Origin of the sequence: Thalassospira profundimaris, from assembly GCF_003326755.1 — a bacterium.
In the GTDB taxonomy this organism is placed as follows: Bacteria; Pseudomonadota; Alphaproteobacteria; order Rhodospirillales; family Thalassospiraceae; genus Thalassospira; species Thalassospira profundimaris_B.
The window spans coordinates 516,739-574,409 of sequence record NZ_JPWH01000001.1; the positions used below are offsets into that span (position 1 = coordinate 516,739).

A 57,671-nucleotide genomic window follows, 5' to 3' on the forward strand; every position below is an offset into this window, starting at 1 on the left:
AACATCAATATTAACTCCCAGTTACGATGAAATTCAGGGGCAATATAGGGTTGGCACAGCGGCAATGGATTGCCGTAATGAACTTGGTTCTGAGTGGTATCTTCCTGCTATTAATGAACTGAGATTGATTACAGGAAATCGTTATTTGTTATTAGATTTTATTTCTGGATTTAGCAATGGTGATTCTAATAACGACTATTATATGACTTCAAATATTTATGGAGTAAATGAATTCATCAGGGGGATACGTATTAAACCCGTTCATTCTGCTTCTAAGCACCCTGGAACCCAATATCACGTAAGATGTTTCAGAAAAGGATTGGAAGAATGAAAAACAAAACAATCCGTTTCCGTATATCAGACGAGCAATATTCTGAGATTTTGAATTCTGCATCCAGTGTAGACAAAACTCTGTCTGACTGGATTAGGGAATCCCTGAAAATTTCTTCGGATAAAAACTTGGTTGAAAACAAGCTCAAATTTGTTTCTGAAATCCAGAAATTGACCAGAGAAATTTCCAGAATTGGAAATAATATCAATCAAATTTCAAAATATGCGAACTCCAAAAGAGAGTTCCAAGAAATTGAGAGTTTCACAGAAATTATGAAGGATATAAGGGAGAAGGTTCAAAGTTTAAGATGATAATTAAGTCCACTCGAATTTTAACAAAATCAGGAGTTTCTAACTTATCAAATCATTTGCTTAACAAACCTCATGAGAATGAAGATATTCAGCTTATGGAAGGTTTTGAGAGTGATTTTGAGGCTTTTCACAAAGAAGCAATGCTGGATGGTAGCAAGTTTGCTTTTCGTCATTTCAGCATTAATCCAGGCTGTGATTGGACATATGACCAGCAGCTAAAAACAGTCGATAAAATTAAACAAGAATACCAATCTGAAAATCATCCCCATTTGCTCGTCAAGCACAGCAAGAGGCTATCTGATGGCTCTTACAATGAGCACCTTCACTTAGTCTTACCAGAGCGATTTAACGGCAGAACTCTAGGCTCAAGCTGGAACTATGCAAGAAACGAGAGACTTGCAAGAGAGTGTGAATTTGAGTTCGGACATGCCGTTGTTGTTGGAAAACACAACAAATCTGCGGCTCATTTCGTCTCTGACGAGAATTTAAAAAATATTCTCCTAGAGAACTCCCAAAAGACCATGCCAAAGGCCGCTTTTAGCTCGATACAGCACCAAAAAGCGAAGCGAGAAGGGTTAAGCCTTCCAAGCATAAAAATGCTCATAAAAGAGCTTTATAGCGAAAGTGATGGATTTAAAGCCTTCAAAGCGGCTCTCGCTGAGAATGGTTTTGTTGTCAAAAAAGGTAGAAAAACAGCCATTGTTGAGATGGATGGACATTTTATTGGTTCATTAAATCGTCTTGTCGGAATGAGCAAAAAAGATTTTTTATATAAAATAAAGGAAGAAAAAAATGAGAAAGGTATTTCAAAAAAAGACAGTCGAACAGCCAAAGAGAAAAGTGTCAGAAGTGTTGTTTCTTCTAGGCAGGAAGACAAAGGGGAACACAGACGAAATCTTGGAGTTGTTGAACCAGGAAGGGGAGAGCAAAATAGACGAGTTAATCGAGATTCTAGCTCAAGTGGTGGCGAACCAGCAGAAACACGAAATTCTATTACAGAAAATTTTAAACTCGAAGCAGGGTTGAAACACCCTGAAAGAAGTTTGAAACTTGATAATATTCTTAATGATATTAAAAACTTAAACAATCAACATTCTAAAAATGTAGAACTTAATTCAAATCAAATTGAACCAAGTTTTAAAATATCATCCAAAACAAGAAGGGCTTTAGTCAAAGGAGCTCGAAATGCCCGTAATTTCGCCTCTGTGGTGGCTTCAGGGAGTTCTGGCGACATAGGTGCTCCAATTACAGCAGAGGACAATCTGAGGCAAATCAGGGCCGCGCCGAAGCCTTTTTAATATGCTTGGTGAGTGCCTCAATCTGATGAAAGTTTATCCCATCAAAGGCATTGGTCATAAACGCGCTGATGTCGCCTTTGCGGCCATATTCAGCACCGATATGATCGCTTTTATGACCTACATAATAGTATTGGTGATGTGGGTCGGTTCCTGACTCTCGCATCATTTCAATGAAGGTGTGGCGGAGGCGGTAATATACAATTGGGCCGTAATCATCTTCCTTGCCTAATATCTTTCTGAGAATGCGGATAATGGTCTTTGAATAGTTATTGCTAAAGTTCAGTTCTTCATTCGTCGGTGTTTCTTCCTCATGGAAAATTCTATCGTGACCAAGCTCTTTCTTCCGGTTCACATAATCTAGAAAACCAAGATCCAGGAGCAGTTTATGGAAGGGAATAAATCGCCTCGAATTTGCAGTTTTCAGGCTCTTGTCTGAGTCTGTATCTCTTTTAATAATAAAGAAATGTGGCTTGCCATGTTTCATGACAATATCGGCATATCTCAATTGCAAGAGCTCGTTTGTTCTTGCTCCTGTAAGAGTGCCAAGAACTAGCATCCATTGATGAATGCCCCACTCCTCATCAAAGAGTTTGTCTGAGAAAAGAGTGTTTAGCTGTTCGATGGTATAGGGCTCTCGGTAGGTGCTTGCACCATCTTTGATTTTGGACGTCAAGGTTTCAAACGGATTATAGGACGTTGCTCTTTTCCGTTTCATTTCCTTAAAGAAATAGCCCATGAACGTTATATATCCATCGCCAATTGTTTTAGGTTTGATGGTTGGTTTCTGGGCTTTTTCGTTCAGTCTGATTCCTTCAAGGATATTATCCGTCTTGAATGTGCTTTGCATGTGACGGGGCAATTTCTTGATGGTGAGGACAACTTTCTCAGCGTCATCTGTATCCACTTCATGGACATGCTTATCGCCTAAAATTTGAAGCATATACTTCAGGGAGGCGACCTTTTTGCCCATTGTCTTGTAATCAAGGTTTCTGCCTTTTTCCCATTCAAGATGCTTTTCTATAGCCTTTGATATTTTTAAGGGTTTCAGCTTTTGGGATGGATTGTAATCAACCTGGCTTTTGTCGCGCTCAAGGATTTCTCTTTCGAGCTTAACGTTTTTGCGGTCCAAGGTTCGATTGTCATCCTCGTAGTGAGTGATAACTTTTTCATACAAACCTTTTTGCTTGGCGACACGCTCAAGGGTGGCAACGGTAGCTTCCTGATTGTGGATGTAGCTATTAATTATGTTCTGCTTAATTTCTTCATCGGTGATTTGTTCGACATACTCGATGAAGGTTTCCGTTGGTGTTTTCTCTTTTTTCATCGTCAGAAAGCTGCGGTCCAAAACATCATCAATCAACATGGCAAGTCGCCTTGCTTCCTTCATGCCTGATACATGAAGGCAAAACTTATAGTCCTTGCGACGACTCAGTTTTGCAATAGCTGATGGAGTACGACGACGATAATACCAAGTATCTGACCGTCTATAGATACGATTTGGAATGCGCACGACATGACCTTTGCTGTGTCACAATCTGTGTCACAACTTGCCGATGGTTCCAAAATATCGTTTAAAAACAATGCTTTATTCAGTGGCAGAGAGGAGGGGATTCGAACCCCTGAGGGGCTTACACCCCAACACGCTTTCCAGGCGTGCGCCTTAAACCGCTCGGCCACCTCTCCACAGGCGATAACTCATATCGCAAAAGCGGGCGGACATTAGCCGACAGACTTCGCAATGACAAGGCTAAATTCGGGCCACTGTGACGTTTTTTTCACCTTTTTTCATCAGGCTGTATTTTTGTATCGCTGATGGGAAAAGCTTTTTATTCCGGGTTTGATGCCCCGGGCGTTATGCAATCAAATGTTTGCCGTATTTTCATGGCAATCGGGACACAGGGTTAACTGCTTTCCCTTTACGGCAGGGGACAAAACCCGTTACGGTAGCGCCAATTATATCGAAACCGGAAAGTTTGAAGCCGACAAGGCGGAGAAAGGTATGTGGTTTTTCAGGCTGTTGGGCTGGCTGCTGTTGTTTGCCTGTCTGGCTGTGCTGGTCGGAGATGGGGTCACTGCGCTGCAAACCGGAACCTTGCGGTTCGCTGCAGGCGGCGAGCTATGGTATCGGCTGGATCCGGGAAGCCTTAACCTGCTTCAGGCGCTGGTCGAGCGGTATCTCTCGAGCTGGCTGTGGGACAAGGTTTTTGTCCCGGCACTGTTGCTGCCGGCGTTTTTATTACTGCTTGTCCCGGGGTTGCTGCTCAGTTTTCTCGCGCGGCGTCGAAAACGGGCCAGATTTTTCTGACCGGTCACGGGGTTTTGCAACAGGGCGGATAGAGGCTTCGCAGCGCCCGCTGGTCATGGCATGATGATCCGGCGCAGTTGCCCCAACTGGCGAACATTCTCAACAGGCGGAGAAATTTGATGCGGGCCATGATGTGTGAAAAAATCGGCACGGACCCCGTCATGCGCACTGTCGATGACCCGGTTGCCGCCGCGGGCGAGGTGGTGATTGATGTTTATGCCTGTGGTGTCAATTTTGCCGATACCCTGATCATCGCCGGGAAATATCAGCAAAAACCCGAATTTCCCTTTGTGCCGGGCTTTGAGATTGCCGGTGTGGTGTCGGCCACAGGGGCCGGGGTGGATGCCGCCCTAAACGGCCAGCGGGTTATGGCAATGGCCCCGCATGGTGGCTTTGCCGAAAAAATTGCTCTGCCGGCGGACCGTATCATTCCCATTCCCGATGGTGTCAGCTTCGATGATGCGGCAGCGTTTCAGATCACCTACGGGACCTCGTGGTTTGCCTTGAAATATCGTGCCAGCCTTCAGGGGGGCGAGGTGGTTCTGGTGCATGGGGCGGCTGGTGGCGTGGGTATTACGGCCGTTGAATGCGCCAAAATACTGGGGGCCCGCGTGATTGCCACGGCCGGTGGCCCGGAAAAATGCGACATTGCCCGTCAGCATGGGGCGGATTTTGTTATTGATTACAAATCAGCCGATATTGTCACCTCTGTGCGCGAAATTTGCCAGCGGCAGGGCTGGCCTGCCGGGGTGGATGTGGTTTATGACCCGGTTGGCGGCGATGTTTTCAGCCAGTCCTTGCGATGTACGGTACCGGGCGGGCGGTTGCTGGTCATTGGTTTTGCTAGTGGCGATATTCCGCAAATTCCCGCCAATATCCTGCTGGTTAAAAACATTGCGGTGTTGGGGTTCTATTTTGGCGCCTATCTGGATCAAAATCCTGAAATCGCCCGTCAGGGCATGGGCGAATTGCTGGATAATCTGGCGGCGGGATATATCACACCATCCATTTCGCAGTGTTTTCCTCTGGCCGATGTGCCCAGGGCCTTTGCCGCCCTGCGGGACAGAACCGCGACCAGCAAAATGGTGATCAGATGCCGGGAGCCTGCAAGCCAAGGGTGATTGCCGTCGCCATATGGCAATAAACCGTTGATTTGGAGCGGTTTTATGTCTGATTGTTCCGGCGCTTGCCAAGGGTGTGAAAACCGGAGACCTTACCGGCGATACCGTCCCCCTGGTCGGGCAGATCTGATATATATATTTCCTGATGACCGTGCATATCCGCTCAGCCTGATGGTGTTTTCTGACGAAAGCAGATGAATGAACCGGTTAAAGACCCCCCGTAAACAGAATACCAGTCGCACCCGCGCGCAATATGAAACCTTCCCCTATCCCGAACGCCGTGCAGAGGAAGAGGACCAGCGCCTGATCACCGGCTCGCCCGCCGATTGGGGCGAGGTGGTGCATTATATTTTTGGCGGGCGGGACCCGGGGGCAGAGGGGAATCCGATCCGCATTCTGGTGGCCGGGGGTGGCACGGGCGATGCGCTGGTGATGCTGGCCCAGCAGGCGCAGGATCGCGGGGCGAATGCGGAAATCGTTTATATCGATTTGTCCGAGGCATCGCGCAAAATTGCCCAATCCCGCATTGCCCGCCGGGGGCTTGAAAACGTGACCTTTGTGACGGGATCGTTTGTTGATCTGGCGGCGGACTATGGCCCGTTTGATTATATTGACTGTTGCGGGGTATTGCATCATTTGCCCGACCCGGATGCCGGTTTGCGGGCGCTGGCCCAAAGCCTGAAGCCCGGCGGGGGTATGGGCCTGATGGTGTATGCCACCCTGGGGCGCACGGGCGTGTATCATATGCAGGAAATGATGCAGCGCCTGTCGGCCGAAGCAGGCGGGCGGGCGCGGCTGGAAACCGGCAAGGCCCTGTTTGAAAGCCTGCCGCCCACAAACTGGCTAAAGCGCAACCCGTTTGTAAATGATCATATCCAGGGCGGTGATGCCGGGTTTTATGACCTGTTACTTCACCAGCAGGACCGTGCCTATCGGGTGGATGAAGTTTATGAGTTTGTCAAACAGGCGGGCTTAAGGCTGCAAAGTTTTGTTGAACCCATGCGCTATGACCCGGAGATTTATGCCACCGACCCGGCCATTCGCAAACAGGTGGCCGCTTTGGCCCCGCAGGCGCGCCATGCGATGGCCGAATTGCTGGCAGGCAATATTACCAAGCATATTTTTTATGTGCTCAAGGCTGACAATAAAACGGCGGTTCCTGCCATGACCCTGCAGGGTCAGAAGGCGGTGGTGAAACCACGGAAGGACGCAAATGCCAGGCAGGCGGCGGCGGGCCTGATACCCTATCTGGGGCGGATCGAGGGGGCCAGGCTGGCGGCGTCGGTCGCCAAAAGCGGGCAGATCAAAATCAATTTCAACGGATTTTCGGTATCCTGCAAGCTGCCTCCGGCAAGCCCGGCGATTATATCACGGATTGATGGTGTTAAAACGTTTGAAGATATCCGCCAGTCATTTGCTCCGGTGCCCGATGCACCGTCTTTTTATGCCCAGATTGTGGCGCTTTTTTCGGTGCTTTCGGCGGCCAATCTGATGTTTGTTCGCCAGCCCGGCGGCAAAGATTTGTAAGCCGGTGCAGGCAACACAAAAGGCCGGTCATCGGGGGATGACCGGCCTTAAGGGCCTTGCAGGGGCAACTATTCAGTATTTGATGCGCGGCTGCGAATGGGAAAAAATATGCAGAAGGGCATCAATAACCTGTAGGGGAAAAGAAAGAACACCCTGCGGGCGAAAAGATCGGGGAGACATTTTAGGCTTCCGGTTTGACAGTTCTGAAACGGTTTGCGACCCGCTCCGGTCGGCAACAGGATCACCCGTTGCAGGGCAGGCCCGTTCAGGCCCGCCAAAAAGGTTTACTGGCCTCAAAGCGCGCATCACCCGGTTCAAAGCCGATGTCGCGCAAAAGATGCGCATCCATATGGGCCAGGCGGTTGCGCAATGTCAGGCGGGCGGCCCACTGGCGCGGCAGGGAAAACAGGCGTGCGGCGGTCGTGTTTTCGGCACGTTCGCGTGGGGCGGTGAATGCGGCGGTGTTCTTTGTGATCGCGACCATAATTGCTGTCCTTCAACTTTTTGGCGGCTCTCTCAAGGGGCGGCCATGAATTTCATTCTGTTAAACTCTGGGTTACGCCGGATTTTGCTTGTTCTCAAACCATATTTTGGCATCATTGCATGACATAAACTCATGCAAAAGGGCTTGTCATGAAACGTCGTCCCTTGCCGTTAAACGCCTTGCGGGCTTTTGAAGTGGCCGGGCGTCGCGAAAGTTTTACCAAAGCATCACAAGAACTTAATGTTACGCAAGGTGCGGTCAGCCGTCAGGTGCAGCATCTTGAGGATGTGCTGGGCCGCAAATTGTTTGAACGCCATCACAGGCGATTAAAACTCACACGCGCGGGGCGTATTTTGTTAAATTCGCTGACCGAGGCGTTTGATGCCATCGAATCGGCGGTTGCCCGCATCGAGGATCGGCCCGATGACACGCAGTTGCGGGTATTGGCCCCGCTGACCTTTGCCATGCGCTGGATCGTGCCGCGACTGGGCCGGTTTCAGGCGGAATACCCGGATTTGCAGGTGCAATTGGGCACGTTTAACGACGACAGCCTGCCGGTGGATTTTTCCGAAACCGATATTGCCATTCGCTTTGCCGATACGCCGGGCGATCAGCTTGTGCATGAGTTTTTAACCGGTGAACGTTTGCTGCCGGTTTGCCATCCGAGTTTAAGCAGGCAATTGTCGAAACCCGAAGACCTGGCAAAGGTGCCTTTGCTGCATTGTTCGGCCCAGCGCGAGGACTGGCGCATCTGGTTGAATGGAACCGGCATCAAGGGGGTGGATGCCGACCGGGGGCCGGTTTTTGCCACCCTTGATATGGCAATGGAGGCGGCGGCCAGCGGTTTTGGTGTGGTGATCTCCGATCCCGCGATGATTGGCGAATATGTTGTGACCAAACGGTTGATGGTGCCGTTTGATTTGCCGGTGGACAGCCCCTATGCCTATTCCCTGTGCTATCCGGATGGCAGGCTGGAGCGGCGAAAGGTCCGGGCGTTTCGTGATTGGTTGATGAGCGAGATTGATGTTGAAACCACAAGGCGCAAAAACGGTCAAAAACAGGGGTAGTACGGCATGATACCTTGAAATGAACCCATTTTGTTCGTCATTATGGGTGGGTCGGCAACAGGCCATGTCTGGCATTAAACCGCGATCATTGGCAAAAACGGTTATTTTGATGAATAAAACGACAGGTGTGGTGGTCCGGGCGGATGCCTGCGGGCGTTCAGGGCGGGGTGGTATCGCTGGCGCGGTTTTGACAATTTGTATAAGCCTTTTGGGGGCGATCAATGCCAACGCGGCAGAGACAAAACCAAATATTACCCCGGCTCCGACCATTGCTGTCAGTGAAGAACCACTCGCCAGCCTGGCCCGGCCGGAATATGCCATTTCGCTCTATGGTGATTTGAAATACGGCCCCGATTTTACCCATTTTGATTATGTTAATCCCGACGCGCCCAAGGGCGGCACCCTGCGCGATAGCTGGAGCGGGTCGTTTGATTCGCTTAATCCCTTTATTTTAAAGGGCACGCCCGCCATGGGCCTGGGTATGATGTATGACACCCTGCTGACCAGCAGCCTGGATGAGCCGTTTTCGGAATATGGCTTGGTGGCGGAAAAGGTCGAGGTGCCCAAAGACCGTTCCTACATCACCTTTTTTATCAATCCCAAGGCGCGGTTTCAGGACGATACGCCGATCACCGCCGATGATGTGATTTTTTCGTTCAATACGCTGATCGAAAAGGGAAGCCCCCTTTACCGGCAATATTATGCGTCGGTCGATCATGTGGAAAAACTTGATGACCTGACCGTCAAATTTACTTTCAAACCAGGTGACAACCTGGAACTTCCGCTGATTTTGGGGCAGGTGCCGGTTTTGCCGAAACATTACTGGAAAGACCGCGATTTTAGCAAAACCACCTTTGAACCCCCGGTGGGCAGTGGTCCCTACAAGATCAAGGATTTCGAGCCGGGCCGCCATATCACCTATGAACGGGTGAAAAATTACTGGGCGAAGGACCTGCCCTCGGTCAAGGGCATGTATAATTTTGACATCATTCGTTATGATTATTACCGCGACCTGGATGTGGAACGGCAGGCCTTTTTTGCCGGTGAATATTATTACCGCAGCGAACATTCATCGCGCGAATGGGCTGTTGGTTATGACAAACCGGACGTTCGTAACGGCAATATCAAAAAGGAACTGATCCCCAATCATCAGTCGCGCGGGATGCAGGGCTTTGTGATGAATACGCGCCGCCCGATTTTTGCCGATCATCGCGTGCGTCGGGCCCTGCAATATGCAATGGATTTTCAATGGCTGAACCGGGCGATGTTTTATGGCGCGTATAAGCGCACTGACAGCTATTTTGTCAATTCCGAACTGGCCTCTTCCGGCCTGCCCAAGGGCGAGGAATTGCAGGTTTTAAACCGGTATCGTGACCAGTTGCCGCCGGAACTGTTTACCCAACCCTATACCCTGCCCAATTATGACCAGGAAAATGGCCGCCGCAAGGCCCTGCGGCAATCCATGACCCTGTTGCAGGAAGCGGGGTGGGAGTTGCGCGATATGAAGCTGGTGAATAAAAAAACTGGTAAACCGTTTCGTTTTACGCTGCTATTGCGTCAGCCCGGTTTTGATAAAATCGCCCTGATGATGCAGGCCCGTTTGCGCCAGTTGGGCATCGAAATGGATTTCCGCCTGATTGATACCGGTCAGTGGTTAAACCGTATTCAGTCGCGTGATTTTGATATGACCACCTTCTGGTGGCAGCAAAGCCTGTCGCCGGGCAATGAACAGCGTGATTTCTGGTCCTCCAAGGCGGCGGACGAGCCGGGAAGCCGCAATTTCGCCGGGATCAAGGACCCGGTGATTGATCAAATCATTGATCTGGTAATTTCGGCGGAAAGCCGCGACAGCCTGGTGCAGCGCACCCGGGCCCTTGATCGGGTTTTGTTGTGGGGGGATTACACCATTCCGCAATGGTATCAACCGGCGGATCGTTTGGCCTATTGGGATATATTTGGCCGACCTTCGGTGGTGCCGACCAAGGGAAATTCCATCATGACCTGGTGGATTGACCCGGAAAAATCCAAAAAACTGGGCAAGGGGGGATATTAAGCCATGCTGAATTATGTTCTGCGGCGTGTTTTGCTGATCCCTGTCACCCTGTTTGGCATTATGGTGCTGAACTTTGCCATCGTGCAATTTGCCCCGGGCGGCCCGGTTGAGCAAATGATCGCCCAGTTGCAGGGTACTTCCGTTTCGACAACGGCGCGTATTTCCAATAATGGTGCCGATACCGGCGGTGGCTCTGGCGGCGGCAACAATTTTTCCACCGATTCAAACTATCGCGGGGCACAGGGTCTGGATCCCGAGGTCATTACCCAGCTTGAAAAGCAGTTCGGCTTTGACAAACCGGCCTATGAACGCTTTTGGCTGATGATGAAAAACTATCTGACCTTCGATTTCGGCCAAAGCTATTTTCAGGATCGCGATGTGACCGACATCATCCTTGATAAATTGCCGGTATCCATATCGCTGGGGCTGTGGTCCACACTGATCATTTATCTGGTTTCCGTACCGCTGGGGGTTGCCAAGGCGGTGCGTGATGGCACCAATTTTGATGTCTGGACATCGGTTGCCATTATTATCGGCTATGCGATACCGGGTTTTTTGTTTGCCGTTTTGCTGATCGTGCTGTTTGCGGGCGGGACCTATCTGGATATTTTTCCGTTGCGCGGTCTCACATCAGCCGGATGGAGCGACATGTCGCTTCTGGGTAAAATCGGCGATTATTTCTGGCATCTGACGCTGCCGATCATTGCGCTGACCATTGGCGGTTTTACCACCCTGACCATGCTGACGAAAAACTCGTTTCTCGATGAAATCAACAAACAATATGTGGTAACGGCGCGGGCCAAGGGCCTCAGCGAAAAACGGGTTTTATACGGCCATGTCTTTCGCAATGCCATGTTGCTGATCATTGCCGGTTTTCCCAGCGCGTTAATTGGCTTGCTGTTCACCGGCTCGGTCCTGATCGAGGTGATTTTTTCGCTGGATGGCATTGGTCTTTTGGGTTTTGAAGCGGTAATGAAGCGCGATTATCCGGTGATGTTTGCCACCCTGTACATGTTTACGCTGGCCGGGCTGGTTTTGAACCTGATCAGCGATCTCACCTATCATTTCGTCGATCCGCGCATCGACTTTGACGCGCGGAAGGATTGAGACATGGCACACGCATTACAGCTTTCTCCGTTAAATCAGCGCCGGGTGGAAAATTTTCGCGCCAATCGGCGCGGTTATTGGTCGCTGGTTATTTTTGCGGTTCTGTTTGTCATTTGCCTGCTGGCCGAGGGCATCGCCAATGACCGGCCACTGGTGGTGAAATATGACGGTCACTGGTATTTCCCCATCATCAAGGATTACCCGGAAACCACCTTTGGCGGTGATTTTGATGTCGCAACCGATTTTTACGACCCCTATTTGCAGGGCAAAATCCAGAATAACGGGTTTGCCGTTTGGCCGCTGATCCCGTTTTCCTATGACACCATCGATTTTAACATGCGCGAACCGCTGCCCGCCCCGCCATCAGCACGGCACTGGCTGGGGACGGATGATTTGGGCCGCGATGTTCTGGCGCGCCTGATTTACGGGTTTCGCATTTCGGTTCTGTTTGGTGTGGCGCTGACGGTGATCAGCTCGGTCATCGGCATTGCGGCGGGTGCGGTGCAGGGTTATTTCGGCGGCTGGGTGGATCTGACATTTCAGCGTTTTATTGAAATCTGGGGGGGCTTGCCCCAGCTTTTTATTCTGATCATTCTTTCCAGCCTGTTTGCCCCGGGATTCTGGACGCTGCTGTTCATCATGGTGCTGTTTAGCTGGATGGGCCTGACCGGCCTGGTGCGGGCCGAATTTCTACGCGCGCGCAATTTTGAATATGTCCGCGCCGCCCGGGCCCTGGGGGTGGGCGATGTGCGCATTATGGCGCGCCACGTTCTGCCCAATGCGATGGTTGCCACCCTTACCTTTTTGCCCTTCATTCTCAATGGTTCCATCGTGGCGCTGACCTCGCTGGATTTCCTGGGTTTGGGGATGCCGCCGGGCTCGCCTTCGCTGGGCGAATTGCTCTCGCAGGGGAAAAACAACCTTCAGGCCCCGTGGCTGGGGATTACGGCCTTTTTCGCCATCGCCATCATGCTGAGTTTGCTGATTTTTATCGGTGAAGCCGTGCGCGATGCCTTTGATCCGCGCAAGACATTTTAAGGGGGCAGGGATGTCACAACAGGGCAAAACCGAATATCTTCTCGATGTCAGCAACCTTGCGGTGCGTTTTGGCAAGGTTGATGCCGTGCGCGGCGTTTCCTTTCACATGCAGCGGGGTGAAACGCTGGCGCTGGTGGGGGAAAGTGGCTCGGGCAAGTCGGTTACGGCGATGTCGATTTTGCAATTGCTGCCCTATCCCCGCGCGTCACATCCGACAGGATCGATCCTGTTTGACGGGCAGGAAATGGTGGGGGCGGATGAACGCACCCTGCGCCAGATTCGCGGCAATCGCATTTCCATGATCTTTCAGGAACCGATGACGTCGCTTAATCCGCTGCATCATGTGGAAAAGCAGATCGGCGAGGTTTTGCTGCTCCATAAGGGCCTGCGCGGGGCCAAGGCCCGCGAACGGATTATCGAGCTTCTGGATCTGGTTGGCATTCCCGATCCGAAATCGCGCCTGCGTTCGCTGCCCCATGAATTATCGGGCGGGCAGCGCCAGCGTGTGATGATTGCGATGGCGCTCGCCAATGACCCGGAATTGCTGATTGCGGACGAACCGACAACGGCGCTTGATGTGACCATTCAGGCGCAAATCCTGCAGCTTTTGCACGATTTGCAGCAACGACTGGGCATGGCCCTGTTGCTGATCACCCATGATTTGCAGATCGTTAAAAAAATGGCCGATCAGGTTTGTGTCATGAAGGATGGCGAGATTGTTGAATTTGGCGATAATGACCGCCTGTTTGATCAGCCGCGCCACCCCTATACCCGCCGCTTGCTTGATGCCATTCCCTCGGGCCAGGCGCGCCCCTTGCCGGAAAATGCCAAGCAGATTTTGCAAACCGGCGATATTCGGGTGCGCTTTCCGATTGGCAAAAAAGGCATTTTGGGCAAGCCCGAATATTACCTGGATGCGGTGGATGGTGTGTCGGTTTCGCTGCGCCAGGGGGAAACCCTTGGTATTGTCGGTGAAAGTGGTTCTGGCAAAACAACGCTGGCAATGGCGATTTTGCGCCTGCTGAAGTCGCAAGGCGATATTACCTTTGACGGGCAGGATGTGCGCGCCCGGGATGGTGCGCAATTGCGGGCGCTGCGCCGGGACATGCAGGTGGTGTTTCAGGACCCGTTCGGGTCCTTAAGCCCGCGTATGTCTGTCGCCCAGATTGTGGGCGAGGGGCTGGAGATCCATCAGCCGGAACTTGATCGTGCGGCGCGCGAAGAACGCATCGCCCAGGCCCTGCTGGATGTGGATTTGCCCGAAAGTGCCATGCACCGCTATCCGCACGAATTTTCCGGCGGGCAGCGCCAGCGTATTTCGATCGCGCGCGCCCTGGTGTTAAAACCGCGCTTCATGGTCCTTGACGAACCGACCTCGGCACTCGATATGTCCGTACAGGCGCAAATTGTCGAACTGCTGCGTGATCTTCAGGAACGCTACAACATGGCGTATCTGTTTATCAGTCACGACCTTAAGGTGGTTCGCGCCCTGTCGCACCGCGTGATGGTGATGAAGGGCGGGCAGCTTGTGGAAAGTGGCACGGCGGATGATATTTTTGATCGTCCGCAAAATGCCTACACAAAAGAACTTCTTGCCGCCGCCCTTGATATGGACGCGGTTTCGACACGGAATAACGCACGATAGAACGCAAAGAGCGTGCGTAAAAAGGATAGCTAGGGTTGGGTAAAATGGGTGAAACCCGGAAAGTCCCGCAGGGGTGGCCTGCGGAACGTGTGCTTCGTTTTGTCGTTTTTGGGGCGATGTTTGTCGCCTCGGTACTTATGGTGTCTGTCCCGGTTGCTTATGCCTCCTCTGGCGAAGGCAGTGCGGAAAGCGGTGAACCCGTTTTGCCGGGCAATGTTTTCAAGCTCGACAAGGTCGTGACAACCATTGTGCTGCCCGAAGACCATGTGATGCGCCAGATTGCCGCCGATGTCTGGCTGGAACTGACATCAAGCGAGCATCGCGCGGTTGTTTCCCACATCCAGCCCAAATTGCTCAATGCCTTCCTGCGCGATTTTCAGCGGTATTTTTACCGCGATACCAAATATCGCGCCGAGAAGATGGAAAAAGGCAATCGTGGTTTCCATTATGAGGCCCCGCCCCTGCTGACCCCGCCCGAACCAAAGCATGACGAAGATGGCAACGAAATACATGACGCGCCTGCCAAGGACGGAGAAGAAGCAAAGCCGGAATTCAGTCCTTTCCCGCCGACGACCAACCAGGTGATCGCCTTTTTGCAGGTGCGCCTGAAGGCAACCTGTGACAGGGTTTTGGGCGAGGGAATTGTCAAATCGGTGCAGGTGCGCGGCCTGTTTGACCAGTGGCCGAATGAACGCTAGGAGTACAACCTCCCATGCCCTGCTCATCCTCTGATCGGTAAACAGGCAGGGGCGAGGGAAGCCTGAGCCGGTTCCTGGGGCCAGTCCGGAGAAGGATGTGTCAGGCCCGATAGAAATTGTTTAATTGCCCGGCAATGGTTATCGGCAGCCTCATTTTGGACCGGCAGCGATTGCTGGCAGAATGCTGCCCCGAAATGATGATGATATGGCAAGAGCTATCGGCCGCATCGTTAACCAGCGTACCTGAGTGGTGCTTGAAATTGCGGATGAACGGTATACGGCTCACCTGCTCTTAAGAGGATCCATTAGCGCAGACGTCCTATTCTGGAACCCCTCAGGGGCGTAACGTAGTGCTCTGTCGATGGATGAAAAAAACCACAAAACGCTGTCAAAACGAATAGGCTGTCGTCGATTTATCAACAGGTTACAGCGGCGAATGCCGGGTCCGAACAGGCCTCCTGATTGCGGGTTTCATCTTTTTCCACTTTTGTTTCATTTTCGTAATGATATATCCGCAGTCATGGGGCCTCTGACGGTGCCTGGGTTCCCTGGCACCGGTTGTGGGGTCAGCGGTTTGGCATGATGTTTCGGGCTTGGTAGCCGGTTTTGGCCTGTTGTGATGCCACGTGCCGTGTTTGGCAGCCTGATCATCATCCCCGTTAAATCGGTTTTCATTCTGTATGGCGTCATGCGGCTGTTGCGGGCCTGCGGGTTCTATATGCAAGAAAACGCTTATAGTGGCGCGATGATGTGCGATCAGCCAGATTTGCCCGATCTGTGCGTGGCATTATGGCATCATGATTCTTAAAAGGCGGGGAGATATGACCGGAATAACCGCAACATACCAAACGGTCGGTATTTGATGCGGATCGGTATGTTACAGCGTACCATCCGGTTTGGTACGATCCTGTAAGGGAATGTATGGTTTGTCGCCAAAAGGGCCATTATGCCGGTAGGGGCGTGTCGGTGACGTCATGCGCTACTATCGTGACAATAGCGGTATGGTTACTGGGTTTTCTTGCCCGCATTACCAACAATATCGCCAAATTCCCGTAAAAAGACCGATCCTTTGACAGTCCGCTGAATCAGGACGGAACGGCGGTCATCTTCATCGACCTTGCGTTTGACCAGGCCAAGGGAACTTAAACGGTCGAGCGCACGGGTAATCGCCGGTTTGGAGATATTAAGGGCATCGGCCAAACCACGAACGGTGTGGGGAGCCGGGGTCAGATAAACGGTAAGAACAAGGGCCATCTGCCGGGCGGAAAGATCGGGGGAATCCCGTCTGACACCTTCAACAGTCGCGATGCGCCAAAGGTCAAGCGCCTGTGACGGTTTGATCTCGATGGGCATATCTATGTCCAACAGCCTGTTTGTTACGAATACGTAATCTGTTTACCTGACCCCGACAATGAAGTCAAAGGTTGATTTTAATTAATTTACTGACCGTAACGATCACTGAGAACCCTGAAAGCCGCGCGAATACCCTGGGCTTCGCCCCCTTCGGGTTTGCCCGGCGTCCCGGACGGATTCCAGGCCATCAGGTCGATATGCGCCCAGGCCTTTGCCCCCTGTGCGAAACGGTCCAGGAACAGGGCGGCAATAATCGCACCGCCAAATGCCCCTGATGATATGTTGTTGGTATCGGCAACCCTGCTGTCAAGAAGCGGGCGATAATCTTCCCAGATCGGCAGGCGCCAAACCGGGTCGCCAATTTCCATGCCGGTATTTTGCAGCGCGTTTGCCAATTCGTCATTATTGGAAAATAGCGCCGGCAGCCCCAGGCCCAGCGCCACACGGGCCGCCCCGGTCAGGGTGGCAAAATCCAGCAGGACTTCCGGGTCTTCGCTGGCCGCTTCGGTTAGCGCGTCAGACAGCACCAGCCGGCCTTCGGCATCGGTATTGCCCACTTCCACCGTCACGCCCTTACGGGTATTGATCACGTCGCTGGGGCGAAAGGCATTGCCTGAGACCATGTTTTCAACCGCCGGGATCAGCACGCGCAACCTTACGGGCAATTTCGCCGCCATGATCATGCGGGCCAGGCCCAGTACCTGTGCGGCCCCGCCCATATCTTTCTTCATCAGCAGCATGTTGCTGGCCGGTTTCAAATCATAGCCGCCGGTATCAAAACACACGCCCTTGCCCACCAGGGTGACACGCGGCGCGTTTTCATCGCCCCAGCGCATATCAATCAGGCGCGGGGCGCGGTCGCTGCCTTTGCCAACCGCATAAATGGCCGGGAAATTCTGCTTTTCCAGTTCTTCGCCGATGATGGTGGTGACACTGGCATCAAATTCGCCCGCAAGGCTGCTGGCGGCGTCGGCCAGTTCGGCCGGGCCCATGTCATTGGCGGGCACGTTGATCAGGTCACGCGCGAGCGCAATGCCGCGGGCGCTGTTTTCGGCCCGGTCGGCGGCGGCAGTATCAGGGCGGGCAAACTGTGCCAGCGGCGCATCGATTTTGCGGTAACGATCAAACCGGTAGCCGCCCAGATAAAGCCCCAGAACCGCGCGTTCACACAGGGTTTCGTCTTCCAGCACGCTGGTTTCAAGCTGATAGGTGCCTTTGGGCAGGGTCATGACCAGGCTGGCAAAATCCCAAACCGCCTTGGCATCATTTTCAAACCCCAATACGACACAGGCCGCAGCCCCATCGGCAGCAGGCAGCAGCAGGCTGGTGCCGCGTTTGCCCTCAAACCGGTTGGCACCGATCCAGGATTTATGCAGGTCCGAAAGACCGTTAACCCAGGCATCGAACCCACTGGTGGTTACGGTATGGATTGTCAGCGGATTTTGGGCCGAGCTGGCGGGGATAAGATGGTCGAACAATTGATCCGTCCTTGTTTGTTTTGGGTGGCAGGCAGCAATTTGGGTGCGGGCCGCATAATCGGCCATCCCCTTAATATGCTAGTCGGCATTATGGGGGGATTGGCATAAAAACAACAAGGGGGATTGGGCGGATAATGCGCTCTGTGCTAAGCAAGACTCCCGGGGCGACATTGAGCGTCCTCTGGCTTGGCAATACTCCATCCAATCAAAAGGTCTCCGTTTATGGAAAATCTTCCGGTTCTTTATATTGGCAATAAAAATTATTCATCCTGGTCGCTGCGCGCCTGGCTGGGCCTGCGGGCAACCGGGGTGGCCTTTGAGGAAAAGCGGGTGGCACTTTACACCGATGAATGGTTTGCCAAGGCCCCGGTGATTTCACCCACCGGTAAAGTCCCGGCCTATTTTGATGGTACAAAAACCATTTGGGAGGCATTGGCGATTTTGGAATATGTCGCCGATACCCGGCCCGATACGCTGTTATGGCCGCTGGATATGGAGGTGCGCGCCATTGCCCGTGCGGTGTCGCTGGAAATGCATGGTGGCTTTACCGCCATTCGTTCCAATATGCCGATGAATCTGCGCAAGGATCTGACAGGCCGGGGCCGTGGCCCTGCGGTGGAACAGGACATCAAACGCATTGGCGATATTTTCAATCTGTGCCGCAGCCGTTACGGGCAGGGTGGGGATTTTCTGTTTGGTGATTTTTCAATTGCCGATGCCATGTTCGCCCCGGTGATGACCCGCTTTAAAACCTATGGCGTGACCCTCGATGCCGTGGGCGAGGCCTATAAGGAAACCATCTTTGCCATGCCTGCCATGAAGGAATGGTATGAGGCGGCCCATGCCGAGGAGGAAGTGATTGAACGTGCCGAATTGCCCGATATTGACTAAGCGAACCGGCACATTTGCGGCCAGTGCGTTGGCGGCGTATTTTGACTGATTGAAAAATATCGGAGGATCAATGTCCGATACGGCAAAATCAGACATACCCGAAATTGACCCGCCCGGTCAGGATCCGGCGCTTGACCGGGTGCTGGCCGATGTCCGGGCCTGCCGGATATGTGAAGAACATCTGCCGTTAGGGCCGCGCCCCGTCGTGCGCATGGCGGTTTCAGCCCCGATCATGATCATCGGGCAGGCACCGGGCACCAAGGTGCACGAAACCGGCCTGCCCTGGAACGATGCCTCGGGCGACCGGCTGCGCGACTGGTTGCACATGTCGCGGGCGGAATTTTACGACCCGGCCCGGCTGGCAATTATGCCAATGGGGTTTTGTTATCCGGGCCGCTTTGATCGCGGTGGCGATTTGCCACCCCGGCCGGAATGCGCGCCAGCCTGGCATGATCTGTTATGGCGGCATTTGCCCAATATCCGGCTGACCCTGCTGATCGGGCAATATGCCCAGGCGCGGTATCTGGGGGCAAAACGGGCCCGCACCATGACGGAAACCGTGCGCCAGTTTGAGCGTTACCTGGAGGATGGTTTTTTACCCATGCCCCATCCAAGCTGGCGCAATACGGCATGGATCCGCAAAAATCCGTGGTTTGAGACGGACCTTTTGCCGGTATTGCGCGACCGGGTGCAGGCGGCATTATAAAAACACGATGCGTTCAAACGCCTGACATGTTTTGATGGCGCTATGACATCAGATTGACGGGCTGATTGTTACGTTGCAAGAAGGAGGCAGAAATGAGCAAACTCTCCCCCGCCGAAGCCGAAATTGCCCTGAAAGAAGTCAGCGGCTGGATCCTTGCAGGCGATGGCCTGTCCATTCAGAAAACCTTCAAATTCGGCGATTTTAACGAGGCCTTTGGCTTTATGACCCGTGTGGCCCTTAAGGCCGATAAAATGGACCATCATCCGGAATGGTTTAATGTCTATAACAAGGTGGAAATGACGCTGACCACCCATGATGTCGGCGGTGTGTCGCAAAAGGACATTAAATTGGCCGCCTTTGCCGATGACGCAGCCGGTTAAGGGCCGGACCAAACATGTGTGGTGATGACTTTGCATAAGGTGCGAAGAATAACGTGCGGATCGGGCCGGTTTTATCCGGCCCGTTTTGCCCTGTGGGGTTATTTGGGTTTGGGCTTATTTGGCTTGCAGCCGCACCGCACCGTCCAGACGCACGGTTTCGCCATTCATCATTTCATTTTCGCACATATGCAGGGCGAGGCGGCCATATTCTTCGGGCTTGCCAAGGCGTTGCGGGAAGGGGGTATTGGCAGCAAGGCTGTCCTGCACCTCGTCGGGCAGACCAGACAACATCGGGGTTCCAAACAGGCCCGGCGCAATGGCCATCACGCGAATGCCGTGGCGCGCCAGTTCGCGCGCGGCAGGCAAAGTCAGAGAATGCACCGCCCCCTTGGATGCGGCATAGGCCGCCTGGCCGATTTGCCCTTCAAAGGCGGCAATCGAGGCCGTGTTGATGATAATACCGCGCTCGCCACTTTCCAGCGGGTCGGCTTTGCTCATGGCATCGGCAACCACGCGCATCATGTTAAAGGTGCCGATCAGATTAACATTGATCACCTTGGCGAAGGCATCAAGGCTTGCCGGGCCTTCGCGGCCAACAATGCGCTCGCCATGTACAATGCCCGCACAACTAACCAGAATGCGCGGTGTGCCCAGCTCGGCGGTAATGGCGGCAACGGTTTCCTCGACATTGGTGGCATTGGTCACATCAACCGCATATCCCTTGCCCCCCAGTTCGCGGGCGGTTTGTTCCGCGCCGTCACCGTTCAGATCCAGCGCGGCAATCTTCGCCCCGGCTGCGGCCAAAACCCGCGCCGTCGCCGCCCCCAGGCCCGATGCCGCCCCCGTTACAATCGCCACATTCCCTGAAACCTGCATTAACGCCTCCTGTGTGCTTTCATAATTTGGTATTCCTATACCAAATTATCTGTTTTTATGGCAAGGGAAAGCAAAATGACGCAAATCCGACCTGTGATCGCCAACCAGTCATTATACCCCGCCCTTTCGCGGCCAACATACAGGAGAGTCTGAAAACCGGATGTGCTGAGCGGTTCGGAGGCAACATTGATACTATCCCCTCGTCGTACTCTAAAGCCGGTCTTTCGGTATAATGCGTGACAGAGTTGCGGCTGTGCGCTTATTCGTCCTGTTCCGCCTCAATCAGGATTGCTCCTTTTAGGTCCAGCCCTTCTAAGTCCTCCCTATTTAGGAACGCCCCGCGTAGGTCCGCCCTGCGTAGGTCCGTCCCGCGTAGGTTCGCCCCGCGCAGGTTCGCCGCGCTCAGGTTCGCCGCGCTCAGGTTCGCGTCGATCAGGTGCGCCGCGCTCAGGTCCGCCCCGCGCCCCCGCACCCCGCACAGGTCTGCGCCGTGCAGGTTCGCCCCGCGTAGGTTCGCCGCGCTCAGGTTCGCGTCGATCAGGTGCGCCGCGCTCAGGTCCGCCCCGCGCAGGTCCGCCCCGCACAGGTCTGCGCCGTGCAGGTTCGCCCCGCGTAGGTTCGCCGCGCTCAGGTTCGCGTCGATCAGGTGCGCCGCGCTCAGGTCCGCCCCGCGCAGGTCCGTCTTGTGCAGGTCCGCCCCGCTCAGGTCCGCCCAGCTCAGGTTCGCGTCGATCAGGTGCGCCCCGCTTAAGTTCGCCTGAAACAGGAACGCGCCGCTCAGGTTCGCGCCGCTCAGGTTCGCATCGCTCAGGTCTATTCGAATCAGGTCCGCGCCGCGTAAATTGATGCGGCTAAAGACAGAGCGTGCGACCATATGTCGGGCAAAAGTTAATCGGCTGACAAAGGCGATGGCACTATCGGGGAATATCTTTGTGTTGATATCTATTGTCGGGCTTGGACACGCGTCGGATTTTTTCTGATCAATCGGAATGATACAAGCAGATGCCGAGGCGGTGGCAAGCAGAGCGCTTTCAGCGCAGCGCTGATAGGTTTCGAGAGTGCGCCATTTCAAAATTGAGAATGCTTTCGGCACCGGAAGTCCGTGCTCTATGACCCAATTCAACATCTCCGTCAGCCCTTCTTTGATCTCAACGGCTTTCGTGGGTGTTAAACGATGGCGAGCTTCATCATATAGAAATTCGATGATGTAAGGTGTCAGTTCCGCCCCTTTAATGAGTTCACTCCATTGTTCTGCCAATTGCTCGAGGTCTTCGTCCTCTACCACTTTATCGGCGAGTCTACGGGCGTGAGACAACAGGCCGCGTGCGGTTAGAAACTCACCAAAACTTTTATGGATGAACTCAAAGCCGTCGTCGTCGCTGTTTCCGCCAGGGCGGGTATGGATGTTCAGGGCGACAGATTTTAAGGATGCGGCATGGATCGATTTAAAGCGCCCTTCTTTGTGCAGATGTCGCTTGCGAACGGTGAGAAATTCTTTTTCATCCCCGGTTCGGCCATTGCCGCGCCAGGCTGCCAGACCGAGCACCTCCATCAAATCAAAGAAATCCTTACATGACAGGTTATGAGACGCAGAATGCTCCTTGCCTTTGTTTCTCTCATAAATCTTTTCAAGGATGTCTTCATAGACAAGGTTGCGATTATCTGCCGCCAGTTGCCATTTCGCCCCGCAATATTTTGAATTGATCAACAGGTGCAAAAGCAACGGCTCCAGATTCAGGGCGGACATGCTTTTGTGGGTGACAGGTTCTGGAATGTTGTTTGCGTCCAATCCCTTGGCGTAGGCCCATTGTTGCCAATAGGTTTCGCGCTGATCAATCTGCATCAGGTTTTCGGGGTCAAAAAGGTCGTGCTTGTTTTCATCCTCCTCGGCGAACGGGCCAAACGGAGTTGTGTCGAGCAGGCAAGTTTGGCGCGTCATGGGAGCGATTGGCGCGACATTCAGCATTGTGGGTAAAGGCAAATTGGCTGCCTTCATGGCCTGTTCGCAGGCGATATTGCGGCCCAGAACAACGGCACGGACAGGAGGGCTATCGTTGTTCAAAGGGGAAAGCATCCGCGTAAGCGACAGCAGAAAGTCGCGTGCGTATTTTTCCGCATCGCCCGCATCTGCCGTTAATTCATCCAAGCCGTCAAAAATCAGCAGCAACGGTGTGGCATCTGCCTTTCGCCACTCCAGCGGGCTTTCTGGCAAACCGGGATTACCCTTTGGGTTTACAAGCGAATTAAACTTGCGAAAGTAAGTCGCAATGTCTTGGTCAAGTTGGCCCGTTAAATGCGTGTATTGCAACCTGATCAATGCGACCCTGTGTTCATTGGGCTTTTGTGCAACCTCGTGGGCGAAGGCCCGGGCAAAAGAGGATTTGCCGCAGCCGGGGCCACCCGCAATCACGCGAACAGCGTCCTTGCGTGCGTCTCCCTTAAGCCAGTCATGTAAAGTCTCGTGCAAATTGGAGACATGGGCCGTGCGTTTGATCTCTTCTCGTTCACGGTCATCCGTTTCAATTGCGATGTCTTCGTTCCAGAAACAGCGCAAGCGCAAATATACGGCGGCAAGCGGAACCGTCTCGTCAGCATCGGGCGAGAAAACAGGCTCATCGGTGAATTGTGAAGAAATCCAGAAATTATGTCGTGCCCAGTCTGCCTCGCGGCGGGCGGCTTCTCCGCCAATGCTGACAAGCGCATCTTCAAGGGGTTTGAAATAGGTTGGATTTTCGCAAATTACCCTGTTGGAAGCAGACTGCAATGCACGGTCAAAGCGCGTTTGCAGGGTGTCCAGCTCCAGATTATGGCCGGTTGTGGATGTTAACAACAGGTCAGGAAGTGCTTCGCGGGCCTTTTTGAATACTGGCGATAAGACAGGTGCGCGGAGTGTTGTTTGGTCAAGTTGTGCATCCCCGTCATCAAACTGCATCGATGCTTCAAGGAACGTTTTAATCGCGTCTTCTTTGTTCACAGTCAGGGGGGCAAGGCGTTGTGCCTGCGCCAGAATGTCGCTGGCGGCATATGTCAATGTTCGCGCGGCCCAATTCCAGGCGCGATTAGGCGGCGTGTCGGATTCTTTACCAGCCAGTTCTTTAACGGCGTCATTCAATCTAAGAACGATGGTGTGAATGTTTGGGCCTGTCGGCTTCCCGGCTTCGATAGCGGCAAGCATCCCGTGCATGAGTGAACGCACCCAATCTCGGCTTACTACTGGCTTTTCAAAAGGTATGGTCATGCAATTCACTCCATAAATGCCTGTGCAAGCCAAGGGTAACGGCTGCGATGATCAAGGCCGTATCGCGTTAATCTCTTGGGTTGTAATGGTTTTCACCTTAGGTGCATTCCTGCGTGTTCACAAGCAAGAGCGTAATCATCGCGTTGGGTCTATTGGGTGGGGAGAGAGATTCCCGATGTTTTCGGAAAATGCGGACTAAGCTGACATATGCAGCTATGGATATCGTCGTTGGGACGGAGGATGTTTTTTCAGCTCAAAACACCCTGGTTTCACGGCACCAGCGTTATTCCAATACCCTATTTGCGGGTATTTTGGTCGTCATCCTGCAAGGCGGTTGCGGCTGCCGGGCGGGTATCTGCCGCCGGGCGCTGGCGCGGGGGTGGGTCAAGGTCGGTGGCGGGCGAGGAATGTTCGCGGTCAAACCGTTTGGCTTCGCGGGCCAGAACGGCCTCGCGCCGTGCAATGTAAATGGCCGAGCCAATGATCAACCCGGCACCGGGCAGCAGCCAGATTTCGGGAATTTCGCCAAACATTACCAGCGCGATAATCACGACAAAGGGCAGGCGCAAATAGTTAAACCCAATGACAAAGCTGTAATCATAGAGGCGAAAGGCGCTGGTATTGCACAGCTGGGTGATATTGGCCATGAAGGTCCCGCCCAGCAAAATCAGGATGGTGTTCCAGCTTGGCGTTTGCCAGACAAAAAGGGCGGGTATCAGGGTCATCGGTGTCATCAGCAGCATGGTATAAAGCACGATATTGGGGCTGCTATCGGTGCGGGCCAGCGATTTGATCACCATGCCCGCACTGGCCATGCACAGGGCCGCGGCAATGGGCAGAATACTGGCAAGCTGCATGGTGTCGCTGCCGGGGCGAATGATAATGGCGACCCCGGCAAAACCGGCGATCAGGGCCAATATGCGATGATGGCGGATCTGTTCCTTTAAAAACAGAACGGCCAGCACGGTGCCAAATAACGGCACGGTGAAATTAAGGGTCGTCGCCTCGGCCAGCGGCAAATAAGCCAGCGACGAAAACCAGAAGGTCATTGCCCCCATCGACAGAATGGCGCGGAAAAAAAACATCCGCCAGCGCGTGGTATGCAGCGATGAAAACCCCGCCCGGAGCGATACCGGCAAAATCAGCAAAAAGCCAAACAGGTTGCGAAAAAAGACCACCTCAAGCGGGGGGATATCCTCGGTTGCCAGTCGTACCGTTACCGAAAAGCCCGCCGCCATCACAGCAGCGAAGGTGGCGAAAATCGCGGCCTGCACATAATTGGGAAGTTGCTGAAACTGGCGTTTCATGATGATGGGTGCCTGTTATTGGGGCGCAACATTCCCGGTTTGGGCGGGCCTGATTATCGCCGGACTACATAAATGTTCGTTCTGCGGTGCAACTGGCCCGTGGTCAGTTCGCCGGGGGTAAAACGGCGCGGGTCAAGTTGAAAAAACAAGGTTATATCTATGACTATACGGCATTTTATAAAAAATCCAGCCCTGCCACCCAGGGGTGAAAGATTTCTGATGCCTCTACTTTCGGGGTAGAAGCACTTTCTTAGCAACTTGCTGATTTTTGTGTATAATCGCCCCCAGGTGGCAGTTCTTGAAACGGGGGGTATAATGGACGCGATTGACGCGAAGCTTTTGGATATCTTGCAGGAAGACGCCTCGCAATCCTATGCGGTATTGGGCGGCAAGGTCGGGTTGTCGGTTTCGGCGGTGAATGATCGGGTGCGCAAATTGCGCGATCAGGGCATCATCCGTGCCTATCGCATTGATATTGATCCGCAGGCGGTGGGGCGATCCCTGATGGCGATGGTGTGGTTGCGCTCCGACCCGGCCAAGGGCAACCGCAAAATGATCAAATCGCTGATCAAGGCCGATGAAGTCATGGAATGCCATCATATGACGGGCCGGTTTGACTTTTTGCTGAAATTGCGCCTGCGCGATACCGCCCATCTGGAAAGTTTTGTTACAGATGTGATCAAGGAACTTCCCGGCATTGTCGAGGTTTTACCGGAAATTGCCCTGTCAACGGCCAAGGAAACGGCCTTTATTCCGGCGCAATCGGCCTCAGACGCATGATTTTTATCATTTAGCCTTTTGGGACCCGGCATATGCTTGGTGGCATGAATATGGATGATTTCCGAAAGATAGTGGTAATTTTGCCGTAATTTTCCGTTTTGAATGCCTCTCATGTGATACAAATCTGCGGGCAGGTATTATGACCTGCTGGCATATGATGGCATGAAATCTGGTGAAAGAATAAAGGAGCCCGCCCATGATTGAATCGATGAATCTGGTTATCCTGATTGCATCGGTTCTGGTTGTGGTGGCCGTTTTTACCAGCCTGATCAGCTTTCGGGTCGGGGCACCCTTGCTTTTGGTGTTTTTGCTGGTTGGCCTTGCGGCGGGCGAGGATGGCATAGGCGGTATTCAGTTTGATAACGCCCCGCTGGCCTATTTTATTGGCAGTATCGCGCTGGCCCTTATTCTGTTTGACAGTGGCTTTGAAACCCAGGTCCGGGCGCTGAAAATTGCGGCGGCCCCGGCCCTGACGCTGGCAACCTTTGGCGTACTGATGACCACCGGCGTGGTGGGGGTCGCGGCCCATTTATTGCTTGATGTGCCGTGGCTGGTCGGCTTTCTGTTTGGCGCGATCGTCAGTTCAACCGATGCGGCGGCGGTGTTTTTTCTGTTGCGGGTCGGGGGCATCAATTTACGTGATAAAACCCGCTCCACGCTGGAAGTTGAATCAGGCAGCAACGACCCGATGGCCGTGTTTCTGACCATTTCGCTGGTCGAACTGATTGTTCAGGGCACCGGTGATGGCCTCGCGGTCGAGCTTGCCGAACGCTTTGTGTTTCAAATTGGTTTGGGCTCCGTTTTGGGGCTTTTGGGTGGTATCCTGATTGTCCAGGGCATTAACCGCATCAAACTGGAGCCGGGGCTGGTGCCGATTATTGTGCTGGCCTGTGCGCTGACCCTGTTTGGCGCGACCAGTATGCTGGGCGGCAGTGGCTTTTTGGCGGTGTATGTGGCCGGTCTTTATGCCGGGAACAGCAAAATGCGCATGAGTGCCAGTGTGCGGCGTTTTCAGCATGTCACGACCTGGCTGGCGCAAATTGCCATGTTTGTCACGCTCGGGCTGCTGGCAACCCCGTCGGAATTTGGCAGTGTTTTGCTGCCGGGCTTTTTGCTGGCCCTTATTCTGGTGTTTGTCGCCCGGCCGATTGCCATTTGGCTGTGTTTGCTGTTTTTCAATTTTTCGCGCAACGATACCGCCTTTATTTCCTGGGTCGGTTTGCGCGGCGCGGTTTCCATTTTGCTGGCGATTGTGCCAATGGTTGAAGGTGTTGAGCAGGGCCAGCTTCTGTTTAATACCGCCTTTATCGTCGTGATCACCTCGCTTCTGCTGCAGGGCTGGACGATCAAGCCGATTGCCCGCTGGCTGGGCATTATCGTCCCGCCACGCCTGGGCCCGGTGGACAGGATCGATTTGGAATTGCCCGGCAATGCCAACCAGGAAGTGGTGGTGTATCGCATTCATCCCGACAGTGCGGTCGCCGCCGGGCACCGTATCCCGCGCTGGGCACGGCCATCGCTGATATTGCGCGATGGCAAATCGCTGCGCCCGCATAATGCCGGGCGTTTGCAGGGCGATGACCAGATTTATATTTTCACCTCCCCGCAATATGTCGAGTTGCTTGACCAGTTTTTTGCCGGACCGGCCGAAGGGGCCAATGACCGCGATATTTTTGGCGATTTCAGCTTTCCGCCCGATACCCGCATTGTCGATGTGGGGCGGCTTTATGGCTTTCCGGTATCGCCGGGTGATGGTGATTTGACACTGGCCGAATTGCTCGAACGGGAACTTTCCGGCGATATTGAACCGGCGGATCGCATTGTTTATGGCCCGGTCGAGCTGATTGTGCGCCGGATTGACGATGGACATGGCATTCGCGAAGTCGGCATGTCGGTGGAGCTGAACCCGGAAAAAAATCGCCATTTGCCATTGTTCCATTCGCGGACCGAATTGCTGGCCCTGTGGCGGTTAAGCCGCCGCAAACGGCTGCGCCGCAAATTGCGGGCGAAATTGTCAAACCGGCGCAAGAAAATGTCGGATCTGGAACCGGCTGATATGAAAACCGCCGCCAAGGCCGCCGCCCATACCGATGCGTTTGCGCTGGTCGATGCCGACCCGATCCCTATCACCGAAGCCGACCTTGATGCGCCGGTGCAAGAGGGGGACGGCGCGAACAAAGCCCCGTCCGATGATATGGATGATACGGGCGCGGCCAACGAAACCCCGGATCAAAATAGCGGGGATGTGAAAACTGTTCGCACAGATGCCAGCGCACCGGCTGATCCAGCAGAGGGCGAGGCCGCAAGTGATGAACGCAAGGAAGCCCCGAAGGCGGTTGAGCATCCGGAAAGCAACCAAAAGCGATGATATCACTGTTCATTAGTTCAGCTAATGAATAGATCAAATATCATGGTTTGAGAATCAGTCTGGAATGATCGTAAATACCCGGCAATACACATGCCTGGAGTACGAATCATGGGGCCGATTGGGTTATATGCTGCTGTTGTCCTGATCTGGGGCAGTACCTGGATCGCGATCAAATACCAGTTGTCCGTCTCGCCGGAACTGGCGGTGGCCTATCGCTTTGTTTTGGCGGCAATATTGTTGCTGGCTTATTGCGCTTTGCGCAAATTGCCCATGCGCTATTCCCGCCGGGACCATGCTTTTATGGCGGGGATGGGCTTGTGCCTGTTTTCGCTTAATTACGTGTTTCTGTATATCGCCGAGGGTGAACTGACCTCTGGGCTGATCGCGGTGATCTTTTCGGCCATCGTGATCATGAATATGATTAATGGCTTCATCTTTTTCAAACGCCGCCCGGAGAGGCGCACTGTGATCGGTGCGGTGATTGGCCTGGGTGGAATTTGCGTTATTTTTGCCCCGGACCTTGCCCGGTTTGATCTTTCCGGCGGGGCCGGATATGCGCTTTTGCTCTCCTTGCTGGCCTGTTATGTGGCGTCCCTGGGCAATATGGCATCGGCGCGCAACCAGGCGCGCGGCATACCGGTTATGCAGACCAATGCCTATGGCATGATGTATGGGGCGCTGTTTTTGGGGGTCTATATTCTGGCAACCGGGCAGCCCATTGTGTTTGATACCAGCCCGTCCTTTATCATCGCGCTGGTGTATCTGGCGGTGTTTGGGTCGATCCTTGCCTTCGGGTTTTACCTGACCCTGTTAGGGCGCATTGGTGCGGATCGGGCGTCTTACAGCTCTGTCATGTTTCCGGTGGTCGCCCTTGCCATTTCCACCTTTGTCGAGGGTTTTGTCTGGCAGGACCATATTATTTTCGGCGTGGTACTGACCCTGCTGGGCAATGTCGTGATTCTCAGCCGCCGTAAGGCGGCGCCCGCATCTGCACCTGCCCACCAGGAAGGGGCACTTCATCAGGGCAGTGCCCCCTTGCCTGTACCGCAAGTTCCCGCCATGCTGGCGGGGCGTCCCTGCAAGGGGGATGTGTCGTGACAGGCGATCGGAGGGGAAGGAAATGAATGCGGCCTATTTTCAGATGTTGGCCCGCTATAACCAGTGGGCCAACAACCATGTGCTTGCCGCCTGCCAAACGCTGGATCAGCGCGCGCTGGATGCCCCGCGCGAGGCCTTTTTTCCTTCAATCATCAAAACACTGAACCATGTTTGGGTCGCTGATACGTTGTGGCTGGCGCGTTTGCGCGGCGACGTTTTGAACAGGGCACTAGATGATGTGCCCTGGCCGCTATTTGACGGGTACAAAGCCGCCTGTCAGGCCTGTGACCAGGACCTTATCGCGCTGGTGGACGGTCTTGACGATACGGATGTGACCAAAACCATTGCCTATAAAACGGTTGCCGGGGTTTCTTATGAAACACCCTGCCATGTTATTTTGGGGCATGTGTTTAATCATCAAACCCACCATCGCGGTCAGGTGCACAGCCAGTTGATTTCGGCGGGCTGTCCGTCGCTTGAGATTGATCTGATTTATTTTGCGCGGGAATACGGATACTGAAGATGATGGATCTGTTCGTTGCCTATGGGCCGTTTTTGCTGGCGGCATTATTGATCAATATCGCACCGGGGCCAGACCTTGCCTTTGTCTCGTCACAGGCGGCGGCCTATGGGCGGAAAACCGGCTTGATGTCCAGTTTGGGTGTCTGTTCCGGGGCCTTTGTGCATGTGATTTTCGCTGCCATCGGCCTTTCCGCGATTTTGATGACTTCTGCCCTGGCCTTTGCCGTTGTTAAATGGGTGGGGGTGGCCTATCTGGCGTGGCTGGGCTTTGGGGCCATTTACAGCACTTTTCGCCGCCATGAACCGGCTGCGCAACCACAATCACAACCGGCCTCTGTCCGTTCTGACATGTGCGTTTCGCGCCGCACCGCACCAAGCGCATTTCATGCCTGGCGGCGCGGCGTGTTAATTGATGTGTTTAATCCAAAGGTTGCGGTGTTTTTTATGGCCTTTCTGCCGCAATTTGTCGATCCCGCGCTTGGGCACCAACCATTGCAATTTTTGGTGCTGGGCACGATTGTCAATCTGATTGGCTTTATTGTCGAAACATGTGTCGTGCTGGTGGTGGCCCTGGCGGCTGATCGGCTCCGGCAGTATTTTTCAAAGGCCTCTGGCGCTGGAAAATGGCTTCATCGTGCCTTGGGGGCACTGTTTTTGGCACTGGGAATTCGATTGGCATTCAGCCAGCGGGGCGTTTAAAGGCGTCAGGCCCCGTCATGACGGCTTTCACGGGCGAGGGGCTCTGTAAGATGTTTGTCTTTGCCGTATTTTGCCAGGGCAGCGGATAGCGGGCTGGCACTGATGCCATGTGCAATCACACTGATGGTTACAATCAGGGTGACACAGGCTGACAGGGCTTCGTATCCTTTGGTGCCCAGCATCGTGACCATGATCAAAAGATAAATGATCGAGGCAATACCGCGCGGCCCGAACCAGCCGATAAACAGCTTTTCTGCCAAGCTGTAGGGCGATCCGATCATGCACAGCCACACACAGGCCGGGCGCAGCACCAGCAGGCTCAGGGCGGAGAATATGCCCATTTCCACGGTCCAGAGTTCGTAAACCGAGGGCAAAATCAGCAGGCCAAAGACAAAGAATGTCAGCATGGTCAGAAGCTCGGCCTCGGCCTCGCCAAAACTTTCAATCACATCGGCCACTTTGGAGCTGGCAATATTGAGCGCGAGACCGCCAAAAAACGCCGCGACAAAGCCATTGCCCCCGGCCTTTTCGGCAAGCAGAAAAATCAGCAGGGCGGACAGGACGCCAAACAGGCGTTCAAAGCGGTCAATCATCAAATTGCGGGCAACGGCATGGTTGACCAGCATCCCGAGAAGCCCGCCGCAGACCCCGCCAACCCCCGCCCCCAGCAGAATTTCCAACAGGGCTTCGGCGATCCAGCCATTGGTGGTTTCGCCGGTCAGGGCTGCCTCGATGGCAAGGGCGGTGGTAAAAACCGGCAGGACCAACCCGTCATTCAACCCGCTTTCAATATTGATGCCCTGGCGCACCGGCGATGAAATATGCCGGTTTTCCAATACCGGGCGGCTGAGTGCGGCATCGGTGGGCGATACCATAAGGGATACCAAAAGGGCGGGGATGATGCCGATCCCCGGTGCAATGCCATAATAGGCCGCCACCCATGTTGCCAAAACGGTTAACGGCAGACCAGCCACCAGCAGGCGCGTTGCCACCCGCACCGCCGGGCGTTCCTTGCGGTAATCCAGAATGGCGGCATCCAGAAACAGGATAATCGCCAGGGTCAGTTCTGAAAAACCCCGGGCGAAATGCAAATTATCCCTCAGCGGTTCCAGCGGCGGTTGCTGCCACAGACCCAGCAGCAGGGCAACAATCCCGCCGGCCAGGACCATCATCATTGGCGAGGAAACATTGAATTTTTGCATCCGCCGCGACCACAGGCCATAGACCAGCCCCGATGCGACAAATAAAATGGCAATCCATTCCAGCATGGCCGCCGCCCTTTATTGTGGCCTTATGGCAATGTGCTGCGGGTAATGGCAACAACCTCTTCACGGCAGGTGCGATCCCCCACAGCAATGACGCAGCCGTCACTTTCGATTGTTAGCGCATTGCCGCGCCAGTCGCACATTGCCCCGCCCGCCCCTTCAACAACCGGGACCAGGGCGCAAAAATCATAGGCCTGCATATTGGCCTCTACCACCACATCGGCCAGGCCCAGCGCAGTCAGCCCATAGGCATAGGCATCCACCCCATACATCGGCTGGCGGCACTGGTTGCGAAGGGCATCATAGGCGGCAATTTGCGGGCCGCGAAACAGCTCTGGCGCGGTGGTAAAGAAAATTGCCTGGTTCAGGGCCGGGCAGGGGCGGGTTGTGATGGGCTTGCCATTCAGCGTGGTTTTTTCCCCCGCAACACCAACCCAGCGTTCATCGGTAATGGCCTGGTCAATAATACCCAGCACCGGTTTGCCCTTGTGGCAAAGGGCAATCAGTGTGGCAAAGCTGGGCTTGCCAACAATAAAGGATTTGGTGCCGTCAATCGGGTCGAGAACCCAGACATAGTCGGCATCGATATTTTCCTTTCCATGTTCCTCGCCCAGGATGCCGTGATCGGGGTATTCCTCGGCCAGAATGGCGCGCATGACGGTTTCCACCTCGCGATCCGCGATGGTCACGGGGCTGGCATCGGCTTTGACATCCACCGCAACAGCCGTGCGGTAATAGCGGCGGACAACCGGGCGCGCGGCATCTGCCAGGCGATGGGCGATTTCAAGAAAGGCGTCATACTGGGTCACAACGGGCTCCCGTGCTTGGCGAAGATTCGTTTTATGCCACAAAAAAGCAGGGAACGGAAAACCGTCCCCTGCAAAATCTTTTCACCCTTAATGCGACCGCTTTACTGGTTCGCAGCCGGGGTTTGTTCGGTTGCAGGTGCTGCATTGTCATTTGCGGCACCGTTTTCCTGCGTTGCCCCCTCTGCCGGGGCAGCGGCATCACCGGCGGCATCACCAGCGGCATCGCCCGCCGGTGCTTCTGCACCTTCGCTGGCAGCACCCTGATCACCCTGATCACCTTGCGCCCCGTCCGTGCCTTCTGCTGCGGGCGCTTCACCACCTTCGCCACCTTCGGTAGCGGCCTTGTCCCCGCCTTCTTCGGCGGCAATTTCATCGGCGGTGGGGGCTGGCAGCGGGTTATCGGACATGCTGTTAAGATAGGCAATCACATCGGCCCGGTCAGACGGCTTTTTCAAACCGCCAAACGACATTTTTGTGCCGGGAATGTAATCCTTCGGGGAATAGAGGAAGTGGTTCAGTTCGGTATAACCCCAGTTGCCGCCATGATTGGCAACCGCATCGGAATAGCTGAAGTCATCCTTGTGGGCGACAACATTGCCAACGATGCCATACAGGTTCGGACCCACCTTGTTGGGGCCACCCTTGGTGGCGTCATGGCAGGCGCCGCATTTTTTGAAAACCTTTTCCCCGGCGGCAATGTCGGCATTGCCCAGCATCGCCAGGATGGGTTCCGGCCCGGCCGGTTTTTCCGGGGCGGCAGGAGCATCGGCCTTTGCCGTCAGGTCATCCGAAAAAGGATAAACCGGTTTATCCAGTTCCTTGGGGTGGACAAGGATGCTGCCGATTTTGCCAACAACCACGACCAAAAGCACAGCAACAATAATTCCGGCGACGATCTTGTTGATTTCCATCGTTTTCATGGCGGGATCCCGTTACAGCCAATATAATTTGCAGGTATTTTTCTTGTGACGCGGCTGACCCATGCGTCCCTGACGCCCCCATACAAATACGCATGCGACAACAGGTCAGACTGCTGTTCGGAAACTATACGTTTCATGGTTTTTCATCAACCTTTCTTCACATTCGTGGTGAAACTTGCCAAAAAATGGCGGTTCACAATGGATTCCGGCGTTTGCGATTTTCCTGAAAACGGTTATTGTCGCGTCGTTTCAAATGCTTCCGGGCAAAATTTTCTCGCGTCTGCGTTGAATTGTTCTAAACTGGAAGCCCCGTCATTTCCGGATCGGAGATCCCCTGTCTATGTCCGCGCCCCGCAATCCTGTTGTTGTTATCCCGGCCCGTATGGCGTCCACCCGTTTGCCCGATAAACCGCTGGCCGATATTCACGGCGAACCCATGATTGTGCATGTCTGGCGGCGCGCGGTTGAGGCCGAAATTGGCCCGGTGATTGTCGCCTGTGCGGAACCGGAAATTGCCAGCGCCATCGAAAAGGCCGGTGGCATTGCCGTCCTGACCGACCCTGACCTGCCGTCGGGGTCGGACCGGGTGCATCAGGCCCTGGCAAGTTTTGATCCCAACAAAAAACACGATGCCGTGGTCAATGTGCAGGGCGACCTGCCAACCATTGATGCGGCCGATATTCGTGCGGTGTTTAACCCGCTATCGGACCCGGCGGTGGATATTGCGACGCTTGCGGCGGTTATTCGCCGCGACGCCGAACGCAACAATCCCAATGTGGTCAAGGCGGTGGCGGCATTTGGCAGCCTGCGTGTGGCCCGTGCCCTGTATTTTACCCGCGCAACCGCGCCTTATGGCGATGGTCCGCTTTATCATCATATCGGGCTTTATACCTATCGCCGTGCCGCCCTTGACCGTTTTGTCAGCCTGCCGCCGGCCGAGTTGGAAATGCGCGAAAAGCTTGAACAATTGCGCGCCCTTGAAAACGGTATGGTGATTGCAGTTGCCCTGGTGGATGGTGTGCCGCTGGGGGTGGATACCGCCGAGGATTTGGAGCGTGCCCGCGAAATTCTGGCCGCACGCGGATAGCACAGGTTTCGTTCTTTTGGGAATTTAAGGACACAGCAAGGCCCGGTTTTGATGCCGGGCCTTGCTTTTTGGGCGCTTTTCTCGCCATAAACGAAATTCTGCCAAATGTGGCAGCACAGCCATATGGGGCTTTGCGGGAATGTCAGGGGCCGTTGGCCCGGAATGAACAGGAATGAAGTTGATGACCAACCAAATGCGAATTGCTTTTCAGGGGATGCACGGTGCCTATTCCGATCAGGCGGCACGGCGTGCTTTTCCCGGCGCGGTAACAGTACCCTGCCGGACCTTTGAAGGCGCATTTGGCACCCTGCGCGATGGTGAAGTTGATTTGGCGGTGATTCCCATCGACAATACCCTGGCCGGGCGCGTGGCCGATGTGCATCACCTCTTGCCCGATTCGGGCGTGCATATCATTGGCGAAACCTTTTTGCGCATCAATCATGCGCTGCTGGGTGTCAAGGGCACGCAAATTTCCGATATTCGTGAAATTCGCAGTCATGTTCACGCCCTGGGCCAGTGCCGTAAAATTCGCAAGGAACTGGGGGTTCCGGCCATTGTCGGTTCCGATACGGCGGGGTGTGCCAAGGAAGTTGCCGATCTGGGCGACAAGGGCATTGCCGCCATTGCCCCGCTGCTGGCCGCCGAAATTTATGGCCTGGATGTTTTGCGCACCGAGGTCGAAGACGCCGCGCACAACACCACGCGCTTTATTATCCTCTCGCGCGAGGCCAAAACCGCGCCCAATGATGGCAGCCCGGTTGTGACCAGTTTTGTTTTCCGGGTGCGCAACGTTGCGGCTGCTTTGTATAAGGCGCTGGGCGGTTTTGCCACCAATGGCATCAATATGACCAAGCTGGAAAGCTATATGGTGGAAGGCCATTTCACCGCCACCCAGTTCTTTGCCGAGGTGGAAGCCCATCCGGACCAGCTTGGCCTGCGTCATGCGCTGGAGGAATTGCAGTTCTTTTCCCACGAGGTCCGGATTTTGGGGGTGTATCCCGCCCATCCGTTCCGGCGCGAAAATGTCCTGCCTGCCGAGTAAATGAGTCCGAAATGATTCCGGCCGCTTAAAAATCAAACGGGCCGCCAGTCATCGCTGGCGGCCCGTTTTGTCCTGTTATGCCGAATATTTGGCAGGCGTCAGGCATCGGCCTGATTGTTCAAATCGCGGGCAAACCGGCCAATGACTTTGGCGAGTTCGGCAGAACGTTGCGACAGTTCATGCGCGGCGGCCTTGATTTTTTCGGCATCCCCCGTGGTGCTTTGCGCATCCTGCATGGTTTTGCCCGACGTATCGGAAATCTGTTTGACGCCGCTGGCACTGCGATGGGCATTTCCGGCAATTTCGCTGGTGGCAACACCCTGTTCCTCAATCGCGCTGGCAATGGTGGTGGAAACCTCGCGCAGAATGCCGATGGTTTCCGAAACCCGGCCAATGCCATCAACCGCGCGGCTCGTACCCTCGACGACGGAATTGATCTGACTGGCAATTTCGTCGGTGGCGCGGGCGGTTTGGGTGGCAAGGTTTTTCACCTCGCTTGCGACCACGGCAAAGCCCTTGCCTGCATCCCCCGCCCGGGCGGCTTCGATGGTGGCATTCAGGGCCAGAAGGTTGGTTTGCCCGGCAATATCGTTAATCAGATTAACGATTTCCTGAATTTTATCAACCGATTGCGACAGCCCGCCCACATCCTGGCGGGCATTGTTGCTTTCTTCCGTCGCCTGGATCACGGTTTTTGCCATCTGGTCAATCTGGCCGCTGATCTCCCGGATCGAGGAGGAAAGTTCCTCCGTCGCTGCCGCAACCGCATCGACATTGGCCGACACATCCCCCGCCGTATTGGCGACTTCACGGCTGTGCGTGAGGATGCCATTGGCGCTATGAGTCATATTTTCTGACAGTTTCAGCGATTGATTGGTCGAATTGTCCACGGCATGGGCAATCGAGCCAACTTCCTGTTCAAGTTTGTGGGCGATGTCGCGAATATGGCTGCGGCGTTCGTCTTCGGCACGCTGTTTCTGTTTGAGGGCTTCGGCCTCCAGTTTTTGGGCGTTGGCCGATGTATCACGCAGTGCCAGGACCCCGGCGGCCATGTCGGCAATTTCAACGAACCGCGACTCGGTTTCCACCTCGGCATCGTAATTGCCTGCGGCAATGGTGCGGATATTTCGGTTGAGCGATACGATGCTGCGCCCGATCCGGGTGCTGACGATCCAGGACAGTGACCCGGCAACGATAATCGCGATGGCCGAAATCAGGCCCAGCCGCCACAGGATGGCGTGAAATTCGTTGGCCACATCATCCATGTAAACCCCGGTGCCCAGCGCCCAGCCCCATTGGGGAACCGGCCTGACATAGGCGGCCTTTTCAATCAGACGGTCGCCTTCACCGGGTTTTTTGGTGTCATAGGTAATGACGCCGCCACCGGCTTTGGCAGTGCTGACAATCATCTTGCGCACCTTGCTGTCGGGTTTGCATTTGCCTTCATCTTCCGGGCTTAACGGGTCCAGCACCATGCAATGGTTGAAGTCCGAAATATAAACGTAATTGTCGGACGCAAACCGGTATTCGCGCAGCAGCGCCAGGACTTCGGCCTTGGCCGCGGCTTCATCCATTTCGCCGCTTTTCGCCTTTTTGACATACTGGTCAATAATCTTGACCGCCCCTTCGGTCAGGTGGCTGATTTCATTGTATTTTTCGTTGCGAATGGAATTCTGGTAATTGAATGCAACGGTAATGACAATGGCGATGAGTGTGATCAGGCAGATTGCCGGGATTGCAAAGATGCCGGTAAGAACACGAAAACGCATGGATGTGCCTCTGAGACTACTTCCGGACAGGAATGGTGGGTCAGGATAGTCAACTCTACATCTAAAAGTATTATAGTTCTTTTAAACCCCATTTGTCCGCTGTTAAATTGTATGTCCGCTTTTGCCGCATGGCTGCCCGGCGCGCAGATAGTTTGACAATGGGTCAACATACCTGTATCAACCGGGCATTCCTTCGCTTGTAGGGCAGATCGTGCTGTCAGGAACTTTGTAGATAGGCGGGGGCGGGCGTGACGTGATGACGTCATGGCCTCATCATTGCCTACTCATGCAGGGTCCGTGACCGCGATATTTCGCCGGGCACCGGAAAGCTTGCGTTCGGGCGGGCTTTTATTTTCAGGCGCGAACATGGCGCCAACGGTGATTTGAAGGACTTTACCTTTTATGACGAATTTTGAAGGGCTCAACCTGATCGAGCCTCTGCTGCGCAACGTCGAAGCATCCGGTTTTACCACCCCGACTGAAATCCAGGCTGCCACCATTCCCGCTTTGCTGGAAGGCAAGGATCTGATGGGCATTTCCCATACGGGTGGTGGTAAAACGGCGGCTTTCTGCCTGCCGTTGCTGCAGCGCCTTGCTGAAAACCCGAAACGTCCGGCACCGGGGCAGCCGCGCGCCCTTATTCTCGCGCCGACCCGCGAATTGGCCAACCAGATCGGCCAGTGCCTGCGTGATTTCAAAAAAGGCATCCGCCTGTTTTCATCGGTCGTTTTTGGTGGCGCGCCGATGGGCCCGCAGATCCAGGAACTGCGCCGTGGCTGTGATATTCTGGTGGCAACGCCGGGCCGTTTGCTTGACCATATGGCACGCAACACCGTGCGCTTTGACGATGTTGAAGTTTTCATCCTCGATGAAGCCGACCGTATGCTGGATATGGGCTTCTCGGAAGATGTGCTGACGGTGGCGGAATTGCTGCCTTATAAACATCAGACCGTGATGTTCTCGGCCACCATGCCCGAAGCGGTGCGCCATTTGACCGACCGTCTGCTCAAAGACCCGGTCAAGGTACAAACCGCGCCGCAGGCCAGTGTCACCGAGCGTGTGACCCAGCGCGGCATGTTTGTCACCCGTCAGAACAAAACTGCCCTTTTGTTGCAGCTTTTGCAGCGCGAAGGCAGCGAACGGGTGCTGGTTTTCACCAAAACCAAACTTGATGCCGATGAACTGGCCTTTCAGCTTCAGGATGCCGGTGTGCAGTCTGACGCCATTCATGGCGACAAACAGCAGCGCATCCGTCAGAAGATTCTGCGCAATTTCCGCGATGGCCGTTTCCCGGTTCTGGTGGCAACCGATGTTGCTGCCCGTGGTATCGACGTTCCCGGCATTTCGCATGTCGTGAACTATGACCTGCCGACCGACCCGGAAAACTATGTCCACCGTATTGGCCGGACCGGCCGTGGCGGGGCCGAAGGCATTGCCATTTCCTTCTGCGAACCGCGTGATGTGCGCCATTTGCGCAATATCGAACGCACCATCCGCCAGGATGTCGATATTGACGAAGACCATGAATTCCACGTCGCACCGCCTTCGGGCCGTCGTGCGGGTGGCGGTGGCCGTGATGACCGCAATGGCGGTCGCGGCCGGGGCCGTGGCGGTTTTGCCGGTGGCCGTGGTGACAGCCGTGGTGGCGAAGGTCGCGGTCGCGGTGGTTTCGGCGGTGGCCGGGGCGGCAATGGCGGCGGTTTTGGCGGTCGCACGGAAGGCGATTCCGGTCGCCGTTTTGCCCGCCGGGATGATGCCTTTGCAGCCAATGACCGGGGTGATCGTTCGGACCGCGGAAATCGCGGGGATCGTGCAGATCGTGGCGACCGTCCCGAATTTGCCGCGCGCAAGCCGCGTTTTGACGGCGAAGATCGCGGTGGTTTTGCCGGTCGCCCGAAACGCGAACGTTTTAACCGCGATGACCGCGATGGGGCTTCGGCACCGCGTGGCAACCGGGGCGATCGCAATGATCGTGGTGATCGCGCCGACCGTGGCGATCGTCCGGCGCAGTTCCGCTCGCGCAATGATCGCGGTGGCGATCGCGGCCCGCGTGAAGAACGCGGTGAACGCCGCTTTGCCGGTAAACCGCGTGATGCGGGCCGGACCGAAGGCTTCAAATTCCGCGAAGGCGGCGAAGGCCGTGGCAAACGCGACTTTGGCGACCGTTCACGCAGCCAGAATGGCCGTGGCGGCCAGCAGGGGCTGAAACGCCGTTCGGCCTAAGGCCATCGCGCTTGAACTGATTTAAAAACGGGCGGCAGGCTTTTGCTTTGCCGCCCGTTTTCTTTGCCGTGCAGGGCGTAATTGACCGGCTGTTTTTCTTTTGGCAGGGACCAACCAAAAATTGCAGCAAACTGCATGACACTCCCGTTATCCTTCTTCATAATCGCAGGAAATTTGAAATATTTCCGGTAGATCGGGGGGAGACATGCGGATCATAAAGCCCTATGGGCGCAGCCATGTTGAGGGTGTTGCAACAGAACAGCCGCGCAGAAAATTGCGACTGAATACCCGCCCTGATATATCGCGCGATATTCCCGGGTTTGCCCAATCCCACGATGCCCTGATCATCGCGCAATGGATTTCGGCCATCGACAAAATCGCCACCAAACCAAAGCCCGATCAAAAGCCGACCCAAAGGCAAATGAATTTGCGCACCACATTGGGCGATGCCGCCTGGCAGCATTTAATGGCGAAAAACCTGTTACCGGCGGCAAAAGACCCGGCCATCAGGGAAAAGCTGCATCTGATCTGGCAATCCAAAATTGCCCCCTGGGGCGCATCGCGGCCACAGGAAGAAAAACGTGGCAAACCCACCCCCAAAGGGGGCTGGTATGAACGGTTTTGCGGGGCTTTAAGCCCGGAGGCGATTACCCAAAATGTCGCCCGGCAAATTGCCAAAGACATTTATGACCATTTGTATGTTGCTGCCAAACGCAAGGGGCGTGAGCCCGTCAAACAGGGTGAAAGCAGCAATAAACCGGGAAAATTCAAACCGGACCGCAAACTGAGCCTGATCGAGGAACGGGCAGAAAGCATTGCCAAAAATGCCCTTCGGCCCGGCACCCATGCACCGTGCCCGTGGGGGCAGGATGATCAGGCGATTTATGAGCAGGCGGGTGATGTGGCGACGAAAATTTATGACGACGCCCGTGATTATCTTGAGGACAAAAAACGCCGTTCGGGAAATCGCAATACATCATCGGTGCAATATTTGCCCCGCGATCTGGCGGTAAAAATTCTTTATGCGCAATATGGCCGGGTGTTTGGCCCGGACACGACAATTAAAGCCGCACTCGATGAACAACAAAGTCTGTTCGCCCTGCATACGGCCATCAAGGACTGTTATCACCGCCTCGTCAATGATGCCCGCAAGCGCCATATTTTGCGCATTCTGCCGCGCAATATGGCGGCACTGTTTCGGCTGGTCAGGGCGCAATATGATAATCGCGACATCAATGCCCTGATCCGCCTTGGCAAGGTGATCCATTATCATGCGGGTGAACAGGGCAAGGATGAACATCATGGCATCAGGGATTACTGGCCGTCGCAGCAGGACATTCAAAACAGCCGGTTTTGGGGCAGTGACGGGCAGGCGGACATTAAACGGCACGAAGCCTTTTCGCGCATCTGGCGGCATATCATCGCCCTTGCCAGCCGCACCCTGCATGACTGGGCTGATCCTGACAGTCAAAAGTTCACCGGGGACGATGACGACATCCTGATGCGGGCAGGCGCAATTGAGAGCAACGTTTGGGATGCTGGTCGCTATGAGCGAAAATGCGATGTGCTGTTTGGGGCACAGGCCAGCCTGTTTTGTGGCGCGGAGGATTTTGAAAAAGCCACCCTGAAACAGGCCATAACCGGCACGGGTAATTTGCGCAATGCCACCTTTCATTTCAAGGGCAAGGCACGGTTTGAGAATGAATTACAAAGGCTTGCTGATGATGTGCCCGTTGATGTGCAATCGGCCATCGCGGCCTTGTGGCAGAAGGACGCGGAAGGCCGCACCCGGCAAATTGCCGAAACACTGCAAGCGGTGCTGGCCGGGCATTTTTTAAGCGAAAGGCAAAACCGGCATATTCTTGCCACGCTAATGGCTGCAATGGCGCAGCCTGGCGATGTGCCCCTGCCACGTTTGCGCCGGGTGCTGGCCCGGCATGACAGTATCTGTCAACGGGGCCGCATCCTGCCGTTGCCGCCTTGCCCGGACCGTGCAAAGCTGGAGGAATCCCCGGCACTGACCTGCCAGTATACGGTGTTAAAAATGCTCTATGACGGACCGTTTCGGGCCTGGCTGGCGCAGCAAAACAGCACGATTCTGAACCACTATATCGACAGCACCATTGCCCGCACCAACAAAGCCGCCCAGGATATGAATGGGCGAAAACTGGCACCGGCGGAAAAAGACCTGATCACCGCCCGCGCGGCAGATATACCGCGTTTGTCGGTTGACGAGAAGATGGTTGATTTTCTGGGACGGTTAACTGCCGCCACGGCGACCGAAATGCGTGTGCAGCGCGGCTATCAGTCCGATGGGGAAAAAGCCCAAAAGCAGGCCGGATATATCGGAGAGTTTGAATGCGATGTAATCGCCCGCGCCTTTAGCGATTTTCTGGGTCAGAGCGGTTTTGACTTCGTGCTGAAATTAAAGGCCGATACGCCAAAACCCGACGCCGCACAATGTGACGTGGCCGCACTGATTGCGCCAGGCGATGTTCCTGCATTAACCCCGCAGGCCTGGCAGCAGGTGTTGTATTTTATTTTGCATCTGGTGCCGGTGGATGATGCCAGCCGATTACTGCATCAGACACGTAAATGGCAGGCTCTTGAAAAAAAAGGCAAAGACAAAGAAGTTAAAAAGGAAAAAGACAAAGAAGTTAAAAAGGAAGATGAAAAGCCTGATATTGCTGATCTGCAATCTGTCCTGATGCTGTATCTGGACATGCACGATGCCAAATTTACCGGCGGTGCGGCCCTGCACGGGATTGAAAAATTTGCCGAGTTTTTTGTCGAAAAAGCAGATTTTCGCGCGGTTTTCCCACCGCAATCCTTGCAGGATCAGGACCGCAGCATTCCCCGCCGGGGCTTGCGTGAAATTGTCCGCTTTGGGCATTTGCCATTATTGCAGCATATGTCGGGCACTGTGAAAATCACCCATGATAATGTGGTCGCATGGCAAACCGCCCGCACGCCCGACGCAACCGGCACGTCCCCGATTGCGCGGAGACAGAAACAGCGCGAAGAGCTTCATGCGCTCGCGGTTGAAAGACCAGCCCGCTTCAGGAATGCGGATTTGCACAATTATATGCACGCGCTTGTTGATGTTATCAAACATCGCCAGCTTTCGGCCCAGGTCACATTAAGCGATCAGGTGCGCCTGCACCGCCTGATGATGGGGGTTTTGGGCCGACTGGTGGATTATGCCGGTTTGTGGGAACGCGACCTTTATTTTGTGCTGTTGGCGCTGTTGTATCATCACGGGGTAACGCCCGATGATGTGTTAAAGGGGCAGGGCAAAAGAAAACTGGCCGATGGTCAGGTTGTGGAGGCCCTGAAGCCGAAAAACAGGAAGGCCGCTGCGCCGGTTGGTGTGTTTGACGATCTTGATCATTACGGTATCTATCAGGATGACAGACAAAGCATCCGTAATGGCCTTTCGCATTTCAACATGTTGCGCGGGGGCACAGCGCCCGATCTTTCCCACTGGGTTAATCAAACCCGCCGCCTTGTCGCCCATGACCGGAAACTGAAAAACGCCGTGGCAAAATCGGTGATCGAAATGCTGGCCCGCGAGGGGTTTGACCTCGATTGGACCATTGAACCCGATAGTGGCAAGCATATTTTAAGACACGGTAAAATCCGCACGCGCCAGGCGCAGCATTTTCAAAAATCCCGTATTCGTATCGAAAAGAAATCGGCCAAGCCGGATAAAAATGATACAGTCAAAATTCGCGAAAACCTGCATGGTGATGCGATGGTCGAACGGGTTGCGCGGCTGTTTGCGGCCCGGGCGCAAAAGTATCGCGATATTACGACGGAAAAACGGCTGGATCATCTGTTCCTGAAACCAAAGGGCTAGAATCAGAAAAAATGGAAGGCACACGCATAACGGGTGGTCAAAAACAGAGAAAAAACGACGCCCGACTCACCCAAACAGGAAGAAAAATCATGAAAAATGACTCGAAATTTTCCGATAAAACTTTGAGATATATATAGAATCCGGGGTTCCTGTCGACGTTCATCCCCAAATTGAGGGGAACTACACCGTCACACACACTATCAAACCAGGATCTCTGGTCGACGTTCATCCCCAAATTGAGGGGAACTACACCCTTCGCCCCCTTACCCTGTAATGATGCAGGGTCGACGTTCATCCCCAAATTGAGGGGAACTACACCCTTCGCCCCCTTACCCTGTAATGATGCAGGGTCGACGTTCATCCCCAAATTGAGGGGAACTACACCAGCCCGTGACGGTGGAAAGTGGGACGAAGCGTCGACGTTCATCCCCAAATTGAGGGGAACTACACCACACAAACGAGAGTTGGTTCCCCTTGTTGTGTCGACGTTCATCCCCAAATTGAGGGGAACTACACCACACAAACGAGAGTTGGTTCCCCTTGTTGTGTCGACGTTCATCCCCAAATTGAGGGGAACTACACCGATTTCCGGCATTACAACACGTGGGAACCAGTCGACGTTCATCCCCAAATTGAGGGGAACTACACCGATTTCCGGCATTACAACACGTGGGAACCAGTCGACGTTCATCCCCAAATTGAGGGGAACTACACCGATTTCCGGCATTACAACACGTGGGAACCAGTCGACGTTCATCCCCAAATTGAGGGGAACTACACCGACGGTGTAGCGCGGGTTACGTTACCCTGGGTCGACGTTCATCCCCAAATTGAGGGGAACTACACCCAAGTTGCGCATCCAGTGCAGCGAGTTTTTGTCGACGTTCATCCCCAAATTGAGGGGAACTACACCCAAGTTGCGCATCCAGTGCAGCGAGTTTTTGTCGACGTTCATCCCCAAATTGAGGGGAACTACACCCAAGTTGCGCATCCAGTGCAGCGAGTTTTTGTCGACGTTCATCCCCAAATTGAGGGGAACTACACCGTCGCCTGCTGAGTGGGACGAGGACGCGATGTCGACGTTCATCCCCAAATTGAGGGGAACTACACCCGAACGTGTGGCCGGGGCTATTAAAATGAAGTCGACGTTCATCCCCAAATTGAGGGGAACTACACCAGACAGAATGCCATCAAGAAAGACTTCGGCGTCGACGTTCATCCCCAAATTGAGGGGAACTACACCAGACAGAATGCCATCAAGAAAGACTTCGGCGTCGACGTTCATCCCCAAATTGAGGGGAACTACACCGCGCCCAGGGCGATTGAGTAGAACAGGTTTGTCGACGTTCATCCCCAAATTGAGGGGAACTACACCCTGCTTTGTCATGGTAAAATTCCGATCCAAGTCGACGTTCATCCCCAAAATTGAGGGGGATGAAGCGGGTGTTTGCGGCTTGAATTGGGTGGCGTTGGAAGTGCGTTATGGTTTTGCCGGGGGGCGTGTTATAGTGGTGGCCGCAATCGGGGGCGGATGACCGTTTTACCGTGGGGGATTTGGCTGTTACGTGACCCGTCTGGCACGCGGGTATTGAAGGAGCGGGGGATCAGCATGGTCTCTGGCGTTTATGATGCAGGCTCTGTTCGATATGGATTGGCCCGGATCGCCGGGGCCGTGTCGCGATTTTTTTTGCTGTTGCTATTGGCGTCGGTCGGGCTGGTGTTTGTGCCATTACGGGCCAGTGCGGATGACTGCAGCACGCTTTTAGTCTCGGGAAACCCGGATTACCCACCTTATTTATGGCCTGATCCGGCCAATCCGGCGGAATTGATTGGCGCGAATGCCGAATTTATCAAAATGGTCGGCCGGGAAATTGGCGTGGAGATGCAGGTGCGCCATGCCGGGCCGTGGGGCCGGGTGCAGGAAGAGCTGCGCCGGGGCAATATCGATATGATTGCCGGGGCCTTTTATACGCCCGCACGCGAAGAATATATGGATTATCTGCGGCCTGCCTTTCAGGGCACGCAAACGCGCATCTGGACCCTGAACGGTTTTCCCCGCACCCTTCATCGCTGGCAGGACTTGCGTGGCCTTGATGGCGTGACGGTGATCAATAACAGTTTTGGCCCGGTCTTTGACAATTTCGCGGATCAAAATCTGAAACTTCAGGAAATCCCCACGCTGTCGCAAAGTTTGCGTCTGCTGGAACTGGGCCGGGCGGATTACCTGATTTACGAGGATTTCCCCGTTGCCGCCTTTTTGGCCCGTAACAACATGACCGGCATCATGGCCCAGCCGGTGCGCATCAGTGCCGAGGATCTTTTTATCACCCTGTCGCGCAATTCCCCCTGCAATACGCCGGAAATGCGGGTGCGCCTTTCATCGGCCATTCGCAAACTGCTGGAGGACGGGGTGATGAAACGCCTTCTGGCGGGCAATATCGACCGGTGGGGTGGGCTGGTGAATTAACCTTGTTGATCCTCCCGCGCAAATATGCGGCGAAAAGGATGGTTTAAAGGGGGGTATCCGGCTGTCGGGATCAAGGTTGTCCGGCAGCATTTTTTTTTCAACGGATTACCGGGTTTTTGGCGGTGTGCTGCCCTGATGGGGCCGCCAGGGGGCTTTTGCGGGCGCATCGCAGACGCATCGTAGACGCATCGTAGACGCATCGTGAACGCATCGTAAACGCATTATCTGGGCAGGGTTTTTGCCGCCTTTCCCGGATCGATTGCGGCAAAATTGTGCCTTTGGAGTTGTTTTGACAACAGATTCGATATTAACTGCGCCCAGTAACGGAATTAAGTTACCCAATAAAGACATTCCGGGAGGAACGATAGCGATGAAATTTTTCAAAAGCCTGCCCGCCCTGGTGATGGGCGCGGCACTGGCCCTGAGTGCCACGGCCCATACGGCCCACGCGGCGGATTACAAAAGCGAATATAAAGTTTCGACCGTTCTGGGCAAACCGTTCCCGTGGGGGGAAGCGGCCGGGAAATGGGCCGAGCTGGTGGCCGAACGCACCGATGGCCGCATTAACCTGAAGGTTTATCCCAATGCGCAACTGGTGGCGGGCGACCAGACCAAGGAATTCACCGCCATGCGCCAGGGCATTATTGATATGGCGGTGGGATCGACCATCAACTGGTCGCCGCAGGTCAAGGAACTGAACCTGTTTTCACTGCCCTTCCTGATGCCGGATTTTGCCGCGATGGATGCCCTGACCCAGGGGCCGGTGGGCGAAAAGATTTTCGAGGCGATCCGCAAACAGGGGATCGAGCCGATTGGCTGGGCCGAAAACGGTTTTCGCGAAGTCACCAATTCCAAACATCCGATCACCTCGCCTGCCGATCTGGATGGTTTGAAAATGCGGGTGGTCGGATCGCCGCTATATAACGATATTTTCACCGCCCTGGGGGCGAACCCCACGCAAATGAGCTGGGCTGACGCCAAACCGGCCCTGACCACGGGTGCGGTTGACGGGCAGGAAAACCCGCTGACCGTTTATGATGTGGCCCAGATGGAAACCGCAGGCCAAACCTATATCACGCTGTGGCATTATGTTGCCGATCCGCTGATTTTTGCGGTCAACAAGCGTGTCTGGAACTCGTTTAGTGACGAGGACAAGGCGATTGTCAAACAGGCGGCTGATGATGCCGGGGCCTATGGCATTGCGCTGGCGCGCAAAGGCATGACCGATGATGACCAGTCGCTGATCAAGGCGCTGGAAGCCCGTGGTGCCAAGATCACCACCCTGACACCGGAACAGCGTCAGAAATTTGTCGATGCCACCCGCGATGTTTACAACAAATGGAAAGAACGTATCGGTCCGGATCTGGTGGATATGGCTGAAAAATCCATTGCCAACCGTTAAGGCATTCGTGTGTCTTTGACTGTCTGATTTTGCGGCCCTCACAGTACCGTCTCATTACCCTGCCGGTGCTGTGAGGGCCGGTTTCCCTGCTTTATTTTCCCGCCTGTTTGTTATGCTGTGTTTGAAAGGTCCCGACCGTGTCGGATCGTGACGGAATCCCCCTTGAATTTGACGGCGAACCACATGGTTCCCAAGAGCGTGAACCAGATGCGCAAAAGCCCAAAGCCCCGTGGCTCAAGATCGAGGAAGCGATTGCCGCGCTGGCAATGGGGCTGATCTGCCTGATCAGTCTGGCCAATGTGGTGGTGCGCTATCTCACCGATGTGTCCTTTGCCTTTACCGAGGAATTTTCGGTCTTTCTGCTGGTGGTGATGACACTGGTCGGGGCGTCCATTGCCTTTGCCCGCAATGAGCATATCCGCATCACGTTTTTCCTGGAGCGGTTTCCGCGCCCGCTGCGCATTGTGGTTGAATTGCTGATTTTGGCAATCACGACACTGCTGTTTGCCATGATCATGTATTACGGCGCGACCTTCACCTTTGATGAATATCAGTATGGCGAAATCTCGGCCGGGCTGGGCTATCCCAGCTGGATCTATTCGATCTGGCTGCCGCTGCTGTCACTCGTCATTCTGTTTCGCGTCATCGAACATGCCTGGCGTTTGGCCCGCTCGCGCCGCGCAGGTAATGCAGGCAGCCACCCGCAGGATGGAGGGGCGAAATGACCCCCAGTCTTGCGCTGCTGGCATCCTTTGCCGTTTTGCTGTTTATGGGCGCACCCATTGCCGTTGCCCTGGGTTTTGCCGGGGTGGTGGGCATTTATCTGGGCCTGGATGTCTATGCCCTGGCAACGGTGGGCACCAATACCTATAACGGCATTGCCAAATATCCGCTGATTGCCATTCCCCTGTTCATATTGACCGGCATGATTTTCGAGCGTTCGGGTGTTGCAAAAGGGCTGGTGGAATTTGCCGGGGCCCTGGTGGGGCCACGGCGTGGCGGGCTGGCGGTTGTCGCTGTGCTGGTCTGCATGATGATGGGCGGCATGTCCGGCTCTGGCCCGGCGGATGCGGCGGCTGTGGCAATGGTGATGATCCCGTCGATGATGAAGGCGGGGTATCCGCGCGAATTTTCCGCCAGCGTGATTGCCGCCGGGGCCTCGACCGCGATTTTGATTCCGCCCTCGGTCGCGCTGATCATTTATTCGATCATCGTGCCGGGTGTGGACCTCCGCGCCCTGTTTGCAGGCGGCATCATTCCCGGTTTGCTGGCCGGTCTGGCGATTATCATTCCGGTCGTGCTGCTGTCGCGCCGGCATGATTTTGGCGCGCAGGAAACCCGCAGCCAGTCGGCCCTGTTGCCTGCCTTCATACACGCCTTGCCGGGGCTTTTGGCCCCCGTGATCATTCTGGGCGGTTTGCGTTCCGGCCTGTTCACCCCGACCGAGGCCGCCGTGGTCGCCGTGGCCTATGGGTTGTTGATTGGCATGTTTGTCTATCGCACCATTCGCCTGCGCGATTTGTATCAGTTGTTTGTTGATTCCGCCGTAACCTCGGGCGTGATCATGCTGATCATTACGCTGGCCGGTATTTTTGCCTGGGCCGGGATGACGCTGGGCACGTTTGATATGGTGGCAAATGCCATTTTGGGCCTCTCAACCAACGAACATGTTGTGTTGGCGCTGATCATGGTGGTGCTGCTTCTGGCCGGGATGGTGCTGGACGGGGTGTCGATTTATCTGATCATGCTGCCCATCCTGATGCCGATCATGCAGGAATTTGGCTGGAGCACGGTGTGGTTTGGCGTGGTCATGGCGATGAATATCGCGATTGGCCAGTTCACCCCGCCTGTCGCGGTGAATTTGATGGTCACAACCCGCATCGCCGGTGTGCCGCTGGAAAAATCGGTGAGCTGGAGCCTGTGGCTGGTGCTGTCAATGGCGATTGCCATGACCCTGGTGATCATGTTCCCCGCCCTTGTCACCTGGCTGCCCGACCTTTTGGGCTATCGGACCTGACAGGTACCGCCGCCACACGCTGCATTTTAGGTTGTCGGGCGGAGAACTGCTTTTCAGGCGGTTTTCCGCCCGATCCTGTTTTAACGCGGTGAAAACATTTAACATGGAACGTTAATTGGGCGGTCTTTAAGACGTCGTAAGGAACTTTCTGTTGAGGTGACATGAGCAAACGTTCCGCGAAAATTCTGTTTTGGGTTTATGTTGCGCTGATCGTGTTTAGTGTCCTGTTTGTCAGTCTTTGGGGCTATGAAGGCGGTACCGGGGAGGCAACAGTCCTTGAAAATATCTATTATCTGATCAGCGACGGCCTGTTGTTTGCCGCTATTTTTGATTACGCCTATAGCCGTAAGTGGTTCGGCGAGAAGGTGGTTATTGTGATTATGGTCAATACCATTGTGTCGGGTATTTATAGCGTACTTTCCCTTCTTGTGCCGGACTATGCGATTTTGTCCTCTTTTGATGTCGGCTCCCTGATTGTCATTTATGTCGTGGCTGACGGCCTCGCCCTGGTGTGCATGAACAGCCTGCGCAAGGAAGCCCGTTTGCGTAACGCGCCCAAACACGGGTAATTCAGGGCTTTTCATGAGCTTCGAGCTGAAACGCGGATTAATTCGGTAAGCCTGTGCGGATTTAATTTGACGTTAACGTAAACGTTAACTACAAAGGAGTCCGTTCCAGACCTTAGCAGGCAGGCCCGTCATGACCGCGTTTGAACCGCTTAATCCTGATTATGATGCTGAAGTACGCCGTCGTTTTGCCCAGCAGCCCTATAATCTTTCCATTGGCGCACGCGTGGACAAGGTTGCACCCGGCCGGGTAGAGCTTGTCATGCCCGCCCGGGCCGATCTGGTGCAGCATAATGGCTATTTTCACGGTGGGGCGATTGCCGGGCTGGCCGATATTGCCGGAGGGTTTGCTGGCTGGAGCCTGGTTGCCGCCGATCAGGGCATGCTGACGGTGGAATACAAGCTTAATATCGTCGCACCGGGCCTGGGCGAACAGTTGCGTGCCGTGGGCGAGGTGGTGTCGCGCGGGCGGTCCATTATCGTGACACGGATAGATGTGTTTGGCGAGGCCGACGGGCAGGCCAGCTTATGCACAACCGCCTTGCAAACTTTAAAAGTCATGCGCTTGCCACCGGAGCTTTTGGCCGGGGCGGCATAGAATGACCGGCATAGGACCGGACCAAAACAGGGCGCGGTAATGGCCCGTCTTTCATGAATGATAATCGATCAAGGGCAGGAATATTGTTATGGCATTTGTTGATTTTCCCGGTTTGAGATTTGATCTTGGCGAGACGGCGGAGGCCATTCGCGAAACGGTGTCGGCCTTTGCCGAAGCCGAAATTGCGCCACGCGCCGCCGAGATAGATGCGAAAAACGACTTCCCCAACGATCTTTGGCGTAAATTTGGGGATCTGGGCCTGCTGGGCATTACCGTGCCCGAGGAAGATGGCGGCACCGGCCTTGGCTATCTCGAACATGTGGTGGCGATGGAAGAAATCAGCCGTGCTTCGGCCTCGGTCGCACTGTCATACGGGGCGCATTCCAATTTATGTGTCAACCAGATCCGCCGTAATGCCAGTGCGGAGCAAAAGGCGCGCTATCTGCCCAAACTGATCAGCGGGGAGCATATCGGTGCCCTTGCCATGAGCGAACCCGGCTCAGGCTCTGACGTGGTGTCGATGAAATTGCGGGCGGAGAAAAAGGGGGATCGTTATATTCTGAATGGCAATAAAATGTGGATCACCAACGGCCCGGATGCCGATACCCTGGTGGTTTATGCCAAAACCGATGCGTCCGCCGGACCCAAGGGCATCACCGCCTTTATCATTGAAAAGGGGTTTAAGGGTTTTTCAACTGCGCAAAAGCTCGACAAACTGGGGATGCGCGGGTCCAATACCTGCGAGCTGGTGTTTCAGGATTGCGAAGTGCCCGAGGAAAATGTGCTGGGCCATCTGAATGGTGGTGTGCGTGTGCTGATGAGCGGCCTTGATTACGAACGTGCCGTTCTGGCCGCTGGCCCCACCGGCATCATGCGGGCCTGCATGGATGTGGTGGTGCCCTATATTCACGAGCGTAAACAGTTTGGTCAGGCAATTGGCGAATTTCAGCTGATGCAGGGCAAAATGGCCGATATGTACACCACCATGAATGCTTGCCGCGCCTATGTATACGAGGTTGCCAAGGCCTGTGACCGGGGTGAAACATCGCGCAAGGATGCTGCCGGCGTGATTTTATATGCCGCCGAAAAGGCGACCTGGATGGCGCTGGAAGCCATCCAGACCCTGGGCGGCAATGGTTATATTAACGAATATCCGACGGGCCGGTTGCTGCGCGATGCCAAACTTTATGAAATCGGCGCGGGCACCAGCGAAATTCGCCGCATGCTGATTGGTCGTGAACTTTTTGGTGAAACAGCATAAGTGCCTGTTTTATTCCGTCTTGTATGAAATTTTCCCGGATAAAGGGGCGAAATGATGACTGCTGATTCCATCGTGATTGTTTCCTGTGCCCGCACCCCAATGGGCGGCCTGTTGGGCGATTTTGCCAGCCTTACCGCATCTGAACTGGGTGGCGTTGCCATCAAGGCGGCCCTTGAGCGTGGCAATGTTGCCGCCGATGATATTGACGAAGTGATCATGGGCAATGTGCTGCCTGCAGGCCAGGGGCAGGCCCCGGCCCGCCAGGCGGCGTGGAATGCCGGTATTCCGCGTGCCGCAGGGGCCACCACGATTAACAAAATGTGTGGCTCGGGCATGAAGGCGGCGATGCTGGCCCATGACCTGTTATTGGCGGGCAGTGCGACGGCAATGGTGGTGGGCGGCATGGAAAGCATGACCAATGCGCCCTTCCTGCTGCCCAATATGCGCGGTGGCAATAAATATGGTCATTCACAGGTCTATGACCATATGGCGCTGGATGGGTTGGAGGATGCCTATGAAAAGGGCCGTTCAATGGGCACCTTTGCCGAAAGTACCGCCGATAAATACGGATTTACCCGCGAAGCCCAGGATGACTATGCCATCGCGTCCCTGACGCGGGCACAGGAGGCCATTACATCCGGCCAGTTTGCCGATGAAATTACCCCGGTGACGGTTTCAACCCGCAAGGGCGATGTGGTAATTGATACCGACGAGCAACCGCCCAAGGCCAGCCCGGACAAAATCCCGACGTTGCGCCCCGCCTTTCGCAAGGATGGCACGGTAACGGCGGCGCATTCCGCCTCGATCTCGGACGGGGCGGCGGCACTCGTGATGATGCGTGAAAGCGAGGCACAAAAGCGCGGCCTTAAACCGCTGGCGCGCGTGCTGGCCCATGCCACCCATGCGCAGGAACCCTGCTGGTTTACCACAGCGCCGATTGATGCCATTCGCAAGGTTTTGGCAAAAACCGGCTGGGATGCACAGGATGTTGATTTATGGGAAATCAACGAGGCCTTTGCCGTGGTGGCAATGGCGGCGATGCACGATTTGGACCTTGATCATGCAAAGGTGAATGTCAATGGCGGGGCCTGTGCGCTGGGCCATCCGATTGGCGCGACCGGGGCACGGTTGCTGGTCACACTGATCCATGCGCTTAAGGCCCGCGGCGGGCGCAAAGGTGTGGCGTCGCTGTGCATTGGCGGCGGGGAAGCAACCGCAATGGCGCTGGAGCTGATCTAGCCCGGGAATAGCAGGGTAATTCTGGAAACTGTCTTTTGAGGGTACCCAAGCGGGCAAATTGCCCTTATTTTGGGCCTCTTAAGGTCAATTCAGAATAGAGAATTTGCGGAATGGCGAAAAGCACTGTCGAGCGGATGCTGGCCGGTTTCAAAAGTTTCAAGGCGATGTATTACGAACAGCGCCCTGAACGTGTTACCGACTTGATGAATATGGGCCAGAAGCCCGAAGTGCTGTTGATTGCCTGTTCTGATTCCCGTGTTGACCCGGCCATTCTGACCAATGCCGAACCCGGCGAGATGTTTGTCATTCGTAACGTTGCCAATCTGGTCCCACCTTACGAGCCTGACGAAAACTATCACGGGACGTCATCGGCCATCGAGTTTGCGGTGCGCGATCTGAAGGTTCGCGATATTGTCATTCTGGGTCATTCGGCCTGTGGTGGTATTCAGGCCCTGGTGGAGCATGGCGAAGCGGGCAAAGTACCAGAGCGTGATTTTATCGGTGAATGGGTCAGCATGGCGAAATGTTGCCTGGAACACGGACCGGATGTTGACGAGGTTTCGCGTCGTTCGATCGGCAATTCGCTGCAAAACCTGATGACGTTCCCCTACATTCAGGAACGTGTCGCGGCCGGAGACCTGAACCTGCATGGCTGGTGGTTTGGCATGAAAGAAGGGATTTTGTGGCGTTATGACGCCGCAACGGATGAATTTGTTCAGGGCGACGAATAAGCCTGGCCGGACCCGGGCGGTGATCCCGTTCTGATCGCCTGGCCGGTGAGGTCGCCCCAGCGGGAGGATGCCGCCATGCGGCTGGAAGAGTATCAGGTCATGGTGCGCGATACCGCGCGCGAATTTGCCGAAAACGAGCTTAAACCCCACGCCGCCAAATGGGATATCCATCACACATTCCCGGCCGAAGCCATTGCCGGGCTGGGCGAGCTTGGTTTTATGGGCATGCTGGTGCCCGAAAGCTATGGCGGGGCGGGTATGGACCATGTGGCCTATGCCCTGGCGCTTGAGGAAATTGCCGCAGGCGACGGCGCAACATCCACCATCATGTCGGTCCATAATTCTGTTGGTTGTATGCCGATCCTGAAATTTGGCACCGAGGCGCAGAAACAGGAATTTCTGGTGCCAATGGCACAGGGCGAGAAAATTGGCGTTTTCTGTCTGACCGAACCCCAGGCCGGGTCCGATGCCAGCGCGATCAGGACCCGGGCCGTGCGTGACGGCAGCGACTGGGTTTTGAACGGGGCGAAGCAATTCATCACATCGGGCCGCGAAGGTGATGTGGCGATTGTTTTTGCCGTGACCGACCCGGCGGCGGGCAAGCGCGGCATTTCCGCCTTTATCGTGCCCACCGATACACCGGGTTACGTCGTTTCCCGGACGGAGGACAAGCTGGGGCAGAATGCCTCCGATACCTGCCAGATCACCTTTGTTGATTGCCGTGTTCCGGCGGAAAACATGCTGGGTGCCGAAGGGCAGGGCTATAAAATTGCCCTGGCGAATTTGGAAGGCGGGCGTATTGGCATTGCCGCGCAATCGGTGGGTATGGCGCGTGCTGCCTTTGATGCCGCGCGGGATTACGCCAATGAACGCGAAACCTTTGGCAAAAAGATTATTGATCATCAGGCGGTGGCGTTTCGCCTGGCCGACATGGCCACCAAAATTGATGCCGCCCGCCTGTTGGTGCATCGCGCCGCCGCGCTTCGCGATGATGGCAAACCCTGCCTGACCGAGGCGTGCATGGCAAAGCTGTTTGCCTCCGAAATGGCGGAGGAAGTGTGTTCCAGGGCCATCCAGATCCACGGTGGTTATGGCTACCTTAAGGACTTTCCGGTTGAGCGCATTTACCGCGATGTGCGTGTGTGCCAGATTTACGAAGGCACATCCGACATCCAGCGCATGGTGATTGCCCGCGCCCTGGCTGATTAGGGCAGCCTTTTGACGCACAGGGCAAAGGTGCCTTCCTATACAGGGTCGAGCCTCCAGCCCCGGGCGGTTGCCGATAACCGGTCTGTCAGTTCCAGGTTATCGAGGAATGCGTCATCATGGGAGACCACAATCAAGGTGCCGCGATAGGCCCGTAACATGGTTTCCAGCGCCTGCAAGGATGGCAGATCAAGGTGATTGCCGGGTTCGTCAAGCAGCAGCAGTTCCGGTGGCGCAGCAGCATACAGGATGCAGGCCAGGGCCGCTTTCAGGCGTTCGCCACCACTGAGTTTGCCGCTGGGAATTGTGATTTTGGTGGCGTCCAGCCCCAGTTGCGCCAGACGCATCCGCAAATCGCCTTCGGGGGCGTCACGATTGACCTGTTGTAGTTGGGCAAGCACCGTTTTTGCGGGATCAAGACCGGTGAGTTTCTGATCAAGATGCGCAGTCTTTGCAAAGACTGCGCATGTGCCACCGACAGGCGATAGCTGGCCCGCAAGCATCCGCAGCAATGTGGACTTTCCGCATCCGTTGGGCCCGATAACGCCGATACGCTGTTGCCCGCCCAATATCAGGCTGATGGTTCGGGCCGGGCCCGTGACATGGGGGAGCACCGCCCCTTCGAGCTTTGCAATACGCCTTTGCATCGCCTGGCTAAGCGGGCGGGAATGGACGGTGATGGCTGTTTGATTTTCAACGTGCCGGGCGGCTTCCTCAACGCGCCGATCAAGGTCTGCCCGGTTGGCGATCTGCTTTTTGCGCAATGTGCCTGCGGATGCTTCGCTACGCTCTTTTTGGCGATCGAGCAGGATTTTGGCCTGATTGGCATCTTTGCCCTGTCGTTTGCCCCGTGCCTGTCGGCGCTGTTGCCGTTCACGCTGTTTTTGCGCCACCCTTTCATGGCGCTGGCGTTCCGTTTTGCGTTCATGCAGGTTCTGTAGGGCGTTTTGCCGTTCATGGGCCCTGGCTTCGGCGTAAAACGTGTAATTGCCCCCGTAGCTGTGCAATCCATGCGACGAGAGTTCAACGATACGGTCGAGTGATTCCAGTACTTCCCGGTCATGGCTGATGACAATCAGACCGCGAGACCATTGTCGAAGCTGATGGATCAGGGCATGACGGCCAGGCCTGTCGAGATGGTTGCTGGGTTCGTCGAGAATCAGAAAATCGGCATTTGAAAGTGTGGCTCCCATCAGGGAAACGCGCATTGCTTCACCCCCGCTTAGCATCGATGCCGGTGTGTTCGCGCCCAGATGGCCTAAATTATGATGCTCAAGTTGCTGGAAAAGACGCTGGTTTATATCCCAGCTGTCGCCCACGATGTCGAAATCTTCCGGGGCTGTGCTGCCCGTTTCGATACGTTCCAGGGCATCAAGGATATGTTTGATGCCGGCAAGGTCGGCCACGCTGGAACCCGGCGGGTGGCTGACATGCTGGGCCAGATAATAGACTGTACCGGAACACTGGCAGTGGCCTGATGTTGGCTTTAGCAATCCGGCCATGATGCGCGCCAACAGGGTTTTGCCCGCGCCATTGCGCCCGACAAGGCCGGTTGCGCGCAGATCAAATGTTTCGGTCAGATTGGAAAAAACAGGTCGGCCATCGGGCAGCACGTAAGACACGTCTGTGATGGCAAAGCTGATATGTGTCATGCGGTATTTCCACGATGCCGTGATCTCCCCCTGTGATCAGGGGTGGGTGGAGACAGGCCGTCACAAGAACGGCGGCATCACTGGCGCATTGGACAAACACCTCACAAACGCGAAATTAAGGTACAATCATAACTCTAATGGTTGCGCCTGACAATGCCGCAATACGGGAAATGCCCTAACGTGATGGGGCTTGTTTTGGGGTAGTTAGGCAGAGGGCGGGCCAAAGCGGGTTAAAAAGCGGTTGGCACGGGGCAGGGCATTATGCAGGAACTGGTCGGGGCCGCGCAGCCACAGGCCATCAATTTCGCGGGATTTTTCTTCCGATATTAAAACATTGCGCGGCAGGGTGATTAAATCGGCCTGCCATCCCGGCCAGCGTTGCCGGGCCCGATGCCAGGTGTGGCGCAAATAGGCATCGCGCGGGCTGAAGCCATGATAATCAAAAATCCAGTCATGTCCGGCAATAACAATATGATTTCCGGTAAATCCTGCCGCCGGTTTGAACCTGAGCGAGTAAAAGCCGCGATCCCCGTTGGCATCAAACCGGGCCAGAAAGGCATGGGCCAGAATATGACAGGCTCCGCAGGCAAAAAACACGCGGTCGGGCAGGTTCCATCGTTTGACCGGGTCCTTTTTGCAATAGCCGGGGGTGCGGGGCTGATACATGGGGGCCTATTCCCTATCGCGATGGCAGCAGGTCGTATTTTTCCAAAAGACGGCGAAGCTGGTGATAATTCAGTTTCAGGAAATTTGCCGCTTCGGTCTGGTTGTTATGATTGGCCTGCAAGGCATGTTTGAGAAGGGCTATTTCATAGTCCCGTGTGGCTTCGCGAAAATCAAGGCTGCCATCTTTTGCAGAGGGCATGTGTGGTGGTGT

At 54.8% G+C, this 57,671-nt stretch carries 49 protein-coding genes, 1 tRNA gene and 1 CRISPR repeat array (2 of these 51 only partly in view); of the genes, 35 read left to right on the top strand and 15 right to left on the bottom strand.

Features of this window, described 5'->3' with window-relative positions:
• The 3 genes in view from TH25_RS24695 to TH25_RS24700 are tightly spaced (each overlapping or abutting the next) and all read left to right on the top strand, a layout consistent with a single transcriptional unit that may run on beyond the window.
• Window positions 1–331 carry the end of a hypothetical protein gene (locus TH25_RS24695; protein WP_147252972.1) on the top strand. Its footprint begins 389 nt before the window's first position, so only the last 331 of its 720 coding nucleotides appear in the window; its start codon lies beyond the left edge, outside the window; the stop codon is at window positions 329–331.
• Window positions 328–642 (top strand): MobC family plasmid mobilization relaxosome protein, encoded by a 315-nt coding sequence (locus TH25_RS02330; RefSeq protein ID WP_181847349.1) that lies wholly within the window; start codon window positions 328–330, stop codon window positions 640–642. The genes TH25_RS24695 and TH25_RS02330 overlap by 4 nt, the downstream gene beginning before the upstream one ends.
• Window positions 639–1,940, top strand: coding sequence for a hypothetical protein (locus tag TH25_RS24700; protein ID WP_147252973.1), 1,302 nt, complete (start codon window positions 639–641; stop codon window positions 1,938–1,940). The genes TH25_RS02330 and TH25_RS24700 overlap by 4 nt, the downstream gene beginning before the upstream one ends.
• On the opposite strand, the gene TH25_RS02340 is transcribed toward TH25_RS24700, so the two are convergent.
• Together TH25_RS02340 and TH25_RS02345 are read right to left on the bottom strand one after the other, a co-directional pair.
• Window positions 1,915–3,450, bottom strand: coding sequence for a tyrosine-type recombinase/integrase (locus TH25_RS02340; RefSeq protein ID WP_147252974.1), 1,536 nt, complete (start codon window positions 3,448–3,450; stop codon window positions 1,915–1,917). The two genes, TH25_RS24700 and TH25_RS02340, sit on opposite strands and share 26 nt — an antisense overlap.
• A gap of 83 nt (window positions 3,451–3,533) precedes the next feature.
• Window positions 3,534–3,623 (bottom strand) — tRNA-Ser (locus TH25_RS02345).
• Window positions 3,624–3,939: 316 nt separating this feature from the next.
• On the opposite strand from TH25_RS02345, the gene TH25_RS02350 reads away from it, so the two are divergent.
• The 3 genes from TH25_RS02350 (at window position 3,940) to TH25_RS02360 (ending at window position 6,893) form a co-directional block, all read left to right on the top strand.
• A complete protein-coding gene (locus TH25_RS02350) occupies window positions 3,940–4,245 on the top strand; it encodes a hypothetical protein (RefSeq protein WP_114086957.1) in 306 nt (101 codons plus the stop codon).
• Window positions 4,246–4,364: 119 nt separating this feature from the next.
• Window positions 4,365–5,366, top strand: a complete 1,002-nt coding sequence (locus TH25_RS02355; RefSeq protein ID WP_114086786.1) for an NADPH:quinone oxidoreductase family protein — start codon at window positions 4,365–4,367, stop codon at window positions 5,364–5,366.
• Between the two features lie 198 nt (window positions 5,367–5,564).
• Window positions 5,565–6,893, top strand: coding sequence for a class I SAM-dependent methyltransferase (locus TH25_RS02360; RefSeq protein WP_114086787.1), 1,329 nt, complete (start codon window positions 5,565–5,567; stop codon window positions 6,891–6,893).
• Window positions 6,894–7,158: 265 nt separating this feature from the next.
• Here the strand turns inward: TH25_RS02360 and TH25_RS02365 are convergent, their stop codons facing one another.
• Window positions 7,159–7,377: a DUF1127 domain-containing protein gene (locus TH25_RS02365; RefSeq protein ID WP_114086788.1), complete on the bottom strand. Its 219-nt coding sequence runs from the start codon at window positions 7,375–7,377 to the stop codon at window positions 7,159–7,161.
• 149 nt (window positions 7,378–7,526) lie between these two features.
• Between TH25_RS02365 and TH25_RS02370 the strand changes: the two genes are divergently transcribed.
• From TH25_RS02370 to TH25_RS02400, 7 genes are all read left to right on the top strand, one after another.
• A complete protein-coding gene (locus TH25_RS02370; protein WP_114086789.1) occupies window positions 7,527–8,444 on the top strand; it encodes a LysR substrate-binding domain-containing protein in 918 nt (305 codons plus the stop codon).
• A gap of 109 nt (window positions 8,445–8,553) precedes the next feature.
• Window positions 8,554–10,497, top strand: a complete 1,944-nt coding sequence (locus TH25_RS02375; protein ID WP_114086958.1) for an extracellular solute-binding protein — start codon at window positions 8,554–8,556, stop codon at window positions 10,495–10,497.
• 3 nt (window positions 10,498–10,500) lie between these two features.
• The gene (locus TH25_RS02380; protein ID WP_114086790.1) at window positions 10,501–11,604 is read left to right on the top strand and encodes a microcin C ABC transporter permease YejB; all 1,104 of its coding nucleotides are present in this window, start codon (window positions 10,501–10,503) and stop codon (window positions 11,602–11,604) included.
• Window positions 11,605–11,607: 3 nt separating this feature from the next.
• Complete coding sequence (locus TH25_RS02385; RefSeq protein WP_114086791.1) at window positions 11,608–12,642, top strand: ABC transporter permease; 1,035 nt, start codon at window positions 11,608–11,610, stop codon at window positions 12,640–12,642.
• Between the two features lie 10 nt (window positions 12,643–12,652).
• Entirely contained in the window at window positions 12,653–14,287 is a 1,635-nt protein-coding gene (locus TH25_RS02390) for an ABC transporter ATP-binding protein (RefSeq protein WP_114086792.1), read from the top strand.
• 44 nt (window positions 14,288–14,331) lie between these two features.
• Window positions 14,332–14,985: a hypothetical protein gene (locus TH25_RS02395; RefSeq protein ID WP_114086793.1), complete on the top strand. Its 654-nt coding sequence runs from the start codon at window positions 14,332–14,334 to the stop codon at window positions 14,983–14,985.
• 619 nt (window positions 14,986–15,604) lie between these two features.
• Window positions 15,605–15,793 (top strand): hypothetical protein, encoded by a 189-nt coding sequence (locus TH25_RS02400; RefSeq protein ID WP_114086794.1) that lies wholly within the window; start codon window positions 15,605–15,607, stop codon window positions 15,791–15,793.
• A 197-nt stretch (window positions 15,794–15,990) separates the two neighbouring features.
• Here TH25_RS02400 and TH25_RS02405 read toward each other — a convergent pair whose 3' ends face one another.
• Both TH25_RS02405 and TH25_RS02410 read right to left on the bottom strand, forming a co-directional pair.
• The gene (locus TH25_RS02405) at window positions 15,991–16,338 is read right to left on the bottom strand and encodes a MarR family transcriptional regulator (RefSeq protein WP_073955339.1); all 348 of its coding nucleotides are present in this window, start codon (window positions 16,336–16,338) and stop codon (window positions 15,991–15,993) included.
• Window positions 16,339–16,424: 86 nt separating this feature from the next.
• A complete protein-coding gene (locus TH25_RS02410; protein ID WP_258548996.1) occupies window positions 16,425–17,816 on the bottom strand; it encodes a leucyl aminopeptidase family protein in 1,392 nt (463 codons plus the stop codon).
• Window positions 17,817–18,038: 222 nt separating this feature from the next.
• Between TH25_RS02410 and TH25_RS02415 the strand changes: the two genes are divergently transcribed.
• The 3 genes from TH25_RS02415 to TH25_RS02425 all read left to right on the top strand — a co-directional run bounded on the left by TH25_RS02415 (window position 18,039) and on the right by TH25_RS02425 (window position 19,793).
• Complete coding sequence (locus TH25_RS02415) at window positions 18,039–18,707, top strand: glutathione S-transferase family protein (protein WP_114086796.1); 669 nt, start codon at window positions 18,039–18,041, stop codon at window positions 18,705–18,707.
• Between the two features lie 70 nt (window positions 18,708–18,777).
• The gene (locus TH25_RS02420; protein WP_114086797.1) at window positions 18,778–19,413 is read left to right on the top strand and encodes a uracil-DNA glycosylase family protein; all 636 of its coding nucleotides are present in this window, start codon (window positions 18,778–18,780) and stop codon (window positions 19,411–19,413) included.
• 92 nt (window positions 19,414–19,505) lie between these two features.
• Entirely contained in the window at window positions 19,506–19,793 is a 288-nt protein-coding gene (locus TH25_RS02425; RefSeq protein ID WP_114086798.1) for a 4a-hydroxytetrahydrobiopterin dehydratase, read from the top strand.
• 114 nt (window positions 19,794–19,907) lie between these two features.
• On the opposite strand, the gene TH25_RS02430 is transcribed toward TH25_RS02425, so the two are convergent.
• The 3 genes from TH25_RS02430 to TH25_RS02440 all read right to left on the bottom strand — a co-directional run bounded on the left by TH25_RS02430 (window position 19,908) and on the right by TH25_RS02440 (window position 25,214).
• Window positions 19,908–20,669, bottom strand: coding sequence for an SDR family NAD(P)-dependent oxidoreductase (locus tag TH25_RS02430; RefSeq protein ID WP_114086799.1), 762 nt, complete (start codon window positions 20,667–20,669; stop codon window positions 19,908–19,910).
• Window positions 20,670–20,928: 259 nt separating this feature from the next.
• Entirely contained in the window at window positions 20,929–23,907 is a 2,979-nt protein-coding gene (locus tag TH25_RS25220; protein WP_114086800.1) for a pentapeptide repeat-containing protein, read from the bottom strand.
• Window positions 23,908–24,203: 296 nt separating this feature from the next.
• Window positions 24,204–25,214 (bottom strand): DMT family transporter, encoded by a 1,011-nt coding sequence (locus tag TH25_RS02440; RefSeq protein ID WP_114086801.1) that lies wholly within the window; start codon window positions 25,212–25,214, stop codon window positions 24,204–24,206.
• 315 nt (window positions 25,215–25,529) lie between these two features.
• Between TH25_RS02440 and TH25_RS02445 the strand changes: the two genes are divergently transcribed.
• The 5 genes from TH25_RS02445 to TH25_RS02465 all read left to right on the top strand — a co-directional run bounded on the left by TH25_RS02445 (window position 25,530) and on the right by TH25_RS02465 (window position 30,681).
• A complete protein-coding gene (locus tag TH25_RS02445; protein WP_114086802.1) occupies window positions 25,530–25,994 on the top strand; it encodes an Lrp/AsnC family transcriptional regulator in 465 nt (154 codons plus the stop codon).
• Between the two features lie 196 nt (window positions 25,995–26,190).
• Window positions 26,191–28,362: a potassium/proton antiporter gene (locus tag TH25_RS02450; RefSeq protein WP_258548997.1), complete on the top strand. Its 2,172-nt coding sequence runs from the start codon at window positions 26,191–26,193 to the stop codon at window positions 28,360–28,362.
• 90 nt (window positions 28,363–28,452) lie between these two features.
• A complete protein-coding gene (locus TH25_RS02455; protein ID WP_258548998.1) occupies window positions 28,453–29,460 on the top strand; it encodes a DMT family transporter in 1,008 nt (335 codons plus the stop codon).
• A 22-nt stretch (window positions 29,461–29,482) separates the two neighbouring features.
• Window positions 29,483–29,980, top strand: coding sequence for a DinB family protein (locus TH25_RS02460; RefSeq protein WP_114086804.1), 498 nt, complete (start codon window positions 29,483–29,485; stop codon window positions 29,978–29,980).
• Window positions 29,981–29,982: 2 nt separating this feature from the next.
• Window positions 29,983–30,681, top strand: coding sequence for a LysE family translocator (locus tag TH25_RS02465; RefSeq protein WP_114086805.1), 699 nt, complete (start codon window positions 29,983–29,985; stop codon window positions 30,679–30,681).
• Between the two features lie 5 nt (window positions 30,682–30,686).
• Here TH25_RS02465 and TH25_RS02470 read toward each other — a convergent pair whose 3' ends face one another.
• The 3 genes from TH25_RS02470 to TH25_RS02480 form a co-directional block, all read right to left on the bottom strand.
• Window positions 30,687–31,949: a cation:proton antiporter gene (locus tag TH25_RS02470; protein WP_114086806.1), complete on the bottom strand. Its 1,263-nt coding sequence runs from the start codon at window positions 31,947–31,949 to the stop codon at window positions 30,687–30,689.
• A gap of 23 nt (window positions 31,950–31,972) precedes the next feature.
• A complete protein-coding gene (gene hisN, locus TH25_RS02475; protein ID WP_114086807.1) occupies window positions 31,973–32,755 on the bottom strand; it encodes a histidinol-phosphatase in 783 nt (260 codons plus the stop codon).
• Window positions 32,756–32,856: 101 nt separating this feature from the next.
• A complete protein-coding gene (locus tag TH25_RS02480; protein WP_114086808.1) occupies window positions 32,857–33,675 on the bottom strand; it encodes a c-type cytochrome in 819 nt (272 codons plus the stop codon).
• A 340-nt stretch (window positions 33,676–34,015) separates the two neighbouring features.
• On the opposite strand from TH25_RS02480, the gene TH25_RS02485 reads away from it, so the two are divergent.
• Both TH25_RS02485 and TH25_RS02490 read left to right on the top strand, forming a co-directional pair.
• The gene (locus TH25_RS02485; protein ID WP_114086809.1) at window positions 34,016–34,762 is read left to right on the top strand and encodes a 3-deoxy-manno-octulosonate cytidylyltransferase; all 747 of its coding nucleotides are present in this window, start codon (window positions 34,016–34,018) and stop codon (window positions 34,760–34,762) included.
• 181 nt (window positions 34,763–34,943) lie between these two features.
• Window positions 34,944–35,804, top strand: a complete 861-nt coding sequence (locus tag TH25_RS02490; RefSeq protein ID WP_114086810.1) for a prephenate dehydratase — start codon at window positions 34,944–34,946, stop codon at window positions 35,802–35,804.
• A 98-nt stretch (window positions 35,805–35,902) separates the two neighbouring features.
• Here TH25_RS02490 and TH25_RS02495 read toward each other — a convergent pair whose 3' ends face one another.
• Window positions 35,903–37,573 (bottom strand): methyl-accepting chemotaxis protein, encoded by a 1,671-nt coding sequence (locus TH25_RS02495; RefSeq protein ID WP_114086811.1) that lies wholly within the window; start codon window positions 37,571–37,573, stop codon window positions 35,903–35,905.
• 402 nt (window positions 37,574–37,975) lie between these two features.
• On the opposite strand from TH25_RS02495, the gene TH25_RS02500 reads away from it, so the two are divergent.
• The 12 genes from TH25_RS02500 (at window position 37,976) to TH25_RS02555 (ending at window position 55,145) form a co-directional block, all read left to right on the top strand.
• Window positions 37,976–39,796: a DEAD/DEAH box helicase gene (locus tag TH25_RS02500; protein ID WP_114086812.1), complete on the top strand. Its 1,821-nt coding sequence runs from the start codon at window positions 37,976–37,978 to the stop codon at window positions 39,794–39,796.
• Window positions 39,797–40,001: 205 nt separating this feature from the next.
• Entirely contained in the window at window positions 40,002–43,655 is a 3,654-nt protein-coding gene (cas13a, locus tag TH25_RS02505; protein ID WP_114086813.1) for a type VI-A CRISPR-associated RNA-guided ribonuclease Cas13a, read from the top strand.
• A 151-nt stretch (window positions 43,656–43,806) separates the two neighbouring features.
• A CRISPR array of direct repeats spans window positions 43,807–45,030; the repeat unit is 36 nt; unit sequence GTCGACGTTCATCCCCAAATTGAGGGGAACTACACC.
• Between the two features lie 156 nt (window positions 45,031–45,186).
• A complete protein-coding gene (locus tag TH25_RS02510) occupies window positions 45,187–46,122 on the top strand; it encodes a substrate-binding periplasmic protein (protein WP_114086814.1) in 936 nt (311 codons plus the stop codon).
• A gap of 370 nt (window positions 46,123–46,492) precedes the next feature.
• On the top strand, window positions 46,493–47,524 hold the full coding sequence (locus TH25_RS02515; RefSeq protein ID WP_114086815.1) for a DctP family TRAP transporter solute-binding subunit: 1,032 nt from the start codon (window positions 46,493–46,495) through the stop codon (window positions 47,522–47,524).
• Between the two features lie 137 nt (window positions 47,525–47,661).
• On the top strand, window positions 47,662–48,249 hold the full coding sequence (locus TH25_RS02520; RefSeq protein ID WP_258548999.1) for a TRAP transporter small permease: 588 nt from the start codon (window positions 47,662–47,664) through the stop codon (window positions 48,247–48,249).
• Window positions 48,246–49,541: a TRAP transporter large permease gene (locus TH25_RS02525; protein WP_114086816.1), complete on the top strand. Its 1,296-nt coding sequence runs from the start codon at window positions 48,246–48,248 to the stop codon at window positions 49,539–49,541. Before TH25_RS02520 ends, TH25_RS02525 begins: the two co-directional genes overlap by 4 nt.
• Window positions 49,542–49,702: 161 nt before the next feature.
• Window positions 49,703–50,110 (top strand): hypothetical protein, encoded by a 408-nt coding sequence (locus tag TH25_RS02530; RefSeq protein WP_114086817.1) that lies wholly within the window; start codon window positions 49,703–49,705, stop codon window positions 50,108–50,110.
• Between the two features lie 130 nt (window positions 50,111–50,240).
• Entirely contained in the window at window positions 50,241–50,705 is a 465-nt protein-coding gene (locus tag TH25_RS02535) for a PaaI family thioesterase (RefSeq protein WP_114086818.1), read from the top strand.
• Window positions 50,706–50,793: 88 nt separating this feature from the next.
• Window positions 50,794–51,966, top strand: a complete 1,173-nt coding sequence (locus TH25_RS02540) for an isovaleryl-CoA dehydrogenase (protein ID WP_114086819.1) — start codon at window positions 50,794–50,796, stop codon at window positions 51,964–51,966.
• Between the two features lie 51 nt (window positions 51,967–52,017).
• A complete protein-coding gene (locus TH25_RS02545; RefSeq protein WP_114086820.1) occupies window positions 52,018–53,205 on the top strand; it encodes an acetyl-CoA C-acyltransferase in 1,188 nt (395 codons plus the stop codon).
• 110 nt (window positions 53,206–53,315) lie between these two features.
• Window positions 53,316–53,936 carry a carbonic anhydrase gene (locus TH25_RS02550; protein ID WP_114086821.1) on the top strand — a complete coding sequence of 207 codons (621 nt, stop codon included), beginning with the start codon at window positions 53,316–53,318 and terminating at the stop codon, window positions 53,934–53,936.
• Window positions 53,937–54,011: 75 nt separating this feature from the next.
• Window positions 54,012–55,145 (top strand): acyl-CoA dehydrogenase, encoded by a 1,134-nt coding sequence (locus TH25_RS02555; protein ID WP_114086822.1) that lies wholly within the window; start codon window positions 54,012–54,014, stop codon window positions 55,143–55,145.
• A 35-nt stretch (window positions 55,146–55,180) separates the two neighbouring features.
• Here the strand turns inward: TH25_RS02555 and TH25_RS02560 are convergent, their stop codons facing one another.
• The 3 genes from TH25_RS02560 to pspF all read right to left on the bottom strand — a co-directional run.
• Window positions 55,181–56,794, bottom strand: a complete 1,614-nt coding sequence (locus TH25_RS02560; protein ID WP_114086823.1) for an ABC-F family ATP-binding cassette domain-containing protein — start codon at window positions 56,792–56,794, stop codon at window positions 55,181–55,183.
• A gap of 204 nt (window positions 56,795–56,998) precedes the next feature.
• On the bottom strand, window positions 56,999–57,460 hold the full coding sequence (locus tag TH25_RS02565; RefSeq protein ID WP_114086824.1) for a hypothetical protein: 462 nt from the start codon (window positions 57,458–57,460) through the stop codon (window positions 56,999–57,001).
• 13 nt (window positions 57,461–57,473) lie between these two features.
• Window positions 57,474–57,671, bottom strand: the 3' end of a protein-coding gene (gene pspF, locus TH25_RS02570; protein WP_114086825.1) for a phage shock protein operon transcriptional activator. It continues 855 nt past the right edge of the window; 198 of the gene's 1,053 nt are visible here — the last part of the coding sequence; its start codon lies beyond the right edge, outside the window — the gene reads right to left on this strand; the stop codon is at window positions 57,474–57,476.

Bases quoted from the DNA above. Each gene is read 5' to 3' on its own strand.
- TH25_RS02445 (WP_114086802.1), top strand. From the start codon at position 25,530: ATGGACGCGATTGACGCGAAGCTTTTGGATATCTTGCAGGAAGACGCC.
- TH25_RS02430 (WP_114086799.1), bottom strand. From the start codon at position 20,669: ATGCAGGTTTCAGGGAATGTGGCGATTGTAACGGGGGCGGCATCGGGC.
- TH25_RS02420 (WP_114086797.1), top strand. From the start codon at position 18,778: ATGTCCGATACGGCAAAATCAGACATACCCGAAATTGACCCGCCCGGT.
- TH25_RS02500 (WP_114086812.1), top strand. From the start codon at position 37,976: ATGACGAATTTTGAAGGGCTCAACCTGATCGAGCCTCTGCTGCGCAAC.
- TH25_RS02510 (WP_114086814.1), top strand. From the start codon at position 45,187: ATGACCGTTTTACCGTGGGGGATTTGGCTGTTACGTGACCCGTCTGGC.
- TH25_RS25220 (WP_114086800.1), bottom strand. From the start codon at position 23,907: ATGACCATACCTTTTGAAAAGCCAGTAGTAAGCCGAGATTGGGTGCGT.
- TH25_RS02330 (WP_181847349.1), top strand. From the start codon at position 328: ATGAAAAACAAAACAATCCGTTTCCGTATATCAGACGAGCAATATTCT.
- TH25_RS02565 (WP_114086824.1), bottom strand. From the start codon at position 57,460: ATGTATCAGCCCCGCACCCCCGGCTATTGCAAAAAGGACCCGGTCAAA.
- TH25_RS02450 (WP_258548997.1), top strand. From the start codon at position 26,191: ATGATTGAATCGATGAATCTGGTTATCCTGATTGCATCGGTTCTGGTT.
- TH25_RS02530 (WP_114086817.1), top strand. From the start codon at position 49,703: ATGAGCAAACGTTCCGCGAAAATTCTGTTTTGGGTTTATGTTGCGCTG.
- TH25_RS24700 (WP_147252973.1), top strand. From the start codon at position 639: ATGATAATTAAGTCCACTCGAATTTTAACAAAATCAGGAGTTTCTAAC.
- TH25_RS02425 (WP_114086798.1), top strand. From the start codon at position 19,506: ATGAGCAAACTCTCCCCCGCCGAAGCCGAAATTGCCCTGAAAGAAGTC.
- TH25_RS02455 (WP_258548998.1), top strand. From the start codon at position 28,453: ATGCCTGGAGTACGAATCATGGGGCCGATTGGGTTATATGCTGCTGTT.
- TH25_RS02515 (WP_114086815.1), top strand. From the start codon at position 46,493: ATGAAATTTTTCAAAAGCCTGCCCGCCCTGGTGATGGGCGCGGCACTG.
- TH25_RS02395 (WP_114086793.1), top strand. From the start codon at position 14,332: ATGGGTGAAACCCGGAAAGTCCCGCAGGGGTGGCCTGCGGAACGTGTG.
- TH25_RS02525 (WP_114086816.1), top strand. From the start codon at position 48,246: ATGACCCCCAGTCTTGCGCTGCTGGCATCCTTTGCCGTTTTGCTGTTT.
- TH25_RS02415 (WP_114086796.1), top strand. From the start codon at position 18,039: ATGGAAAATCTTCCGGTTCTTTATATTGGCAATAAAAATTATTCATCC.
- TH25_RS02390 (WP_114086792.1), top strand. From the start codon at position 12,653: ATGTCACAACAGGGCAAAACCGAATATCTTCTCGATGTCAGCAACCTT.
- TH25_RS02470 (WP_114086806.1), bottom strand. From the start codon at position 31,949: ATGCTGGAATGGATTGCCATTTTATTTGTCGCATCGGGGCTGGTCTAT.
- TH25_RS02365 (WP_114086788.1), bottom strand. From the start codon at position 7,377: ATGGTCGCGATCACAAAGAACACCGCCGCATTCACCGCCCCACGCGAA.
- TH25_RS02400 (WP_114086794.1), top strand. From the start codon at position 15,605: ATGCCACGTGCCGTGTTTGGCAGCCTGATCATCATCCCCGTTAAATCG.
- TH25_RS02385 (WP_114086791.1), top strand. From the start codon at position 11,608: ATGGCACACGCATTACAGCTTTCTCCGTTAAATCAGCGCCGGGTGGAA.
- TH25_RS02550 (WP_114086821.1), top strand. From the start codon at position 53,316: ATGGCGAAAAGCACTGTCGAGCGGATGCTGGCCGGTTTCAAAAGTTTC.
- TH25_RS02560 (WP_114086823.1), bottom strand. From the start codon at position 56,794: ATGACACATATCAGCTTTGCCATCACAGACGTGTCTTACGTGCTGCCC.
- cas13a (WP_114086813.1), top strand. From the start codon at position 40,002: ATGCGGATCATAAAGCCCTATGGGCGCAGCCATGTTGAGGGTGTTGCA.
- TH25_RS02370 (WP_114086789.1), top strand. From the start codon at position 7,527: ATGAAACGTCGTCCCTTGCCGTTAAACGCCTTGCGGGCTTTTGAAGTG.
- TH25_RS02555 (WP_114086822.1), top strand. From the start codon at position 54,012: ATGCGGCTGGAAGAGTATCAGGTCATGGTGCGCGATACCGCGCGCGAA.
- TH25_RS02540 (WP_114086819.1), top strand. From the start codon at position 50,794: ATGGCATTTGTTGATTTTCCCGGTTTGAGATTTGATCTTGGCGAGACG.
- TH25_RS02485 (WP_114086809.1), top strand. From the start codon at position 34,016: ATGTCCGCGCCCCGCAATCCTGTTGTTGTTATCCCGGCCCGTATGGCG.
- TH25_RS02490 (WP_114086810.1), top strand. From the start codon at position 34,944: ATGACCAACCAAATGCGAATTGCTTTTCAGGGGATGCACGGTGCCTAT.
- TH25_RS02495 (WP_114086811.1), bottom strand. From the start codon at position 37,573: ATGCGTTTTCGTGTTCTTACCGGCATCTTTGCAATCCCGGCAATCTGC.
- TH25_RS02375 (WP_114086958.1), top strand. From the start codon at position 8,554: ATGAATAAAACGACAGGTGTGGTGGTCCGGGCGGATGCCTGCGGGCGT.
- TH25_RS02380 (WP_114086790.1), top strand. From the start codon at position 10,501: ATGCTGAATTATGTTCTGCGGCGTGTTTTGCTGATCCCTGTCACCCTG.
- TH25_RS02465 (WP_114086805.1), top strand. From the start codon at position 29,983: ATGATGGATCTGTTCGTTGCCTATGGGCCGTTTTTGCTGGCGGCATTA.
- TH25_RS02545 (WP_114086820.1), top strand. From the start codon at position 52,018: ATGATGACTGCTGATTCCATCGTGATTGTTTCCTGTGCCCGCACCCCA.
- TH25_RS02360 (WP_114086787.1), top strand. From the start codon at position 5,565: ATGAACCGGTTAAAGACCCCCCGTAAACAGAATACCAGTCGCACCCGC.
- TH25_RS02405 (WP_073955339.1), bottom strand. From the start codon at position 16,338: ATGCCCATCGAGATCAAACCGTCACAGGCGCTTGACCTTTGGCGCATC.
- TH25_RS02355 (WP_114086786.1), top strand. From the start codon at position 4,365: ATGCGGGCCATGATGTGTGAAAAAATCGGCACGGACCCCGTCATGCGC.
- TH25_RS02350 (WP_114086957.1), top strand. From the start codon at position 3,940: ATGTGGTTTTTCAGGCTGTTGGGCTGGCTGCTGTTGTTTGCCTGTCTG.
- TH25_RS02535 (WP_114086818.1), top strand. From the start codon at position 50,241: ATGACCGCGTTTGAACCGCTTAATCCTGATTATGATGCTGAAGTACGC.
- TH25_RS02460 (WP_114086804.1), top strand. From the start codon at position 29,483: ATGAATGCGGCCTATTTTCAGATGTTGGCCCGCTATAACCAGTGGGCC.
- TH25_RS02440 (WP_114086801.1), bottom strand. From the start codon at position 25,214: ATGAAACGCCAGTTTCAGCAACTTCCCAATTATGTGCAGGCCGCGATT.
- TH25_RS02480 (WP_114086808.1), bottom strand. From the start codon at position 33,675: ATGAAAACGATGGAAATCAACAAGATCGTCGCCGGAATTATTGTTGCT.